The organism is Spirabiliibacterium mucosae (genome assembly GCF_014884965.1).
GTDB lineage: Bacteria > Pseudomonadota > Gammaproteobacteria > Enterobacterales > Pasteurellaceae > Spirabiliibacterium > Spirabiliibacterium mucosae.
Map to the genome: position 1 here is coordinate 1 of NZ_JABTBO010000010.1, position 56827 is coordinate 56827.

General features: G+C 51.1%; 53 protein-coding genes, 8 pseudogenes and 1 riboswitch (1 of these 62 cut by a window edge). Of the genes and pseudogenes, 38 read left to right on the plus strand and 23 right to left on the minus strand.

All coding sequences use genetic code 11. The features are described from left to right. From HPC37_RS05040 to asnS, 3 genes are all read right to left on the minus strand, one after another. On the minus strand, positions 1–322 hold a 322-nt coding region (locus tag HPC37_RS05040), incomplete at its 3' end, for a restriction endonuclease subunit S (RefSeq protein WP_208122099.1). Next, on the minus strand, positions 292–1128 hold the full coding sequence (locus HPC37_RS05045) for a restriction endonuclease subunit S (RefSeq protein ID WP_345790011.1): 837 nt from the start codon (positions 1126–1128) through the stop codon (positions 292–294). The genes HPC37_RS05045 and HPC37_RS05040, both read right to left, overlap by 31 nt. A 113-nt stretch (positions 1129–1241) precedes the next feature. Beyond that, a complete protein-coding gene (asnS, locus tag HPC37_RS05050) occupies positions 1242–2645 on the minus strand; it encodes an asparagine--tRNA ligase (RefSeq protein WP_208122101.1) in 1404 nt (467 codons plus the stop codon). Between the two features lie 224 nt (positions 2646–2869). On the opposite strand from asnS, the gene HPC37_RS05055 reads away from it, so the two are divergent. From HPC37_RS05055 to HPC37_RS05065, 3 genes are all read left to right on the plus strand, one after another. Beyond that, entirely contained in the window at positions 2870–4078 is a 1209-nt protein-coding gene (locus HPC37_RS05055; protein WP_208122102.1) for an ROK family protein, read from the plus strand. A 91-nt stretch (positions 4079–4169) separates the two neighbouring features. Continuing rightward, the gene (gene bioD / locus HPC37_RS05060) at positions 4170–4892 is read left to right on the plus strand and encodes a dethiobiotin synthase (RefSeq protein ID WP_208122103.1); all 723 of its coding nucleotides are present in this window, start codon (positions 4170–4172) and stop codon (positions 4890–4892) included. Between the two features lie 160 nt (positions 4893–5052). Beyond that, complete coding sequence (locus HPC37_RS05065; RefSeq protein WP_208122104.1) at positions 5053–5865, plus strand: hypothetical protein; 813 nt, start codon at positions 5053–5055, stop codon at positions 5863–5865. A 32-nt stretch (positions 5866–5897) separates the two neighbouring features. Here HPC37_RS05065 and HPC37_RS05070 read toward each other — a convergent pair whose 3' ends face one another. From HPC37_RS05070 to HPC37_RS05080, 3 genes are all read right to left on the minus strand, one after another. Next, positions 5898–6200 carry an HI1450 family dsDNA-mimic protein gene (locus tag HPC37_RS05070; RefSeq protein ID WP_208122105.1) on the minus strand — a complete coding sequence of 101 codons (303 nt, stop codon included), beginning with the start codon at positions 6198–6200 and terminating at the stop codon, positions 5898–5900. Positions 6201–6240: 40 nt separating this feature from the next. Continuing rightward, positions 6241–8880 carry a phosphoenolpyruvate carboxylase gene (ppc, locus tag HPC37_RS05075; protein ID WP_208122106.1) on the minus strand — a complete coding sequence of 880 codons (2640 nt, stop codon included), beginning with the start codon at positions 8878–8880 and terminating at the stop codon, positions 6241–6243. 201 nt (positions 8881–9081) lie between these two features. Then, on the minus strand, positions 9082–10104 hold the full coding sequence (locus HPC37_RS05080; protein ID WP_208122107.1) for a branched-chain amino acid aminotransferase: 1023 nt from the start codon (positions 10102–10104) through the stop codon (positions 9082–9084). A gap of 394 nt (positions 10105–10498) precedes the next feature. Here HPC37_RS05080 and HPC37_RS05085 point away from each other — a divergent pair, with 394 nt between their 5' ends. The 8 genes from HPC37_RS05085 (at position 10499) to grxD (ending at position 17499) form a co-directional block, all read left to right on the plus strand. Next, complete coding sequence (locus tag HPC37_RS05085; protein WP_208122108.1) at positions 10499–11380, plus strand: transcriptional regulator GcvA; 882 nt, start codon at positions 10499–10501, stop codon at positions 11378–11380. Positions 11381–11389: 9 nt separating this feature from the next. Continuing rightward, entirely contained in the window at positions 11390–11800 is a 411-nt protein-coding gene (locus tag HPC37_RS05090; protein ID WP_208122109.1) for a DUF423 domain-containing protein, read from the plus strand. 2 nt (positions 11801–11802) lie between these two features. Next, positions 11803–12888, plus strand: coding sequence for a 23S rRNA (cytidine(2498)-2'-O)-methyltransferase RlmM (gene rlmM / locus HPC37_RS05095; protein WP_208122110.1), 1086 nt, complete (start codon positions 11803–11805; stop codon positions 12886–12888). Positions 12889–12892: 4 nt separating this feature from the next. Then, positions 12893–13708 carry a 4-hydroxy-tetrahydrodipicolinate reductase gene (gene dapB, locus HPC37_RS05100; protein WP_208122111.1) on the plus strand — a complete coding sequence of 272 codons (816 nt, stop codon included), beginning with the start codon at positions 12893–12895 and terminating at the stop codon, positions 13706–13708. 37 nt (positions 13709–13745) lie between these two features. Next, complete coding sequence (locus HPC37_RS05105) at positions 13746–14171, plus strand: META domain-containing protein (RefSeq protein WP_208122112.1); 426 nt, start codon at positions 13746–13748, stop codon at positions 14169–14171. A 138-nt stretch (positions 14172–14309) separates the two neighbouring features. Next, positions 14310–15647: an argininosuccinate synthase gene (gene argG, locus HPC37_RS05110; protein WP_208122113.1), complete on the plus strand. Its 1338-nt coding sequence runs from the start codon at positions 14310–14312 to the stop codon at positions 15645–15647. A 139-nt stretch (positions 15648–15786) separates the two neighbouring features. Beyond that, positions 15787–17085 carry a branched-chain amino acid transport system II carrier protein gene (gene brnQ / locus HPC37_RS05115; RefSeq protein WP_208122114.1) on the plus strand — a complete coding sequence of 433 codons (1299 nt, stop codon included), beginning with the start codon at positions 15787–15789 and terminating at the stop codon, positions 17083–17085. Positions 17086–17160: 75 nt separating this feature from the next. Next, the gene (gene grxD, locus HPC37_RS05120) at positions 17161–17499 is read left to right on the plus strand and encodes a Grx4 family monothiol glutaredoxin (protein WP_208122115.1); all 339 of its coding nucleotides are present in this window, start codon (positions 17161–17163) and stop codon (positions 17497–17499) included. A 54-nt stretch (positions 17500–17553) separates the two neighbouring features. Here the strand turns inward: grxD and cdd are convergent, their stop codons facing one another. The 4 genes from cdd to potA all read right to left on the minus strand — a co-directional run bounded on the left by cdd (position 17554) and on the right by potA (position 21306). Continuing rightward, the gene (gene cdd, locus HPC37_RS05125) at positions 17554–18471 is read right to left on the minus strand and encodes a cytidine deaminase (protein WP_208122116.1); all 918 of its coding nucleotides are present in this window, start codon (positions 18469–18471) and stop codon (positions 17554–17556) included. 111 nt (positions 18472–18582) lie between these two features. Beyond that, positions 18583–19347, minus strand: coding sequence for a spermidine/putrescine ABC transporter permease PotC (gene potC / locus HPC37_RS05130; protein WP_208122117.1), 765 nt, complete (start codon positions 19345–19347; stop codon positions 18583–18585). Then, a complete protein-coding gene (gene potB, locus HPC37_RS05135; RefSeq protein ID WP_208122118.1) occupies positions 19347–20207 on the minus strand; it encodes a spermidine/putrescine ABC transporter permease PotB in 861 nt (286 codons plus the stop codon). Before potB ends, potC begins: the two co-directional genes overlap by 1 nt. After that, complete coding sequence (gene potA / locus HPC37_RS05140) at positions 20188–21306, minus strand: spermidine/putrescine ABC transporter ATP-binding protein PotA (RefSeq protein ID WP_208122119.1); 1119 nt, start codon at positions 21304–21306, stop codon at positions 20188–20190. Before potA ends, potB begins: the two co-directional genes overlap by 20 nt. A 292-nt stretch (positions 21307–21598) precedes the next feature. Here potA and ribH point away from each other — a divergent pair, with 292 nt between their 5' ends. From ribH to HPC37_RS05165, 5 genes and pseudogenes are all read left to right on the plus strand, one after another. Further along, entirely contained in the window at positions 21599–22081 is a 483-nt protein-coding gene (ribH, locus tag HPC37_RS05145; protein ID WP_208122120.1) for a 6,7-dimethyl-8-ribityllumazine synthase, read from the plus strand. Then, entirely contained in the window at positions 22078–22488 is a 411-nt protein-coding gene (gene nusB / locus HPC37_RS05150; RefSeq protein WP_208122121.1) for a transcription antitermination factor NusB, read from the plus strand. Before ribH ends, nusB begins: the two co-directional genes overlap by 4 nt. 29 nt (positions 22489–22517) lie before the next feature. After that, a pseudogene (thiL, locus tag HPC37_RS05155) lies at positions 22518–23521 on the plus strand (thiamine-phosphate kinase). After that, positions 23514–24002 carry a phosphatidylglycerophosphatase A family protein gene (locus HPC37_RS05160; RefSeq protein WP_208122122.1) on the plus strand — a complete coding sequence of 163 codons (489 nt, stop codon included), beginning with the start codon at positions 23514–23516 and terminating at the stop codon, positions 24000–24002. The pseudogene thiL and the gene HPC37_RS05160 overlap by 8 nt, the downstream one beginning before the upstream one ends. A gap of 12 nt (positions 24003–24014) precedes the next feature. Next, positions 24015–24656: a LysE family transporter gene (locus HPC37_RS05165; protein ID WP_208122123.1), complete on the plus strand. Its 642-nt coding sequence runs from the start codon at positions 24015–24017 to the stop codon at positions 24654–24656. Positions 24657–24800: 144 nt separating this feature from the next. Here HPC37_RS05165 and dxs read toward each other — a convergent pair. The 3 genes and pseudogenes from dxs to xseB all read right to left on the minus strand — a co-directional run bounded on the left by dxs (position 24801) and on the right by xseB (position 27950). After that, a pseudogene (gene dxs, locus HPC37_RS05170) lies at positions 24801–26667 on the minus strand (1-deoxy-D-xylulose-5-phosphate synthase). Positions 26668–26738: 71 nt separating this feature from the next. Then, positions 26739–27635 (minus strand): (2E,6E)-farnesyl diphosphate synthase, encoded by an 897-nt coding sequence (gene ispA / locus HPC37_RS05175; RefSeq protein ID WP_208122124.1) that lies wholly within the window; start codon positions 27633–27635, stop codon positions 26739–26741. A 9-nt stretch (positions 27636–27644) separates the two neighbouring features. Then, positions 27645–27950, minus strand: a complete 306-nt coding sequence (gene xseB / locus HPC37_RS05180; RefSeq protein ID WP_208122125.1) for an exodeoxyribonuclease VII small subunit — start codon at positions 27948–27950, stop codon at positions 27645–27647. A 123-nt stretch (positions 27951–28073) separates the two neighbouring features. Between xseB and thiI the strand changes: the two genes are divergently transcribed. From thiI to HPC37_RS05200, 4 genes and pseudogenes are all read left to right on the plus strand, one after another. After that, positions 28074–29525 (plus strand): tRNA uracil 4-sulfurtransferase ThiI, encoded by a 1452-nt coding sequence (gene thiI, locus HPC37_RS05185; protein ID WP_208122126.1) that lies wholly within the window; start codon positions 28074–28076, stop codon positions 29523–29525. Between the two features lie 93 nt (positions 29526–29618). After that, positions 29619–30104: a CvpA family protein gene (locus HPC37_RS05190; RefSeq protein WP_208122127.1), complete on the plus strand. Its 486-nt coding sequence runs from the start codon at positions 29619–29621 to the stop codon at positions 30102–30104. 10 nt (positions 30105–30114) lie between these two features. Then, a pseudogene (purF, locus tag HPC37_RS05195) lies at positions 30115–31628 on the plus strand (amidophosphoribosyltransferase). Further along, positions 31628–32200 (plus strand): UbiX family flavin prenyltransferase, encoded by a 573-nt coding sequence (locus HPC37_RS05200; protein WP_208122128.1) that lies wholly within the window; start codon positions 31628–31630, stop codon positions 32198–32200. Before purF ends, HPC37_RS05200 begins: the two are co-directional and overlap by 1 nt. Before the next feature lie 31 nt (positions 32201–32231). Here the strand turns inward: HPC37_RS05200 and HPC37_RS05205 are convergent, their stop codons facing one another. Both HPC37_RS05205 and moeA read right to left on the minus strand, forming a co-directional pair. After that, positions 32232–32957, minus strand: a complete 726-nt coding sequence (locus HPC37_RS05205) for a molybdopterin-synthase adenylyltransferase MoeB (protein ID WP_208122129.1) — start codon at positions 32955–32957, stop codon at positions 32232–32234. Then, complete coding sequence (gene moeA, locus HPC37_RS05210) at positions 32957–34174, minus strand: molybdopterin molybdotransferase MoeA (protein ID WP_208122167.1); 1218 nt, start codon at positions 34172–34174, stop codon at positions 32957–32959. The genes HPC37_RS05205 and moeA overlap by 1 nt, the downstream gene beginning before the upstream one ends. A gap of 147 nt (positions 34175–34321) precedes the next feature. Between moeA and folE the strand changes: the two genes are divergently transcribed. Further along, positions 34322–34978 carry a GTP cyclohydrolase I FolE gene (folE, locus tag HPC37_RS05215; protein ID WP_208122130.1) on the plus strand — a complete coding sequence of 219 codons (657 nt, stop codon included), beginning with the start codon at positions 34322–34324 and terminating at the stop codon, positions 34976–34978. 62 nt (positions 34979–35040) lie between these two features. On the opposite strand, the gene argS is transcribed toward folE, so the two are convergent. Beyond that, positions 35041–36768 (minus strand): arginine--tRNA ligase, encoded by a 1728-nt coding sequence (gene argS / locus HPC37_RS05220; protein WP_208122131.1) that lies wholly within the window; start codon positions 36766–36768, stop codon positions 35041–35043. Positions 36769–36851: 83 nt separating this feature from the next. Here argS and HPC37_RS05225 point away from each other — a divergent pair, with 83 nt between their 5' ends. Then, positions 36852–37442, plus strand: coding sequence for a VOC family protein (locus tag HPC37_RS05225; RefSeq protein WP_208122132.1), 591 nt, complete (start codon positions 36852–36854; stop codon positions 37440–37442). A 13-nt stretch (positions 37443–37455) separates the two neighbouring features. Further along, complete coding sequence (locus HPC37_RS05230) at positions 37456–37917, plus strand: outer membrane lipoprotein (protein ID WP_208122133.1); 462 nt, start codon at positions 37456–37458, stop codon at positions 37915–37917. A 69-nt stretch (positions 37918–37986) separates the two neighbouring features. Here the strand turns inward: HPC37_RS05230 and HPC37_RS05235 are convergent, their stop codons facing one another. Next, positions 37987–38601, minus strand: coding sequence for a VTT domain-containing protein (locus tag HPC37_RS05235; protein ID WP_208122134.1), 615 nt, complete (start codon positions 38599–38601; stop codon positions 37987–37989). Between the two features lie 249 nt (positions 38602–38850). On the opposite strand from HPC37_RS05235, the gene rplY reads away from it, so the two are divergent. From rplY to ftnA (HPC37_RS05290), 11 genes and pseudogenes are all read left to right on the plus strand, one after another. Continuing rightward, a complete protein-coding gene (rplY, locus tag HPC37_RS05240) occupies positions 38851–39135 on the plus strand; it encodes a 50S ribosomal protein L25 (protein ID WP_208122135.1) in 285 nt (94 codons plus the stop codon). A gap of 75 nt (positions 39136–39210) precedes the next feature. Further along, positions 39211–39996, plus strand: a complete 786-nt coding sequence (gene truA, locus HPC37_RS05245) for a tRNA pseudouridine(38-40) synthase TruA (protein ID WP_208122136.1) — start codon at positions 39211–39213, stop codon at positions 39994–39996. Between the two features lie 89 nt (positions 39997–40085). After that, a pseudogene (accD, locus tag HPC37_RS05250) lies at positions 40086–41016 on the plus strand (acetyl-CoA carboxylase, carboxyltransferase subunit beta). Continuing rightward, positions 41016–42326: a bifunctional tetrahydrofolate synthase/dihydrofolate synthase gene (folC, locus tag HPC37_RS05255; RefSeq protein WP_208122137.1), complete on the plus strand. Its 1311-nt coding sequence runs from the start codon at positions 41016–41018 to the stop codon at positions 42324–42326. The pseudogene accD and the gene folC overlap by 1 nt, the downstream one beginning before the upstream one ends. 71 nt (positions 42327–42397) lie before the next feature. Further along, positions 42398–42949: a cell division protein ZapC domain-containing protein gene (locus HPC37_RS05260; protein WP_208122138.1), complete on the plus strand. Its 552-nt coding sequence runs from the start codon at positions 42398–42400 to the stop codon at positions 42947–42949. Position 42950: 1 nt separating this feature from the next. Then, on the plus strand, positions 42951–43781 hold the full coding sequence (gene rnm, locus HPC37_RS05265; RefSeq protein WP_208122139.1) for an RNase RNM: 831 nt from the start codon (positions 42951–42953) through the stop codon (positions 43779–43781). Positions 43782–43852: 71 nt separating this feature from the next. Then, positions 43853–44469, plus strand: a pseudogene (locus HPC37_RS05270) (L-threonylcarbamoyladenylate synthase). 50 nt (positions 44470–44519) lie between these two features. Next, positions 44520–45374: pseudogene (gene rluB, locus HPC37_RS05275) on the plus strand (23S rRNA pseudouridine(2605) synthase RluB); the annotation flags it as partial. 5 nt (positions 45375–45379) lie between these two features. Then, positions 45380–46348, plus strand: coding sequence for an HTH-type transcriptional regulator CysB (cysB, locus tag HPC37_RS05280; RefSeq protein WP_208122141.1), 969 nt, complete (start codon positions 45380–45382; stop codon positions 46346–46348). 723 nt (positions 46349–47071) lie between these two features. Next, a complete protein-coding gene (gene ftnA / locus HPC37_RS05285) occupies positions 47072–47557 on the plus strand; it encodes a non-heme ferritin (RefSeq protein WP_208122142.1) in 486 nt (161 codons plus the stop codon). A gap of 10 nt (positions 47558–47567) precedes the next feature. Further along, complete coding sequence (gene ftnA, locus HPC37_RS05290) at positions 47568–48077, plus strand: non-heme ferritin (RefSeq protein WP_208122143.1); 510 nt, start codon at positions 47568–47570, stop codon at positions 48075–48077. A 40-nt stretch (positions 48078–48117) separates the two neighbouring features. Here the strand turns inward: ftnA (HPC37_RS05290) and HPC37_RS05295 are convergent, their stop codons facing one another. Continuing rightward, positions 48118–48258: a hypothetical protein gene (locus HPC37_RS05295; protein WP_208122144.1), complete on the minus strand. Its 141-nt coding sequence runs from the start codon at positions 48256–48258 to the stop codon at positions 48118–48120. A 78-nt stretch (positions 48259–48336) separates the two neighbouring features. Here HPC37_RS05295 and fnr point away from each other — a divergent pair. After that, a pseudogene (gene fnr, locus HPC37_RS11255) lies at positions 48337–48960 on the plus strand (fumarate/nitrate reduction transcriptional regulator Fnr); the annotation flags it as partial. Further along, positions 48949–49038, minus strand: a riboswitch (Fluoride riboswitch). (Overlaps the previous pseudogene by 12 nt.) Before the next feature lie 134 nt (positions 49039–49172). Further along, positions 49173–50117 carry a universal stress protein UspE gene (uspE, locus tag HPC37_RS05305; RefSeq protein WP_208122146.1) on the plus strand — a complete coding sequence of 315 codons (945 nt, stop codon included), beginning with the start codon at positions 49173–49175 and terminating at the stop codon, positions 50115–50117. 65 nt (positions 50118–50182) lie between these two features. Here uspE and HPC37_RS05310 read toward each other — a convergent pair. From HPC37_RS05310 to HPC37_RS05330, 5 genes and pseudogenes are all read right to left on the minus strand, one after another. Next, a pseudogene (locus HPC37_RS05310) lies at positions 50183–50617 on the minus strand (universal stress protein). Beyond that, the gene (locus tag HPC37_RS05315; protein WP_208122147.1) at positions 50610–53276 is read right to left on the minus strand and encodes a TRAP transporter permease; all 2667 of its coding nucleotides are present in this window, start codon (positions 53274–53276) and stop codon (positions 50610–50612) included. The pseudogene HPC37_RS05310 and the gene HPC37_RS05315 overlap by 8 nt, the downstream one beginning before the upstream one ends. Positions 53277–53352: 76 nt before the next feature. Further along, positions 53353–54312: a TAXI family TRAP transporter solute-binding subunit gene (locus tag HPC37_RS05320; protein WP_208122148.1), complete on the minus strand. Its 960-nt coding sequence runs from the start codon at positions 54310–54312 to the stop codon at positions 53353–53355. Between the two features lie 173 nt (positions 54313–54485). Beyond that, positions 54486–55259 (minus strand): tRNA pseudouridine(65) synthase TruC, encoded by a 774-nt coding sequence (gene truC, locus HPC37_RS05325; RefSeq protein ID WP_208122149.1) that lies wholly within the window; start codon positions 55257–55259, stop codon positions 54486–54488. After that, a complete protein-coding gene (locus HPC37_RS05330; protein ID WP_208122168.1) occupies positions 55243–55575 on the minus strand; it encodes a YqcC family protein in 333 nt (110 codons plus the stop codon). Before HPC37_RS05330 ends, truC begins: the two co-directional genes overlap by 17 nt. Positions 55576–55677: 102 nt before the next feature. On the opposite strand from HPC37_RS05330, the gene queF reads away from it, so the two are divergent. Together queF and ppnN are read left to right on the plus strand one after the other, a co-directional pair. Further along, positions 55678–56514, plus strand: a complete 837-nt coding sequence (queF, locus tag HPC37_RS05335) for an NADPH-dependent 7-cyano-7-deazaguanine reductase QueF (RefSeq protein WP_208122150.1) — start codon at positions 55678–55680, stop codon at positions 56512–56514. 22 nt (positions 56515–56536) lie between these two features. Further along, positions 56537–56827, plus strand: the beginning of a protein-coding gene (gene ppnN, locus HPC37_RS05340) for a nucleotide 5'-monophosphate nucleosidase PpnN (protein WP_208122151.1). Its footprint extends 1074 nt past the window's final position; only the first 291 of its 1365 coding nucleotides appear in the window; the start codon lies at positions 56537–56539; the stop codon falls past the right edge of the window.

The following is a 56827-nucleotide window of genomic DNA, read 5'->3' on the forward strand; positions in this document are numbered from 1 at the left end:
GTTTTCCCTCTAATGATTTTTGCCATAGTGATAAAAGAGCTGTATGAAAATAATCATTATTAACACCAATAGGATTTAATACATATGTTCTCTGGTATGCTTCAAATTTGCCGTTGTATCTTAAAATTTTTCCAACATTCGCACCATTTCCAGGTAGAATAATACAATCCCCTTCAAATGAGTAATCATCGCATCTAATCGGGGTCATTGAACAAGTAAAGAAAGCATATTTACCTTCAGGGGATCCATAATTTGCATCTTTTTTTCCTGTTTGAATACAGCACAATTTTTCTAACCTACAAACCGCCCAGCCACTAGGCAAGTTCCCATAAGGGGAGGTATCGGAAGTTTGTATTGTAGTTTTACCTTTTTAGGTGCTTTGATTTTGCCTTGTTTAATCAACTCTTCACGTTGTTTAGCTATCCGTTTCAAAAGCTCGCTGGCAGGCTCATCATTAGGATCTTGTGGCACAAGCTTGCCCGTGATGGCGTGTTGTAAAACGGCTTGGCGAAGCCTTTGTGGTAAGGCTTTTTCTAAATTCGTGAGTTTTTCCTCGTACATACCATATTGCTCTACCAACGGCATCAATTGCTCTATACGCTCAACAATTCGCTGTTGCTCGGAAAGTGGTGGGAGGGGAACTAAGATCTCTTTAACAACGCCAATATATAATTCTTTTTGGTTTGTGCTTCCCGCTAAATTATTTTCTATATATTTTTGATAAACAAGAGAATTAAGAAGATTAAATAAATAAGCTGAATTTATATTTATACTAGAACGAACTACTGAAACATGCGAATCAGGTACCGTAAAAGGATAATGATTCAAATATTTTTCATCAAATAAACAAACTCTTCCCACAGTTCCTGTTCCAGTTGAATTAATTAAAACATCATTCGTTTTTAATTTGTACTCTTCAGGCCATTTATATAATGTTTCTGGATTTAAGAATTTTGCTTGTTCAAGAGATATTCCACCTTCTTTTAAGTTGCATTTTTGAGCAAAAACAGGATATTTTTTAATATCTGAATATTTAGGGGATTTTCCTCGCGAAATAAAAATACAAATTTCTTTCAACCTACACCAATGCCACCCTTCAGGAATATCAAATGGGATTTGATCGGCGATGCAAAGTGCGGTGCCGTCGGGGAATTGCTCATAAGGGCGTTATTAGGAATTAATAAAACTTTAGGCACAAAAAAACCGCACTTTTAAAGTGCGGTTTTGGTTTTGTTTAGACGCTAGAAGCTCGCGTTGCGAGGGTAGCGTGGGAATGGGATGACGTCGCGGATGTTTTGCACGCCGGTGACGTAGACAATAAGGCGTTCAAAGCCGAGGCCGAAGCCAGAGTGCGGCACGCTGCCGTAGCGGCGCAGGTCGCGGTACCACGAGTAGTCTTCTGGGTTGAGGCCCATTTCTTGCATGCGGTTGTCGAGCACCTCAAGGCGTTCTTCCCGTTGTGAGCCGCCGATGATTTCGCCAATGCCTGGGGCGAGCACGTCCATGGCGGCGACGGTTTTGCCGTCGTCGTTAAGGCGCATGTAAAACGCTTTGATGTCTTTCGGGTAGTTTTTCACCACCACAGGGGAGTGGAAGTGCTCTTCGGCGAGGTAGCGCTCGTGTTCAGATGACAAATCAATGCCCCATTCCACAGGGAACTCGAATTTTTTGCCGGATTTGAGCAGCACTTCGATGGCGTCGGTGTAGTCAATTTGGGCAAAATCGGAGTTAATGAACGCTTGCAGGCGGTTGATCACGTCTTTGTCCACGCGCTGTTCAAAGAATTTCAAATCGTCCATGCGCTCTTGGAGCACGGCGTTGAAGACATATTTGAGCATATCTTCTGCCAGTTTGGCGTTATCACTGAGATCAGCAAAGGCCACTTCAGGCTCGACCATCCAAAATTCCGCCAAGTGGCGGCTGGTGTTGGAGTTTTCAGCGCGGAAAGTTGGGCCGAAGGTGTAGATTTTGCTCAGCGCGCAGGCGTAGGTTTCGCCATTGAGCTGGCCAGATACCGTCAAAAAGGCCTCTTTGCCGAAGAAATCTTGCTTGAAATCTACCAAGCCGTTGTCACCACGCGGGAGGTTTTCTAAATCCAGTGTCGAAACGCGGAACATTTCGCCAGCGCCTTCGGTGTCGGAGGCGGTGATAAGCGGAGTCGCCACCCAATAAAAGCCACGCTCGTGAAAAAAACGGTGAATGGCCTGCGCCAAACAGTGACGCACGCGTGCGACAGCGCCGATCAAATTGGTGCGTGGGCGCAGGTGAGCGACTTCTCGCAGGTATTCCACACTGTGGCGTTTGGCGGCCATTGGGTAGGTTTCTGGGTCTTCAACAAAGCCGGTGACAACCACGTCGCTGGCTTTGAGCTCGACGGCTTGGCCTTTGCCTTGGGATTCTACCACTTGGCCGGTGATAATCACCGCGCAGCCGGTGGTGAGGTTGAGCACATCTTGCTCGTAGTTGGATAAACTGTTTTCAACCACCACTTGGATGGGGTCAAAGCATGAGCCGTCGTAAACCGCGATAAACGAAAAGCCTGCTTTGGAGTCACGACGAGTGCGCACCCAGCCGCGAATGGTGACAGTTTCACCGACGCTGACCGCACTTTGCAAAATCTCTTTAACGGATGCTATTTTAGCCATTATGTCCTCTAAATCGCACTTCAAAAATAATGGGTGTTAGTTTACTTATTCCCACTGAAATTACAATTGAAATCTAGCCAAAGTGCGGTTTTTTCTTGCATAATAGCTGAGCACTTGCGAGGGCATTTCGTGAGTTAAGTAACAGATTTTGGATCGCTTGGTTGTCAAAGCGTGATTTTGTGGGTATAAAGTCCTAATCAAGAATAAAAAGCAGGATGGGTAGTATGCCAAAAACAAGATATGATTATTATATTAGCCGCATCAATTTGCGCCATTTAGGCACCGTGTATCGCTTGATTGAGCAATTTGAGCTGATTTCTCGGATTGATTTGTCTAAAATCTCGGGCTTTGCACCGGCGAGCATCACCAATCTCACCCGTGAACTGATTAAAATGCACTTTATCGAAGAAAAAGCGGTGCAAAACACCATTGTGCGCGGCCGCCCGGCGGTGGGCATTTGCTTGTCGCCGCACTATTGGCAATATCTCGCCATCACCTTGGCAGAAACCACGCTCGATATCAACTTGTGCGAGCTTGACGGGCGCGTGGTGGCCCATTCACAGATTCATTATGCGCCGTCGCAAGGCGTGGAAGAGGTGATTTTAAACACCATTGACAGTTTTGTTAGCGAGCATCTTGAAAAAGTCACCAACATTTTGGCCTGCTCGCTGTGTATTCTCGGGCGGGTGGATAAAGTGCAGCAAAAAGTCTACCTTGGCCACACCGAGCTGGGCGCGGAATTGCAAGAGCATTTGCAAGCGCATTACGACTTCCCCATTTTGGTGGCGGAGCATTTTGCGATGTGGACCTTTGCCGAAAGTCATTTGGGCAATGCGATTCATTCCAATAACGTGATTTTTCTGCAGTTTGACGATGCGATCAACATCAGTGTGCTCAGTGAGGGCAAGATGATCCGCAACGAGAAACAAAAACGGATGAACATCGACAAAGTCGCGCTGCCAAAAATCAGTGATTTGAGTGACAAAATCGCGCAAGATGTGCCTGAAATTGAGCGCCATTATCTCTACAATCAAGTGAGCAACAAGGCGATTTATCAGCTGGTGGATTTGCTGCTGCCAAATGACTTGCCGAATGATGAAAGCAAAATCGCCTACTTGTGCGAGCAAGCGCAGGCGGAAAACCCGCAGGCGATTCGCATTATCCATCACCTGGCCGACAGTGTGTCGTATTTGCTGATGTATCTCACCAATATTTTCGCCTCCGAGAAGATTATGATCAACACGCGGCTGTTGGCGGTTAAAGAGCTCTTTTTGCAGCGTTTGGCACTGAAATTGCAAGATGCGTTGCTCTCCGACGAGCAGCAGGTGGAGATCATCACCTCGAAATTTAGCTGGAATGACCCTGCGATTGCCTCATCAGCGGTGAAGCAAGAGCTTTATAACGGCCATATTTTTGAGGAAATCCTCAAATAACGCATTTTTTGGCGAAAACTTGTTTTGGCTCAAGAAATGCCGTTTCATTTTTGCCTACAATCTTCCCTATGTTTTGACATAGGGAAGAATCATGAGCTGTTTTTTTGTGACCGGCACCGACAGTGGCGTGGGCAAAACGGTTGTCAGCCGTGCCATCATTCAAGCCATGCAGCAACAACACTGCCAAATTGTGGGCTACAAGCCTATTGCTTGCAATAGTCATGCAGTGAGTTATTTCAACCAAAGCCCGCAACCGAGTGAGCAAAACGCCGATGTGCTGACCCTGCTCGACAGCACCCAGCAAGACGTGGGCTATCAAGACATCAACAGCTACACCTTGCACGCCGGCCTTGAGCCTGGCATTGTTGATTTGCTCAGCCAGTGCCAGTCCATTGACATCAACAAAATCAACCACGACCTTGACGCACTCGCCAGCCGCTATGAAACCGTGCTGGTGGAGGGCAGTTTTGGCTGGAAAACGCCGATCACCCAGCAGCAGTTTTTCTCCGATTGGGTGGTGGAGCGCAAAATGCCGGTGGTGCTGGTGGTGGGCATCAAAGAAGGCTGCATCAACCACGCGCTGCTTACAGCCGAATCTATCGCCAAAAGCGGCGTGACATTGCTTGGCTGGGTCGCGAACCGCATCAACCCAGGCATTAGCAATTACCCGGCGATTATCGAGCTATTGCTGCAAAAGCTCAACGCGCCGTTGCTGGGGCAAATCCCGTATTTGCATCACCCAGAGAGCAAAGATCTGGCGCATTTCATCACCAATTTGGAGCGATTAAACTACTGCCGTACGATAATTAGCTAAAGTGCGGTCAGGCACGTTGGCGGTCATTTCATCAAATAATAGTAAACTCACGTTATTATTGCGTCTTTTTTGCGCAAACGGGAGTGAGAACTATTCCCATATCAAAAATCTGTCGCTATAATCCGCCTCCCTTTTAACAATAAAAATAATAAGGTTATTGATGATGAAAAAAATCACATTCAGTTTGTCGCTGGTGTTAGCCACACCTGCGGCGTTGGCAAGCCATTGGGAATACACATTAGGCGGTGAAGTTTATCGCGAAACTTATCGTGAATATGTCAACGGCCACGAGCGCTTTATGCAGCAGCGCGCCCACATGCACGGGCTCAGCGGTGCGCTGGCGTATCACATCAACAGCCAAAGTGCGGTGATGCTTGAAGGGCGCTATGTCAAAGGCAAGAGTCATTACGTTGGCAGTGAAGGCCCAAGCGCCGACAAGCCTGAGGGCACGCCTTATGGCTCGGTCACCATTCATGGCACACCGCGCAACAGCTATGATGTGCGCGCGCTTTATCAGCACCGCTTAAACGGCTTTGGCCGTGATTGGCGCGTGCAGGTGGGATTGGGGTATCGCATTTTAAACGATCTCAACAGCCGCAAAGACGCCGAGGATTACGACCGCAAAAACCGCTTGATATACGCCCACATTGGCGTGAGCACCGATTTTGCACTGCCACAGGGCTTCACCTTGACGCCAAAAGTGGGCTACAACCAACTCATCCGCGCGCGGCAGTATTCTTACATTCCGCAAACGGCGATCAATAAGCAACGCAACGGCAAAGGGCTGGAGTTTGAACTGGGGCTGAGCAAAGCGCTGGGCAAGGGCACCGTAACCTTTGCGCCGTTTTATCGTGGCTGGAAGGTGTTTGACTCCAACCGCATTGAGCGCAACATTGACGGCGAAATCGGTGTAATTGTCGAGCCGAAAAACTTCACCCATGAAGTGGGCGTGAAACTCTCTTACACCTTCTAAAAAACAAAAGTGCGGTCAAACCGCACTTTTAATTACCACACAATATGAAAATCGGGGGCGTCGGGCTCGGTGCTCACGAGCACTTTGGCAAACACATGCGTGAGTGTGCCATCACGGCCTTCAAGCCCAATCCAAACTTCGGCAAAGGCCTCGGGGTCGATAAGCACCCCGATTTCTTCATCCCAATTCTCGGCGGTGTCCATCAGCTGCAAGCTGCCATGCTCGGCAAACTGGGCGTTGAACAGCGCAATGTCGTCTTCTTTCAAGTTTTCGCCTGCCATTTCAAGAAAAATGGCATAGGCGGTGTCTAAAATTTGCTCGTCGGAAAGTGTCATAAAACCTCGCAGTGAAAGTGCGCTCAACCGCGCTTTGCTTTTAGCCTGTGTTACGCATGCCCGCGGCGATGCCGGTGATGGTGATCATCAACGCCTGGTTGAGGTTGGCATCTTGCTCGGCTTCATCGACTTGGCGCAAGCGGTGAAGCAATTCCACCTGCAGCAAGTTGAGCGGGTCGGTGTAAACGTTGCGCAGTGCGATGGATTGGGCAATCCACGGCAAATCCGCCATCAGCTGGTCGCGGTGAGAAAGTGACAGCAGCGTTTGCACATCGGCTTGCAGCTGCGCGCGCAAGTGCTCACCCAGTGGCCACAGGGATTTGTCCACCAAGCGTTGGTCGTAATATTCCGCCAGCCACAAGTCTGACTTGCTGAACACCATCTCCAGCATGCCCACACGGGTGGAGAAGAACGGCCATTTTTCGCACATTTCTTCCACCACCGCACTTTTACCTTGCGCGAGCAGTTGCTGGATGGATTGCGCCGCACCGAGCCAGGCTGGCAGCATCAGGCGGTTTTGCATCCAGGCGAAAATCCACGGAATGGCGCGCAGGCTTTCCACGCCGCCTTTCGGGTTGCGTTTAGCCGGCCGCGAGCCCAGTGGCAGGCGGGAGAGCTCTTGCTCTGGGGTGGCGGAGCGGAAATACGGCACAAAATCGGGCTGCTTGCGCACCACATCGCGATAAGCCTCGCACGAGAGGGTGGAGAGCTCATCCATAATATCGCGCCAGCCTTGTTGCGGTGACGGCGGTGGCAGCAAATTAGCCTCTAAAATCGCACTGGCATAAAGCTCAAGGCTGTCAATCGCCACTTGCGGCAGCCCCAGTTTAAAGCGGATCATCTCGCCTTGCTCGGTCACACGTAGGCCGTTTTTCAGCGATTTCGGCGGCTGAGAGAGCAGTGCGGCGTGCGCTGGCGCACCGCCACGGCCAATGGTGCCACCGCGGCCGTGGAAAAGCGTGAGCTCAATATGCAGCCGCTCGCACAGGTTCACTAGCGCTTCTTGCGCGCGGTATTGCGCCCATGAGGCGGCCATCATGCCGGCATCTTTAGCAGAGTCAGAATAGCCAATCATCACCATTTGTTGGTTGTCGATAAAGCCGCGATACCAGCCCACGTTAAAGAGTTGCTCCATCACGCTTTCGGCGTGATCAAGGTCGTCGAGTGTTTCAAACAAAGGTGCGACCGGGATGCGTTTGGTGTTGCCCGCTTCTTTGAGCAGCAAATGCACCGCCAGCACATCGGAGGCGCTGCGCGCCATGGAGATCACATAGGCAGAAATCACGCCCTCGTTTTGTTCGGCCACCACTTTGCAGGTGTCGAGCACTTCGCGTGTTTCTTCACTTGGGTGCCAGTCAATCGGCACCAGTGGGCGGCGGGAGTTGAGCTCACGGATTAAAAACGCTTGTTTGTCTTCCTCTGACCATTGGGCATAATCGCCTAAGCCGATGTAACGTGTGATTTCAGCAATGGCCTCGGTGTGGCGGGTGCTTTCTTGGCGAATATCCATGCGTGACAACGTCACACCAAAGCAGCGAATCCGGCGTAAAGTATCCAGCAGCAAGCCGTTGGCGATGATGCGCATACCGCACTGATTAAGAGATTGATACACGTCCAGCAACGGCTCCCACAGCTGCTCATTGCGCGTGATGATGTGCTCTTGCGTGGTGCGCGGTTGTTTGTCGCTTAACAAATCGTTGAAGTGATTTTGCGTCAGTTTTAATTTGGCGCGCAGGCCTTTCACTACATGGCGATAAGGCTCTTCATGCTCGCCGTATTTGGCGATAAATTCAGGCGAGGCTTCAACCATGGAAAGCTCGTCGCACAGCAACTTGATGTCTTCCAAAAAGAGCTCGGCGGCTTTGGCGCGCGCGAGGTTGAGCACGCGGCGGGTGATTTTGCTGGTGACAAACGGGTTGCCATCACGGTCGCCCCCCATCCAAGAGGAAAAACGCACAGGCGTGAATTCCACCGGCAGGCGGAAGTCGAAATATTCAACCGTCGAGTCGTTGAGCTGGCGCAAAAAGTTGGGCACCGCGTGCCACAAGCTGTTTTCAATCACGCTGTAGCCCCATTTAGCCTCTTCAAACGGGGTTGGGCGCTGGGTGCGGATTTCATTGGTGTGCCAAGCTTCGGCAATCAAGCGTTTGAGCTGGCGCTCGATGCTTTTGCGTTCTTTATCGGTCAAATCCGAGTGCTCAAGCTGGCTTAAACATTTGTTGATTTCAACGTGTTTGTGGGTCAGCGAGCGGCGGGTTACTTCCGTTGGGTGGGCGGTTAGCACCAGTTCAATTAATAGTTTATCAATCGCGGCTAACACGTCTTCTTTCGCCACGTTTTGCCCTTTGAGCTTTTCAAACAAGTCGCTAATTGAGCGCTGGCTGAGGGCGAGATCGCTGTGATGGCGCGAGATGGATTGATATTGCTCGGCGATGTTGGTGAGGTTCAAAAAGTGGCTGAACGCCCGCACCACTGGGATAATTTGATCGCTTGAGATGTTGCCCAAGATGTCGAGGAGTTGCTCGCGCGCGAGGTTGTCGCCAGCGCGAGAGTTGCGAGAAAGTACGCGGATTTTTTCGATTAATTCTAAAATCTCGCTGCCTTGTGCTTCACTGATGGTGTCGCCCAAAAAGCGCCCGAGCATGCTGATGTTGTTGCGCATCTCACTATACTGCTGCATAAATTATCCTTAGTTGTAAAGTCATAATGTTTAATTTTGTGATAGATTTAACAAAAAAAGTGCGGTTTGCGCAATGATATTAATCAAATTTATATCATTTTTGCTGATGTGTTTTATTTTTAAAAGTAAAAGTGCGGTTTTGTTAGATGATTTCTAAAATTTCAGGCAAAAAAATGCCCTTGCAAGCAAGGGCAGGTGAGATTAGTCGACTTTGACGATCCAACCCTCAGGCGCAGGTTTGTCGCCAAACTGAATGCCGGTGAGCTCATCGTAAAGTTTTTGCGTGATTGGGCCGACTTCGGTTTCAGAGTAGAACACGTGGAAGTCATCGTGGTATTGAATGCCACCGATTGGTGTGATCACCGCTGCTGTGCCGCAGGCGCCGGCTTCGGCAAAGTCATCGAGTTTGTCGATGTAAACATCACCTTCCACGGCTTCAAGGCCGAGGCGATCACGGGCGATTTCCAGCAACGAATATTTGGTGATGCTTGGCAAAATCGACGGCGAGTATGGGGTGACAAATTTGTTGTCACGGGTGATGCCAAAAAAGTTGGCTGAACCCACCTCTTCAATTTTAGTGTGGGTTTTCGGGTCAAGGTAGATGCAATCACCAAATTTGCGCTCGTGAGCGAGGTGGCCTGGCAGCAAGCTGGCGGCATAGTTGCCACCGACTTTGGCCGCACCCGTGCCATTAGGGGCGGCGCGGTCGTAGTCAGAAACAATAAAGTTGGTTGGCTGCATGCCACCTTTGAAATAGGCACCCACCGGGCAGCAGAACACGGTGAAGATAAACTCAGGGGCTGGGTGCACGCCGATGTTGTCGCCCACGCCGATAATCAGCGGGCGCAAGTATAAGGTCGCACCAAAGCCATAAGGGGCCACAAAGCGCTCATTGGCCTTCACCACTTGTTTGCACGCGTCAATAAACATCTCGGTTGGCACCTCCGGCATCAGCAGGCGCTGGCAGCTTTTTTGCAGGCGTTTGGCGTTTTGATCAGGGCGGAAGAGGTTAATTGAGCCGTCTTTGCAGCGGTAGGCCTTCAAGCCCTCAAAGCTTTGCTGGCCGTAGTGAAGTGCGGTGGAGCCTTCGCTGATGTGCAAGGTGTTGTCTTCGGTCAGCTCGCCTTGGCTCCATTGGCCGTCTTTCCAGTGCGCGATAAAGCGATAATCGGTTTTGATGTAGCTAAAGCCAAGATTAGCCCAATCAAGTGTGCTGTCTGTCATAGGGTGTCCTTAAAATGTATTGAGTAATAGGGTATTTTTAATCCTTTTGCGCGTGAAATCAATCTTTAATTTGCAATTGGCTAAATTGCCAACACAACAGCCACTTAGGGCAAGAATTTTGCGCGCAGGCGATAGCAGCGAGCGGAATTTGTGGTAGTATATCGCAGATAAGAAAAAGCCACCCAAGTGGGTGGCCTATAAACCAAATCGGTTCAAACTATACAGGAAGTTAAGAGTAGAACTCAAATCTAGAAAACTAGATAAAACACAACATCATACTTAAAGCAGCAGTTAATTGCTTAAGTAATGGTTGTATTTTAAGGGCTCTTAACACGCGCAACAATCTATATTTTTTTATCGCTTGCATTAGTTTTTTTATGAATAAGGACGCCGTATGCAGAATAAAAATTTGCCGCCACTCAATGCACTCAAGGCGTTTGAAGCCTCGGCGCGGCTGTTGAGTTTCACCAAAGCGGCAGATGAGCTGTTTGTCACTCAGGCAGCGATAAGCCACCAAATCAAACTGCTCGAAGACTACCTCGGCCTGGCGCTGTTTGTGCGCAAAAACCGCACTTTGGTGCTCACCGATGAGGGCAGTGCCTATTATTACGATGTGCGCGCGGCATTGCAGCGCCTGGCGCAAGCCACGCGTAAACTTAAAAATCAACGCTCAAGCGAGCATTTGACCATCAAAGTGCCGCAAACCTTTGGCATGGCATGGCTAGTGCCGCACTTGGGCGAGTTCAACGCGCTGCATCCGCAAATTGAGGTGGCCATTCAAGGGGTGGATTATGATGAAAGTGCGGTCATCACCGATGCCGATGTGGCGATTTTTTACGGTCGCGGCAACTGGGCGGGGTTAGACAGCCACCAGCTGTTTTCAGGCAAATTGTCAATTCTTGCCTCACCCAATCTGCTGGCGCAAAAGCCGCTTGAAAGCGTCGAGGCGCTGAAAAATCACAACTTGCTGCACATTCACAACCGCGAAAACTGGCAGAGCATGGTCAATCACCTCGGCCTTGAAGACGTCGACATCGCCCACGGCGTGGTGTTTAGCCACACTTTTATGGCGCTGCAAGCGGCGGTGCACGGGCAAGGGGTGGTGCTGGCCAACACCATTTTGGCGCAAAAATACATCACCGAAGGGCTTTTAAGCGAGGTGTTTTTAACCGACGTGACGGATCCAAAATCATTTTATGTAGTGTATCATAGCGACAACAAAGACAAAGCGCCGGTGGTGGCCTTTGTTGATTGGATTTCGCAACACAGCCAATAGGAGAGCATTATGGGAAATCGATTTTTAGTTTTAGCCGCCCTCAGCGGCTTGTTTTCAGTCACCTTTGGTGCTTACAGCGCCCACGCCTTGGCACCCGACATGAGTCCACTGGCACAAGATTGGCTGACTAAGGCACAACATTATCAATTTGTTCACACCTTGGCGCTGTTGGCACTGGGCTTTTTTGTTGCCGCAACCAAACATCAGCCGCAGCCATCGTGCCGTCGCATGGGGCTCAACTGGATTGGTTATAGCTGGGCGGTGGGCATTGTGTGCTTTAGCGGCAGCTTGTATTTGATGGCAGCCACCGGCACCGAGGCGGTGAAATACCTCACCCCAATTGGCGGCGTGGCATTTATCCTCGGCTGGGGCGCGCTGGCGGTGATCAGCATCGGCAACTGCATTAAACCGCGGGATTAAGCTTGAACGCCTTACTCATCTATTGCCGCGCGGGCTTTGAAAAAGAAGTCGCCGCCGAGCTTAGCGACAAAGCCGCGCAACTGGGCATCTTTGGCTATGCCAGCGTGGTGGCAAACAGCGCGTTTGTGCGCTTCACCGTGCATGCGCCTGCCTGCGCCCATTATTTGGCCGCACAACTTGATTTTTCCACGCTGATTTTTGCTCGCCAAGTGATCGTGCTGTGTGATGAATTAAGTGATCTCCCCGCGCAAGATCGCCTTTCACCAATTTTAGCCAGCCTTAAGCAGCACATCGGCGAGGCGCGCCTTGAGCAAAGCGACACCCTGTGGCTGGAAACGCCAGACACCAACGAGGGCAAGGCGCTGTCAACCTTTTGCCGCAAATTCACCGTGCCGCTGCGCGCTGCGATGAAAAAGTGCGGTTGGCTGCAACATACCCAAGCTGGCGGCATCAGCGTGCATGGGCTGTTTTTAGCCAACAATCACTGCCTGCTGGGCTATTCGCTCAACGGCAATCATTCACCGCACTTTATGGGCATCCCGCGCTTGCGCTTCCCGCACGATGCGCCAAGCCGCTCAACGTTGAAGCTCGATGAGGCCATCACCACCTTTTTGCCTGGCAAATTAGGCGAAAAACGCCTACGCGAGGGCATGCAAGCGGTCGACCTCGGCGCGTGCCCTGGTGGCTGGACGTATCAATTGGTAAAGCGTGGTTTGTTTGTTTATGGCGTGGATCACGGCAAAATTGCGCCGAGTTTGATGGAAACAAGCAAAGTTGAGCACTGCGCCGAAGACGGCTTTGTGTTCAAGCCGCCGAGGCACGCCAACATTGATTGGCTGGTGTGCGACATGGTTGAGCAGCCGCAGCGCATCAGCGCGCTGATTTGCAAATGGCTCGTTAACGGCTGGGCGCGCTCGAGCATTTTCAACTTGAAACTGCCGATGAAAAAACGCTACCAAGAGGTGATGGCCTGCTTTGCCCTGATTGATGAAACCTTAAGCGCCGCGGGGCTGGCGTACAACTTGCAGGCTAAACACCTTTATCACGACCGAGAAGAAATTACCGTTTATATCACTTTAAAAGGATAACGCGATGACACAATTACGCATTGCCGTGGCAGGTGCCGGCGGCAGAATGGGGAAAAATTTAATCAAAGCCGTCAGCCAAGCCGACGGCGTGGTGCTTGCCGCCGCCCTTGAGCGCCAGGGCTCGAGTTTGACAGGCGTGGACGCCGGCGAGCTGGCGGGCATCGGGCACAATGGCGTGCGCCTGAGCGATGACATTGAAGCGGTCATTCAAGACTTTGACGTGCTGATTGACTTCACCCGCCCTGAGGGCACGCTGGCTTACCTCCAGCATTGCGTGGAGCACAACAAAAAAATGGTGATTGGCACAACCGGCCTCGATGCCAACGAAAAGGCGGTGCTCGCGCGTGCGGGCAAGCAAATTGGCATTGTGTTTGCCTCTAACTATTCCGTTGGGGTGAATTTGGTGTTTAAACTGCTTGAAAAAGCCGCCAAAGTGATGGGCGAATATTGCGACATCGAGGTGATTGAAGCCCACCACCGCCACAAAGTGGACGCGCCATCAGGCACCGCACTGTCAATGGGGGAACACATTGCCAAAACCTTGGGGCGCGATTTGGCCAAAGACGGCGTGTTTTGCCGCGAGGGCATCACCGGTGAGCGCAAACGCAATGAAATTGGCTTTGCCACCATCCGCGCCGCCGATGTGGTGGGCGAGCACACTGTGTGGTTTGCCGACGAAGGCGAGCGGGTTGAAATTGCCCACAAAGCCTCCAGCCGCATGACTTTTGCCAACGGCGCAGTGCGCGCGGCCAAGTGGCTTGAAAAACAAAAGTGCGGTTTGTTCGACATGACAGATGTGCTCGATCTCAACAGCCTTTAGTGCTAAAATTGCGCAAATTTAACGCACAGGAGAGCGCATGCCAAAACTGACCGCACTTTTAAGCGCAAGCTTGCTTTTGGCCGCCTGCAGCACAGCGATGACAACGCACACCCCCGACAGCCTGCTGGTGCGCCACTGGCAGGTGATTGAGCTTGACGGCAAGCCCGCCGAGGGCGATTATGCGCTGACGATCGCGCGTGATGGCAAACTCAGTGCTTATTTTGGTTGCAATCGCATCATCGCCGCGCTTGAGCGCGCGCAAGACGGGCAGTTCAAACTCGCCTCAGATGTGGCCAGCACGCGTATGTTGTGCCCACACGGCGACGAGCAGCGTGGGATTGCGGCATTGCAAAGTGCGGTGCGCTATGATGTCGTCACCCGCAAGGCCCCCGTTGAGCGCTTGGAATTGCGTGACGGCTCTGGCAAGGTGCGTTTGACCGCACTTTATAGATTATTTAACTAACCGCCAACGTGCGGTTTTTTATCGCGCCAAAATGAATATTTATTCTTAAAAATGAATATTTATGGTGGACAACAACGTGAAAAATTTGGATAATGCACAGCATTGTCTTTTATCAACACCAAATCAATAGGGATTATTATGTCTGCGACAATTCTTGAATCTTTGCCGAAAGGCAAAAAAGTGGGGATCGCTTTTTCAGGCGGTTTGGACACCAGTGCAGCACTTTTGTGGATGCGCCAAAAAGGGGCAGTGCCTTATGCCTACACCGCCAACCTCGGCCAGCCAGATGAAGACGACTACGAGGCCATCCCACGCAAAGCCAAAGAATACGGCGCAGAAGATGCCCGCTTAATTGACTGCCGCAAACAACTCGCCCACGAGGGCATTGCCGCCATTCAATGCGGCGCGTTTCACATTACCACCGGCGGCATGACCTATTTCAACACCACGCCATTAGGCCGCGCGGTGACAGGCACCATGCTGGTGGCGGCGATGAAAGAAGACGACGTCAACATTTGGGGTGACGGCAGCACCTTTAAAGGCAACGACATTGAGCGCTTTTATCGCTATGGCTTGCTCACCAACCCTAATTTGAAAATCTATAAACCGTGGCTTGACCAGCAATTTATCGACGAGCTTGGCGGTCGCCATGAAATGTCTGAGTTTTTGATCGCCAACGGCTTCAACTACAAAATGTCGGTGGAAAAGGCCTACTCAACGGATTCCAATATGCTTGGCGCCACCCACGAGGCGAAAGATCTCGAGTTTTTAAACGCCAGCATCCGCATTGTTAACCCGATCATGGGCGTGCCGTTTTGGAAAGAAGACGTCATTATCAAACCTGAAGAAGTCAAAGTGCGGTTTGAAGAGGGCGTGCCGGTGGCGTTAAACGGGCAAGAATTTAGCAACCCAGTGGAACTATTCCTAGAGGCGAACCGCATCGGTGGCCGCCATGGGCTGGGCATGAGTGACCAAATTGAAAACCGTATCATTGAAGCGAAAAGCCGCGGCATTTACGAAGCCCCAGGCATGGCGCTGTTGCACATCGCCTACGAGCGCTTGGTCAGCGGCATTCACAATGAAGACACCATCGAGCAATACCGCATCAACGGCTTGCGCCTTGGCCGCTTGCTCTACCAAGGCCGCTGGTTTGACCCTCAAGCGTTGATGCTGCGTGAAACTGCGCAACGCTGGGTAGCGCGCGCCGTTACAGGTGAAGTGACCCTTGAGCTGCGCCGCGGCAATGATTACTCAATCCTCAACACCGAGTCACCAAACTTGACCTACGCACCTGAGCGTTTGAGCATGGAAAAAGTTGAAAACGCACCGTTTAGCCCAGCTGACCGCATCGGCCAGTTGACCATGCGCAACCTCGACATTGTGGACACCCGCGATAAGATTGGCATCTACACCCAAACAGGCTTGCTGACCGCCAGCCAAGAGAGCCAATTGCCGCAATTAGACGCGAAAAAATAAGCGATAACCGCTAAGATGACCGCACTTTGCTGAAAAGTGCGGTTTTTTTTGCTCTTTTTTCACACCCTGTGTAGCTTTGGAATTTTTTTTAGCGCAAAAATAAGGTAGAATTCCGCTTTATTTTGTTGAAGGATACGCAATGTTAAGTCGTAAAGAACTGGCTGTGCTCGGGATGATGATTTTTTCGCTCTTTCTCGGCGCTGGTAATATTATTTTCCCGCCAATGGAAGGGTATCACGCCGGCACAAGCTGGCTTTGGGCGGCGTTGGGTTTTGTGCTCACAGGCGTGCTGATGCCGTTTATCACCTTGATTGTGGTTTCCGTTAAAGGCCGCGGTGAGGCGCTTTCAACCGATTTGCCAAAATGGGCGGGCGTGGTGTTTTGGTCGATTTTGTATTTGGTGATCGGCTCTACGTTTGCGATGCCGCGGGTGACCAACGTCGCCTTTGAAATGGCCTGGGTGCCGCTTGATATATATATCGGCGAAAACGCCCATTTAATTTTCGCGGCGGCGTTTAACCTCATAGGGATGTTTTTCATGCTTGGGCGCAGCACCATGATTTCCACTATCGGGAAGTTTATGGCGCCGGCGTTGCTGATTTTGTTACTCATTGTCGCCTATGGCGTGATCACAAACCCGATTTCACCGATGGTGGCGCCAAGCCACGCCTATGCTGAAAATTCCGCGGTGATCACAGGCTTAGTCGGCGGTTATCAAACCATGGACGTGCTTTCAGCGATGGCGTTCGGCGGCATTGTGGCGCGCGCAATGGCCGTTAATGGCGTGAAAGACAGCAAAGCGATTGTGAAATACACCCTCACTGCGGGCACGATTTCCGTGCTGTTGCTCTCTGGGCTCTACTTCTGCTTGTTTTATCTGGGTGCGACCAGCGAGCAGGTGGCGAGCAGCTCAACCAACGGCGGGCAGATTTTCGCGCGTTCGGTGGACGTGCTCTTCGGCCGCCAAGGCTCGTGGATCATGAGCGGCATCGTGATGCTGGCCAACCTCACCACCTTGGTAGGCGTGACCAGCGCGTGCGCCGATTATTTCTCGAAGTTCCACCACCGTTTGAACTACCGCTTTTTTGTCATTTTGTTCACCATTTTAACCATCATCATCTCAGACACGGGGCTAGACACCTTGCTGCGCGTGACCATTCCTGCGTTGTTGTTGATTTATCCGATCGCGATCATGCTGGTGGTATTGCAACTGCTGCGCCCACGCTTGCCGAATGTGGCGCTGGCGTATAATCTCACCATTGCCGTGACCGCACTTTTAAGTGCGTGTGACAGCTTGAAAAATATGGAGCTATTGCCACAAGGGATTGCGCAGGTGGTGGAGCATATTCCGCTGGCCAATCAAGGCTTGATGTGGCTGCTGCCGGCGGCAGTTGCTTTGGCGGTGAGTGTGTTGCTTGGCAAAGCAAAAGCGAAATAATTGCCACAGGGCTGGCGCAAAGCGTGCGTTAGGATTATAATACTTGACTAAAACAGAAAACTATTAGAGGCAATTATGGAAACGATTGAACGCATTAAACAACAAATTAGCGAAAACCCGATTCTGCTGTATATGAAAGGCTCGCCGAAGTTTCCGTCTTGTGGCTTTTCAGCGCGCGCCGTTGAGGCATTGATTCACTGCAAAGTGCCGTTTGGCTATGTGGATATTTTACAAAACCCCGACATTCGCGCCGAGCTGCCAAACTACGCCAATTGGCCAACCTTCCCGCAATTGTGGGTGGAAGGGGAGCTCATCGGCGGTTGTGACATCATTATGGAAATGTTCCAACAAGGCGAATTGCAACCGCTGCTAAGCGAAGTGGCAGCCAAGCACCAAGACGACGCGCAAGCGTAATTTTCTTAAGCTAAAATGCAAAGTGCGGTCAGCTCATCACTGACCGCACTTTTGTTATTCTAGGCTGACAAACTCCAGCGGCAGCTTGCACAGCGTGGCTAGCAGTTGTTGCGCCATCACTTTTTGGCTCAGTGGTGATTTTTTCTCAATCAACACCGCGCGTTTGATGTTTTGCAGCTCAAAGCCACTTAAAATCAAATGGTTAATCGCTACCTGCAACGCATTCAAACTTGGGTTGAATGCGGCATTTTCAGCATAACTGCCCCAGAAGTAGAAACTGTCTTCTGTCTCCAATGCTGCGCCGGCAAAGGCGCCGCTATAAGGCGCATGGCTGATGTTAAGGCCAGCCAGTGCCGCCTCGTGCAATGGGTCTTCACACAGCAACAAATAGCCATTATCCCGTGGCAGCAACAGCCGCTCATTAATGTCGAGATCATTGGGCCCAAAACTGTGGGGCAGGAAGGTTTTCAGCGCATTATTCGGATTTTCAGGCAAGTTAATCACCAATCCGTCGGCTTTGTTGAGCTCATTCATAAATTGCCGGCAATGCCCGCACGGCGCGTAATTGACCGAAATCTCGCGAAGCGCGGTTTCGCCCCGAATCCAAGCGTGGGCAATGGCGCTTTGCTCGGCGTGCACCGTTTGCTGAATGCAGCTGGCTTTGAACTCTAAATTCGCACCAAAATAAAACGCGCCACTTTCACCAATGGCAATGGCGCCAACGTTGAATTTCGAAATTGGCGTGTGAGCATACGCACTCGCCACCGGCAACAGCGCCAGCGACAACTCGCGTGCGGTGAGGTTGAACTTGTCGCACAAATGGCGCACCGCAAAGTGCGGTAAGTAGGCATTAAAACGCTGCTCGCTGAACAGCGTGAACACCGTTTGCGCCAAGGCTTGGTCTTTTAACTGCCCACAGGCCTCGCGCACTTTGTCCGAAATGTGATGTTCTGGCTGATAATGGTTTGGCATATAGCACCTCATTTATTGTTATTATTGCCCTCATATTACGCGAAAAAGAACAAAAGGTCTTCGAAAAAAGACCTTTTTGTGAGTTATGTCAACAATATAGTCGGTGAGTGGCTATTTTTTGCGTGTTAACAGCAAACTGATAGTGACGAGGACCAGCGAGAGGATGATCATCAAAAATGCCAGTGCGTTGATTTCTGGCGTCACGCCCGTTTTCACCATCGAGAAGATTTTCAGCGGTAAAATCTCGTAGCTGATGCCGCTGACAAATGAAGACACCACCACATCATCCAGCGAGATGGTGAAGCTCAACAGCCAGCCGGAGACGATCGCCGGCAGCGCCAGTGGCAGGATGATTTTGCCCAAAATGGTCAACTCGCTGGCGCCGAGATCTTTGGCGGCTTCAAGCATTTTGATATCAAACCCCTTAAGGCGCGATAAAATCGTGATCACCACATAAGGCAGGCAGAAGGTGATGTGCGCCAGCAACAGCGAGGTGAAGCCCAGCTGCAAGCTAAAGAGCATAAACAGCGCCAACAGGCTCACCGCCATCACGATATCAGGCGACATCATCACCACAAACAGCATGCCGCCGACAAATTGCTTGCCGCGAAAGCGGTAGCGATACAGCGCAATGGCCGTCAGCCCGCCGATAATGGTCGCCATGCTGGCGGCAAAAAAGGCGATGGTGACAGAGTGTACCGCTGCTTGAATTAAGGTGTCGTTTTGGGCGAGATTTTCATACCACTTCCAGGTGAAGCCCTTCCAGCTCAGGCCGTAGCGGTCTTCGTTGAAGGAGTTGATAATCAGGATAATAATTGGAATATAGAGGTAGCTATAAACCAAAAACATAAAACCGCCGCGTAAATATTTGCCCATTATTCTAACTCCGGTTTTTTGTTAAGTAACTTGCCTGCACGGTAATACACGTAGAGCAATAACGCCATTAACACTGTCAGCCCAATGCTAATCGCCGAGCCAAACGGCCAGTTGCGGGAGACCAAAAATTCGTTTTTGATCACATTCCCCACCAGCAGGATTTTTGACCCACCGAGCAAATCGGCGACGTAGAACATCCCCATTGCTGGCAGCAGCACCAGCAAGCAACCAGCGATAATGCCTGGCATCGTCAGTGGCAAAATGATTTTGACAAAGCGCTGAAAGGCGTTGGCGCCGAGGTCTTTGGCGGCTTCAAGCAAGCGAGCGTCGAGCTTTTCAATCGCGGAGTAGAGCGGCAAAATCATAAACGGCAGCAAAATGTACACCAAGCCGATGATGACCGCACTTTCACTGTTGATGATGCGCAGTGGCGTGTCGATAATGCCTAACGAAATCAAGGTGTTGTTGAGGACACCGCGCGCGCCGAGAAAAATTTTCATGCCGTAGATGCGAATCAGTGAGTTGGTCCAAAACGGCAAAATCACCATAAACAGCAGAATCGGGCGGTATTTTTGCGGCAGCCGCGCGATGAAAAACGCGAACGGATAGCCCACCAGTAAGCACACAATGGTGGCAATGCCCGACATATACAGCGAGTTCCAAATCACTTTGGCATAAAGCGGGTCGACAAGGCGCTTGTAGCTGTCGAGTGAAAAGGTGAAATCAATCAGCTCGCTGCTGTCGCGGGTTAAAAAGCTCGCCCCGAGCACCAGCAAATTGGGCACGAGGATGAAAAAGATCAACCAGGCGAAAATCACCGCCACGGTCATGGTTTGAAAATTACGCGTTGTTATCTTCATTTTCCAACACCACTTCCCAGCTTTCTACCCAGGTGATTGCCACTTTTTGGTTTAAGGAGTGATCCACATCAGGGTCATCTTCATTGAAAAACTCACTGATGAGCACAATTTTGCCGTTTTCCAGCTCGATGGTGGAATCCAGCGTCATGCCTTTGTAGTTTCGCTCGCGCACAAAGCCGATCAAACCATTGCCTTTTTCGCCGTGGTTGACCTCTTCCAAGCGCAGATCCTCAGGGCGGAGCAGCACTTTGAGCTTGGCGCCAACATCAAAAGTGCGGTTGGCGTAGATATCACAAATGCGGCCTTCCACATTGGCGCGCAGGCGGCGCTCGTCAAGGCGCTCGATCACGGTGGCGTCAAAGATATTGATTTCACCAATAAAGCGCGCGACAAACAGCGAGTTTGGCTCTTCGTAGATTTCACGCGGGGTGCCGTCTTGTTGCAATTTACCTTCACGCAGCACAATGATGCGATCCGACATACTCAAGGCTTCTTCTTGGTCGTGGGTGACAAAAATAAAGGTGATGCCCAACTGGCGCTGCAATGCTTTGAGTTCGTTTTGCATTTGCTTGCGCAAGTTGTAGTCAAGGGCAGAGAGGGATTCGTCAAGCAGCAGCACTTTTGGCTTGTTGACCACCGCGCGGGCAATCGCCACACGTTGTTGCTGGCCGCCGGAGAGCTGCGCGGGCTTACGTTTGGCATACGCTTCAAGCTGCACCATGCGCAAGGCTTCCATCACGCGCGGTTTAATTTCATCCGCCGGCACTTGTTGCATTTTTAAGCCAAAGGCTACGTTATCATAAATGCTCATGTGCGGGAACAGGGCATAGCTTTGAAACACCGTGTTAACCGGCCGTTGCTCGGCGGGCATGTCGCTGATGTCTTGCCCATCGAGGATAATTTGCCCACCATCGAGGGATTCAAAGCCTGCAATCAGGCGCAAAATGGTGGTTTTACCGCAGCCAGATGGCCCCAAAATCGTGATAAATTCACCGTTATTGATCGACAACGAAAAATTGTCGATGATGGCCTTTCCGTCAAACTCTTTGCGGATGGAACGCAGCTCAATAACGGGCGCAGCGTTGACAATAGTTTCCACTTTCTTTGGTTTCCCCCTTTACGATTGACGCGCAATCATGGTTGTTTTAGGTCAATACAAAGGCGTAAGAATACCACAATTGATTTTAAGATGACAAAAAATTCCGCGCATTTTTGGCCATTTTTGCAAACTTTTTTCACGCTATAAAAGTGCGGTTTTACTGTTTGATTTTATTGCGGTTTTTTGGCCTTTTTAAACGGCTTGAAAATCGCCTTTAAGATTTTGCTTAAACGCCCTTGGCTTTTTGTGGTAGAATCCGCGCAAACTTGTGAAATACACCAAAAGGAACACTATGAAACACATTGAAGGCCAGTTGAGCGCGCCGAATGCCCGCATTGCGGTGGCGATTGCCCGCTTTAACAGCTTTATCAACGACAGCCTGCAAGCAGGCGCGGTGGACGCACTCAAACGCGTCGGCCAAGTCAAAGACGACAACATCACGATTGTGAAAGTGCCTGGCGCCTATGAGCTGCCACTGGTGGTGCGCCGCTTGGCGGCCACAGGCGAGTATGACGCGATTGTCGCCCTCGGTACTGTGATACGCGGTGGCACAGCGCACTTTGAGTATGTCGCCGGCGAAGCGGCCAGTGGCCTAGGCCAAGTGGCAATGCTGGCGGATTTGCCCGTGGCTTTTGGCGTGTTAACCACAGAAAACATTGAGCAAGCGATTGAGCGCGCAGGTACCAAAGCTGGCAACAAAGGCGCTGAGGCGGCAATGGTCGCGCTTGAGATGATCAGCGTGCTTGAGCAAATCAAACAAGGGGGCAAAAAATGAGTAAAGTTTCCCCGCGTCATCGCGCGCGCGAATGCGCACTGCAAGCGCTCTATTCTTGGTTGATGTCGCAAAATGACGTCGCCGATGTGGAAGTGGCGTTTATGCTTGAGCAAGACATGAAAGGCGTGGACGTGGTCTATTTCCGCACCCTGTTGCAAGACACTGTCGCCCATGAAGATGAACTGAAAGCCTTGATTGAACCGCACTTAGATCGCGCGTTCAAAAGCCTTGACCCAATCGAGCGCGTATTGTTGTTGATGGCCGCCTGTGAGCTGCGTTTTCAAGACGTGCCTTATAAAGTGGTGATCAACGAAGCGGTGGAAGTGGCCAAAACCTTCGGCGCGGAAGAAGGCCACAAATACATTAACGGTGTGTTAGACAAAATTGCACAAGGTCTTGCGAAATAAAACATCACCTCATGTTGTAAGGAGTGCTTGTGTCGCAAAACAAAGCTGAGTTTGATTTAATCAAGCGCTATTTTAGTGCCTCGCGCCGCAGCCCGCGGCGTGATGTGCCACTGGCGGTGGGCGATGATTGCGCCATTTGTGAAGTGCAACCCAATCAACACCTCGCCATCACCTGTGACACCATGGTTGAAGGCACCCATTTTTACCCCGATATTGACCCCGCCGATCTCGCCTACAAAGCCGTGGCCGTGAATTTAAGCGATCTCGCCTCCATGGGCGCAGAGCCTGCGTGGGTGACGCTGGCCTTAACCTTGCCGAAAATTGACCATGACTGGCTGGCGCGCTTTAGTGAAAGCTTTTTTGAGATTATCGATCACTATAACGTTGATTTAATCGGCGGGGACACCACTCGCGGTGCGCTGTCGCTCACCATCACCGCCCATGGCTTGCTGCCGCGTGACAAAGGCATTTGCCGCCACCATGCCCATGTGGGCGATTGGGTTTATGTCACAGGCACTCTTGGTGACAGCGCCAAAGGTTTTGCACTGTTAAGCGAGGGCAAAAGCAAAGCAACGGCCGATGCTATTGAGCGTTATCTCATTGAGCGCCACCTGCGCCCAACCCCGCGCGTGCTGTTTGGCCAAACCATTGTGCCTTTTGCCAGCGCAGCGATTGACATCTCCGACGGGCTATTGGCCGATCTGGGCCATATTGTTGCGCGCAGCGGCGTAAGTGCGGTGTTGGATATCGACAAAATCCCGCTGTCACCGCAATTGTTGGCAACAACCGCACTTGAGCAGGCGCAAACGCTGGCGCTCACCGGCGGCGAGGATTACGAGCTGTGCTTTTGCCTGCCCGAGGCGCAACGCAGCAAGCTTGAAAAGGCCTTAACCCACATTGGCGTGGCCTATACCTGCATTGGGCAGCTGCGCGCAGCCAAAGGGGAAAGTGCGGTTTTGTTACAACGTAACGGAAAAATCATCCCCGCCCCGCGCACACTGGCTACGATCACTTTGGAGCAGAGAATGAATAAACGCCCGGAATTGCAAAAACTCAATTTTAAAAACCCGATTCACGTTGCCGCCATCGGCTTTGGCTCGGGCTTGATTTACCCCGCCCCCGGCACTTGGGGCACCTTGGCCGGCTGGCTGATTGGCCTTGGCGTAATAGCCACACTGGGCACCACGGCTTTGTTGGTGTTGGCGATTATCGCCAGCCTCATCGGGCCGAAAATTTGCGGCCAAACAGCGCAAGATATAGGCGTGCATGATCACGGTTCAATTGTGTGGGACGAAATTGCCGCCATTTGGCTGGTGCTGGCCTGCCTGCCGGCGCAAACCGCACTTTGGGCGCTCGGCGGTTTTGTCGCCTTTCGCGTGTTCGATATCACCAAACCCTATCCCATTAAAGCGCTTGACCGCAAATTGCACACCGGCTTTGGCATTATGATTGATGACACCCTAGCCGCGGTGTTTAGCTTGGTTGTGCTGTATCTGATTTATTGGCTTGTGTAGTAAAAGGCTGTTATGTTGTTTGCCCTGAAAATTTTATTGATTCACACCATTGCGCTGATGAGCCCTGGGCCTGATTTCTTTTTTGTCGCGCGTAAATCCTTGGCTGAGCCGCAGCGCAATGTAGTGCTGGGCATCTTGGGCATCTGTGCAGGCTTGAGCATTTGGGTGGTGGCCAGCATCGTGGGCTTGGCGATTTTGTTTGCGCTTTATCCAGCCGTTCAAAGTGCGGTCTGGCTGCTCGGCGGGGCGTATTTAAGCTATTTAGGCGTCAAGCTGGTGCGCGTGCGGCAAAACATCACGCCAGAGCAGTTCGCTCAGCGCCACCCAACCCGGCAGCGGCGTGAGGGCTTGGCGCATTTTCGCCAAGGGCTGTGGGTGAATTTATCCAACGCTAAAGTGCTGATTTTCTTCAGTGGCATTTTCTCGATGCTGGTCTCCCACCTCGGTGCGGGCTGGGTTGGCTTTGTTGCCGTAATGGTGGTGCTGGAGAGCTTTGTCTATTTTTATCTGATTTCACGCATTTTTTCGCTTAGCAAAGTCAAACAATTTTATTTTCAATACAGCCGTTACATTGATAACGTCTGCGGTTTAGTGTTTTTGAGCTTTGGCTTATTTTTGATCTACAGCGCGCTGCAAACTGGCGTGAGTGCTTAAAAAAAGAAACCCGATAGCCAAAGAGGGCATATCGGGGGAGGTCTTACAATAAGTAAAATGTAAAAAGACAACTGCATTTGCAGTGCACTAGCATTAATTAAGACTCAAGTGCGGTTGAAAAGTTCATAAAAAAGTGAGATTTTTTTAAAAATTTTTAACCGCTTGAATTTTTTCAATAATTCCGTTGGCATCGAGCCCCAATTCCGCCATCACCTCAGCCGGCTCACCTTGGGCGATAAATTCATCACCAAAGCCAAGGGAGAGCAAGCGGGCGCTGTGGCCACGGGTGAGTGAAAGTTGGTTGAGGAATTCCCCCACCGCACTTCCCGCACCGCCTTTGAGGGCGTTGTCTTCAACGCTGACCAGCAGGCTGTGGTTTTCAAGCAATGAGCTAATCATAGCCTCATCAATCGGCTTGGCAAAGCGCATATCCACCACCGTGGCGTTGAGCGTGTCGGCGGCTTGCATCACCGCAGGCAACAAGGTGCCGAAATTGAGCAGGGCAATGTTCTCGCCAGAGCGCACTTTGCGTGATTTACCAATCTCGAGTAGCTCCAACGCGTCAAGCGTGCACCCTGTGGCGCTGCCACGCGGGTAACGCACGGCGGCCGGGCCATTGTGATGCAATCCTGTGTAGAGCATTTGGCGGCACTCGTTTTCATCACTTGGCGTCATAATCACCATGTTTGGGATGCAGCGCATAAAGCTGATATCAAACGCGCCTTGGTGGGTTTGCCCATCAGCACCGACAACGCCTGCGCGGTCGATGGCAAAGAGCACAGGCAAATTCGGGATGGCCACATCGTGGATCAGTTGGTCATACGCGCGTTGCAAAAAGGTGGAATAAATCGCCACCACGGGCTTGAGGCCGGCAATCGCCATGCCGGCCGCCAGTGTGACGGCGTGCTGCTCGGCAATCGCCACGTCAAAATACTGCTGAGGAAAGCGGTTGGAAAACTCCACCATGCCTGAGCCTTCGCGCATCGCAGGCGTAATGCCCACCACGGTGGCGTCTTTTTCCGCCATTTCGCACAACCAGCTGCCGAACACGGCTGAGTAGGTTGGCACTTGCGCAGTTTTTTTTCGGCAATTGGCCAAGCAGGTGGTCAAATTTTGGCACACCGTGAAAGCCGATCGGGTCTTTCTCGGCTGGCGCATAGCCTTTGCCTTTTTTGGTCATAATGTGCAAAAACTGCGGGCCTTTGAGGTTGCGCATATTTTTCAGCGTGGAGACCAATTCATCAACATTGTGCCCGTCAATCGGGCCGATGTAGTTAAAGCCAAGCTCTTCAAACAGCGTGCCACCTGGGGAGACAAACCCTTTGAGGTGCTCTTCGGTTTTTTTCACAAAGGCTTTGATTGGCGGCAGGCCAGAGAGCAAGTTTTTGCTGCCTTCACGAATGGAGGAGTAAAACGAGCCAGAAAGCAGCCGTGCGAGGTGATTGTTCAGTGCGCCGACGTTTTCTGAAATCGACATTTCATTATCGTTTAAAATCACCAGCATGTCGGTGTGCAAAGAGCCGGCGTGGTTGAGCGCTTCAAACGCCATGCCAGCGGTCATCGCGCCGTCACCAATCACGCAAATGGTTTTGCGATCGGCGTTTTCTTTTTCCGCCGCAATGGCAATGCCAAGGCCCGCGCTGATGGAGGTGGAGGAGTGGCCAACGCTGAGCACGTCGTATTCACTTTCGCCACGCCACGGGAACGGGTGCAGGCCATTTTTTTGCCGAATGGTGTGCATCTGCTCGCGCCGGCCGGTGAGGATTTTGTGCGGGTAGGCTTGGTGGCCAACATCCCAAATGAGCTGATCAAACGGGGTGTTGAAGACATAATGCAGTGCCACCGTTAATTCCACGGTGCCAAGGCCCGATGCCAAATGCCCACTGCTTTGGCTGACAGATTCCAACAAAAACGCGCGCAGCTCGTCGCACAGCTGTGGCAGCTGCTCACGCGGGAGCAAACGCAAATCGTCTGGTGTGTTGATGGTCGATAATAAAGAATATTTTTGCATAGCGTGGATTATAACGACAATTGCGTCAAACATAAATCACAAAATGCCATTTCGGCGTGATTGCGGCGCATTTAACTCCCGCGGGTGATAACAAAATTGGCCAACGCCTGATGCGCGCTGACATCCAGCCCCAATGTGGCCAGCTGCTCAAGCGCACAATGCGCCTCTCTCACCAATTCTTGCGCTTTGGCTTGCGCCCCCTCAAGCCCCAAGAGTTTCGGGTAGGTGGTTTTGTCATGGGCCAAATCCGAGCCTGCGTCTTTGCCGAGAGTGGCGGAGTCCGCGGTGATGTCTAAAATATCATCTTGCACTTGAAAGGCCAGGCCAATTAAGGCGGCAAATTGGCGCAGGTGATAGCCAATGGTGCTATCATTAAAGTGCGGTGAGCACCCCAGCCCCATCTCGACTGCGCAGACGATCATCGCGCCAGTTTTGTTGTGGTGAATGCGCTCTAAAAAAGCCAGATCCAAGGCTTGTTGCTCGGCGAAGAGATCAAGCGCTTGGCCTAAGCACATGCCTTGCGCGCCAGCGGCTTGCGCCAACAGCTGGACCAACCGCACTTTTTGTTCTGCGCTCACCGCTGGCGTGTCGCAAAGCAGCGCAAAGGCCCAGCTTTGCAGCGCGTCGCCGGCTAAAATGGCGGTGGCTTCATCAAATTCAATGTGGCAGGTATTTTGCCCGCGGCGCAGGGTGTCGTCGTCCATCGCGGGCAGGTCGTCATGAATTAACGAATAGCTGTGCACAGCCTCCACAGCGGCGGCGGCGTAATCTAGGCTGGCCATCTCGGCATTAAGCATGCGCCCGGTGCAGTAGGTCAAAAAAGGGCGCAGGCGCTTGCCACCGAGCAACACGCCATAGCGCATCGCATCGGCCAATGGCGCAGGCGCGGAGTTGAGGGTGAGGTTAGCTTCTAAAAAAGCATTGACGCGTTCGCGCAGCTGCTGCAAATCCGTTTGAAAATCGTACATAACTAAACCTTAAAAAGGGATGTCGTCATCGCTGTAAATCTCTTCTTCGGGATTACGGCTTTGGCTCGCCTTGCGCGTGTTGTCATCTGGTTCAAAGTCGGCCAGTGGCGCAACGGTGCTTTTTTCGAGCAAAATGCTCACTTGTTGCTGCGCCTGTTGCAGCCGTTGTTGGCCCGCTTGCGCCAGCTGCACGCCTTTTTCAAACTCCGCCAAGGCCTTTTCCAGCGGCAGCTCGCCACTTTCCAGCCGGCTGACAATCGCCTCAAGCTCGCTTAAGGTGGTTTCAAAATCTAAAGAAGTTGCTTTTTTCGCCATAACAGTATCCAAAAACGTCATTTTTGCCTATTGTACTTGAGTTTGCATTATTTGTCGTTTTTTTTAGCTGTCAACGGGAATTTCAGGTACAATACCGCCAATTTTGACATTAGCAGTGATTCTATGAAATTTATTATCAAATTATTCCCCGAAGTGATGGTCAAAAGCGACTCTGTGCGCAAACGCTTCATCAAAATTTTAACCGGCAACATCCGCAATATTTTAAGCAAGCAAGACGACACCGTAGCCGTGGTGCACCATTGGGATTATATCGAAGTGCGGTCAAAAGACGCCAGCAAGCGCGATTTGCTGCTGGATTTTTTGCAACGCACGCCGGGCATTCACCACATTTTGGAAGTCGAAGGCATCCCGTTTGCCTCGATGCACGACATTTTTGAATACACCTTAAAACACACCCGCGAGCAGCTGGAAAACCGCACTTTTTGTGTCCGCGTCAAGCGCAAGGGCAAGCACCCGTTCAGCTCGCTCGATCTTGAGCGCTATGTCGGCGGCGGCTTGAACCAACACATTGAAACAGCCAAAGTGCGGTTGAAAAACCCCGATGTGACCGTCAACATCACGATTGAAGACGACCAAATGCTGCTGGTGAAAAACCGCTTTGAGGGCATTGGCGGCTATCCTGTTGGCACGCAAGAAGATGTGCTCAGCCTGATTTCGGGCGGGTTTGACTCGGGCGTGTCGAGCTATATGTTTATCCGCCGCGGCTCCAAGGTGCATTATTGCTTTTTTAACCTCGGTGGGCAGGCGCACGAAATCGGCGTGAAGCAGATGGCCTATCACATCTGGTCGCGTTATAGCTCATCGGTCAAAGTGCGGTTTGTGGCGGTCAATTTTGAAGGCGTGGTGGCCGAAATTTTAGAAAAAATCGATAACGGCCAAATGGGCGTGGTGCTCAAGCGCATGATGGTGCGCGCCGCCAGCCGCGTGGCAGAACGCTTTGGCATTCAAGCGATTGTCACCGGCGAAGCGCTCGGGCAGGTTTCCAGCCAAACGCTGACCAATTTGCGCTTGATTGATGAAGCCGCCAGCGTGCTGGTACTGCGCCCGCTCATCACCCACGACAAGCCGCAAATCATTGCCACCGCGCAACACATTGGCACTGATGAGATTGCCAAATCCATGCCGGAGTTTTGTGGCGTGATCTCAAAAAACCCGACGGTGAAAGCCATCCCTGAACGCATCGCCCAAGAAGAGGCGCACTTTGATTTCAGCGTGCTGGACGAGGCGGTAGCCAGCGCACAATACCTCGACATTCGCGACATCGCCAATGCCGATAAAAGTGCGGTCGAGGAGGTGGAGATTGTGGATAGCGTGAGTGCAGGCGAGGTGGTGATTGACGTGCGCAGTGACGACGAGCGTGAAGACAAGCCCGTTTATCTGCCTGAGTGTGAGCTGCTGGCGATCCCGTTTTTCAAACTCAGCAGTGCGTTTGCGCAGTTGGACGCCAACACAACCTATTTGCTTTATTGCGAAAAAGGGGTGATGAGCCAGCTGCAAGCGCAGTATCTGCGCCAGCAAGGGTATCGCAACGTGAAAGTGCTGCGCTTAAAATAGCGCAGCGCAAAAATAGTGCTACGCAAGCGCGCTATTTTTTTGTACAATAAATATTCTTATTTCAACACTATTTAAAGCCACAACCCAAAAGTTATGATTGATTATCTTATTATCGGTATTATTGTTTTTTCGTTAATTGTCAGCCTGTTACGTGGCTTTGTTCGCGAGGCGGTGTCGCTGGGCAGTTGGGTGGTGGCCTTTTTTGTGGCCAGCCGATTTTATCCGTATTTGGCAGGGTACCTCACCCAAATTGAATCACAAAACATCCGCATTGGCGTAGCGATTGCGATTTTGTTTATCGCAAGCCTGATTGTGGGCGCCATCGTCAATTATATTTTAGGCCAATTGGTGGATAAAACAGGCTTAAGCGGCACCGATCGCGTGCTAGGTGCGTGTTTTGGCGTGTTGCGTGGCGTGTTGATAGTGGCCGCGCTGCTGTTTTGCATGGACACCTTCACCAATTTAAATCAAACCGAGTGGTGGCAAAATTCAAAATTGATACCGCACTTTGGCTTTGTGGTTGACTGGTTTTTTCAACAGATTCAACAAAATTCCTCATTTTTAACTCCGAAATTGTAAGGGCGAAATTATGTGTGGCATTATTGGGATTATCGGCGAAACCCCTGTCAATCAAGCGTTGTACGACGCGCTCACGGTGCTGCAACATCGCGGCCAAGATGCAGCGGGGATCATGACCATTGACCGTGAAAACCGCTTTCGGCTGCGCAAGGCCAATGGCCTGGTCAGCGACGTGTTCCGCCAAGAGCACATGGAGCGGCTGCAAGGCACGGTGGGTGTGGGCCATGTGCGCTACCCAACGGCGGGCAGCTCAAGCGTGTCAGAGGCGCAGCCGTTTTATGTCAACTCGCCTTATGGCATCACCTTGGTGCACAACGGCAATTTGACCAACTCGCGCGCCTTGAAGGATAAATTATTCAAGCTCGCCCGCCGCCACGTGAACACCAATTCTGACTCCGAAGCCCTGTTAAATATTCTCGCCTACCACCTCGACCAAAGCCCTCACAACCACTTAAGCCCAGATGATATTTTCACCGCGGTGCGCAAAACCCACGATGACATCAAAGGCGCTTATGCGTGTGTGGCGATGATTATCGGCTTTGGCATGATTGCCTTTCGCGACCCGCACGGCATCCGCCCGCTGGTGCTCGGCAAGCGTGAGCTTGACAGCGGCAAAGTGGAGTATGCCTTCGCCTCTGAAAGTGTGGCGCTGGATATTATCGGCTTTGAGTTTGTGCGTGATGTGGCGCCCGGTGAAGCCATTTATGTTGATTTCAACGGCCAATTTTACTCCCACCAGTGCTCAACGCAGCCGGATTTATGCCCATGCATTTTTGAATACGTCTATTTCGCCCGCCCAGACTCTTATATCGACGGCGTGTCGGTTTATGCCGCGCGGGTACACATGGGCGAGGCGTTAGGGCGCAAAATTGCCAAAGAATGGTACGATCACGATATCGATGTGGTCATCCCGATTCCAGAAACCTCCAACGACATCGCCTTGCGCATCGCCAAAGAGCTGAATTTGCCTTATCGCCAAGGGTTTGTGAAAAACCGCTACGTTGGCCGCACGTTTATCATGCCAGGCCAAACCCAGCGCCGTCATTCGGTGCGGCGCAAGCTCAACACCATTTCATCAGAATTTAAAGCAAAAACGTGCTGCTGGTGGACGACTCCATCGTGCGCGGCACCACCTCGGAGCAGATTGTCGACATGGTGCGCCAAGCGGGTGCGAAGAAAATTTACCTCGCCTCCGCCGCGCCAGAAGTGCGCCACCCGAATGTTTACGGCATTGATATGCCATCAGTTAACGAGCTGATCGCCTATAACCGCAGTGTTGAGGAAATTGCCGAGTTAATTGGCGTGGACGGGTTGATTTTCCAAGATCTCGCCGATTTGGAAGCGGCAATCCGCAAAGAAAACGCCAGTATTCAGCATTTTGACAGTTCGGTGTTCACCGGCTGCTACATCACAGGCGATGTGACTGACGAATATCTTGCCCAAGTCGAGGCGATGCGCAACGACAAAGCCAAGCGCAAACAAGAGCGTGATGAAACCAATTTAGAGATGCATAACGAAGCCTAATGAAACCACAACGACTGATTATTGCCATTACTGGCGCATCAGGCGCCATTTATGCCATCCGTTTGCTGCAAGTGCTGTCACAAACGGAGGTGGAAACCCATTTGATTATCTCCAACGCCGCGCGCCAAACCATTGCGATTGAAACGGATTTCAGCCTCAATGACGTCAAGGCGCTAGCCGATGTGGTGTATGACAATCGCGACATCGGTGCGGCTATTTCATCGGGCTCCTACCGCACTTTGGGCATGCTGGTGGTGCCGTGCTCGATTAAAACCCTCTCCGCCATTGCCCACAGTTACAGCGACGATCTCATCTCCCGCGCGGCGGATGTCTGCTTAAAAGAGCGCAAACCTGTGCATCTTTGCCTGCGCGAAACGCCGCTGCACTTAGGCCACCTGCGGCTAATGACGCAAGCGGCGGAAATCGGCGCCACACTCACGCCACTGATGCCCGCGTTTTACCACAAACCACAAAGCATCGACGACATCATCAACCAATCCGTCAACCGCCTGTGCGACCAATTCGACATCGAACTGCCTGAAGATCTGTTTGAACGCTGGCAGGGGGCGTGATGCAAAGTGCGGTCGACCGCACTTTAGGTTTTTAAGCAGGCAGTTTGAGGGTGTTGAATTGCATACTCAACGCATCAATCAGTAACAATTTGCCCACCAAAGGCTCGCCGATGTTGAGCAGTAATTTCAGGGTTTCCATCGCTTGCAGTGTGCCGACAATGCCGACAATGGGGGAGAGGACGCCGGCTTCCACGCACGAGAGCGTATTTTCACCAAACAGGCGGCTGATGCTGCGGTAATTGGGCGTGTTGGGCTGGTAGGTGAAGACTGAGAGTTGACCTTCCATACGAATGGCCGCGCCGAAAACCAGCGGCGTTTGGCACTGCTGGCAGAGCTGGTCGAGGCGGTTGCGGGTGGCTACGTTGTCGCAACAGTCCACCACTACGTCTGCTTTTGTGACAACGTCACGAAGGCCATCGTCGTCTAAATCAGTATCAATCGTGTGAATTTGACAATGTGGGTTGAGGGCGCAAAGTGCGGTTTTGGCGGAGTCCACTTTGGGCTGGCCGATGCGTGCATCGGTGTGCAGCACTTGGCGCTGCAAATTAGACAGGCTAACCGTGTCAAAATCCACCAGCGTGAGCGTGCCCACACCGCTGGCGGCCAGATATTGCGCTGCCGCGCAGCCTAACCCGCCTAAACCGATAATCGCCACATGAGCGAGCTTGAGCCGCTCTTGGCCGTCAAAGTCAATTTGTGGCAGCACGATTTGGCGGTTGTAGCGCAGCGCTTCGGCATCCGATAAGATATCAGCCATTATTGTAACACATCACCAAAAGGCTCAATCATCACCCCTTCGCCCGCGGCGACATTGCCACGCTCGCGCTCGAGCACAATCAGGCAATTACTTTGCACAAAAGAGCTGAACATATGTGAGCCTTGAAAGCCAACTGGCTGCACCTCAATTTGCCCTTGTGCGTTGACGTGATAATACCCGCGTTGGAAGTCCAGCCGGCCAGGCTTTTTTTTCATCGCGCTGCCTGCAATGGCTGGCAGTTGTGGCGGCAGCTGCCATTGGCTAAAGCCCGTTAAGCGCGCGAGCACCGGCTGCACCAGTTGATAAAAGGTGACCAGGGCGGAAACGGGGTTGCCCGGCAGGCCGCAAAACCACGCGTGATCAAACTTGCCAAAGGCAAACGGCTTGCCTGGCTTAATTGCCAATTTCCAAAAATTCATCTGCCCGAGTTGCTCGAGCATATCTTTGGTGAAATCTGCCTCGCCGACCGACACGCCGCCGCTGGTGATCACCAAATCCGCCTTTTGCTGCGCTTGTGAAAAGGTTTTGGCAAACCGCACTTTGTCATCCGGCAAAATGCCGTAATCCAAAATCTCGCAGTGCCAGTTTTCTAACAATAAACGCACGGTGAAACGGTTGGTATCATAAATTTGGCCCTTGGCCAGCGGCTTGCCGACACTGACCAGTTCATCGCCGGTGGAAATCAGCGCCACTTTAATTTTGCGATAAACCCGCACGCGCTCAAGCCCAAGGGAGGCGAGCAGCGGCAGTGAAAGTGCGGTCAGCTTCGCGCCTTTGGCTAATACCACGTCGCCTTGCTTAACATCATCACCTAGGTGGCGGATATTTTGACCCGGCTTGACCTCAGCGGTGAACCGCACTTTGCCGTCTTCAAGCACCTCGGCGTGCTCTTGCATGATCACCGCCTCACAGCCCTCAGGCACCACCGCACCTGTCATGATGCGCACCACCGAGCCTTGTGGCCACGGGCCGTCAAACGGGCTGCCCGCAAAGCTTTTACCTGCTACGGTCAATGGTTCACCGGTGAGATCCGCCATGCGCACGGCATAGCCGTCCATTGCTGAGTTGTCAAAGCCTGGCACATTAATCGGCGAGCGGATATCTTCTGCACAAATGCGGTTGTGCGCTTCATCAAGGGTTACGAGTTCAGTTTGTGAATCAGGCGGGTAGCTCAATGCGCTGGTAATTTTAGCCAGCGCGTCGTTGAGGGAAATCAGTGCGTTCATGTCGGTCACCTTGTGGTTGAAATTGGCTTTATTCTAGCAAAGTTTGAGAAATTTTCAGTTAATTTCGTAGAATTCTTGTTGTATTTTTAATAATTCTGTTAAAATAATCGCCTTATTTTTTGGAGATGTTAAACCACAATGAGCAAAATTTCAGCAGAGGCGCAGCGCGTTCAAGCCGCCCTGATAGCCAAAGGCATTGAAACCCCGATGAAAGCGTTGGATCTCTCCCTTGACCAACGGCGAGTTAAAATCGAACAACACATGAAAAGCGTGCTGGAGCTAATTGGCCTTGATTTGACCGATGACAGCATTGAGCAAACCCCAGCGCGGCTGGCGAAAATGTACCTCGATGAAATTTTCACTGGCATGGATTACGCCAACTTCCCGAAAATCACCACCATTCGCAACCGGATGCAGGTCAGTGAAATGGTGCTGGTCAACGATGTGACACTCACCAGCACCTGTGAGCACCATTTTGTCACCATTGACGGCAAAGTCTCGGTGGCGTATTACCCCAAAGAGTGGGTGATTGGGCTGTCGAAAATCAACCGCGTGGTGGCCTTTCTCGCTCAGCGCCCGCAAGTGCAAGAGCGTTTGACGGAGCAAATTCTCACCGCGTTGCAAACCATTTTGCAAACTGATGATGTTGCTGTTTATGTCAAAGCGACCCATTTTTGCGTGAAATGCCGTGGCATTAAAGACAGCAATAGTTACACTGTCACATCAGCCTTTGGCGGCGTATTCTTAAAAGACCGCGAAACCCGCAAAGAGTTTTTAAGCTTAATCGAGCGATAAAAAAAGCAGTGCCAACGCACTGCTTTTGACTGACCGCACTTTGCCTAAAGTGCGGTTTTTTATTACATTTTATTGACCACTTCAATCCCGAGCAGCTCAAGGCCTTGCTTGAGGGTACGTTGCGCCAGCGCGGCGAGTTGCAAGCGGCTGGCTTTCACGGCCTCATCTTCGCTGCTTAAAATCGGGCATTGTTCGTAGAATTGCGAGAAGATGCCCGCTAATTCATACAAATAGCCACACAGCACGTGCGGTGTGCCATCGCGCGCCACCACAGCCACGGCCTCTTCAAACTGCAGCAGTTTCAACAGCAGTGCGCGCTCTTTGTCTTCGTTGATGTGAATCTCACCTTGCACTTGCTCAGGGTTGATGCCACTTTTCGCGAAAATGGAGTGAATGCGGGTGTAGGCGTATTGCATGTAAGGCGCGGTGTTGCCCTCAAACGAGAGCATATTATCCCAGTCAAACACATAATCGGTGGTGCGATTTTTGGAGAGATCGGCATATTTCACCGCGCCAATCGCCACGGCGTTGATCACATCGTCAAGCTCAGCTGTAGAAAGTGCGGTACTTTTTTCACGAATGAGTTTGCCCGCGCGTTCGACGGCCTCATCAAGCAAATCGTTGAGCTTGACCGTTTCGCCCGAGCGGGTTTTGAACGGCTTGTTGTCTTTGCCGAGCATCATGCCAAAGTTGATGTGCTCAAGTTGCATCTCATCGGGCACGTAGCCGGCTTTGCGCACAATGGTCCAGGCTTGTTGCAAATGCTGGCTTTGGCGGGTGTCGGTGAAATAGAGCGCGCGGTTGGCGTGCAGTGTTTCCCAGCGGTATTTAGCCGCCGCGATGTCAGTGGTGGTGTAAAGAAAGCCGCCGTCACGCTTTTGGATAATCACGCCCATCGCTTCGCCGTCTTTGTTTTTAAACTCGTTTAAAAACACCACCACGGCGCCTTGGTCTTCCACCGCGATGCCTTTGGCTTTTAAATCAGCCACAATGCCTGGCAGCATCGGGTTGTAGAGGCTCTCGCCCATGATGTTGTCGTTGCTTAACGTGACGTTGAGGCGATCATACGTGCGCTGGTTTTGCTCCATGGTGATGTCCACCAGCTTACGCCACATCGCCAAGCAGTAGCTGTCGCCACCTTGCAGTTTCACCACGTATTGACGTGCTTTTTCGGCAAAGGCCTCATCACTGTCGTAATGGGCTTTGGCGGCGCGATAAAAGGCCTCCAAGTCACTCAGCGCGAGGTCGTCGGCGTTTTCTTTTTGCATTTTTTCAAGATAGGCGATCAGCATGCCAAATTGGGTGCCCCAGTCGCCCACGTGGTTGGCGCGAATCACATTGTGGCCTAAAAATTCCAACACACGCACCACCGCATCGCCAATGATGGTAGAACGCAAGTGCCCCACGTGCATTTGTTTCGCCACATTCGGCGCAGAATAGTCCGCCACAATGGTTTGCGCAGGCGCAACGGGGCTGACTAATTTCTTTTGTGAAAGCAGCGCGTGCCCTTGTGCGGCAAGCCAAGTGCGGTTAAGCGTGATGTTAATAAAGCCAGGGCCTGCGATTTCTAATTTTTCAATCATCTCGCCGCCATCAAGCGCATCAACCACACGTTGTGCCAGCTCACGCGGTGGCATGCCGAGCTTTTTCGCCGCCGCCATCACACCGTTGGCTTGGTAATCACCAAATTGCGGCTTTGCTGATTGCCGCACCAAGGCATCACAGCCGTGCGCGCCGACGCTATCCAGCGCTTGGGTGATGTTGTGCGACAAAATTGTTTGAATGTTCACGAATTGTCCTTGTTGTAAGCATTATCAAATAAATTTCGATATAATACCTTGATATCGCGTTTGAGAAAAGAGAGATTAATAAAATGACACAACCGCACTTTTTGCAAGCCCAATTGCCCACGCTGGCAGAGCAGTTGGCGGGCTTTGAGCAGCAGATTTCAGCCCTTGCGCAGGAAATTGGGCTGACCTTGAGTAATTATGAGATTGACCATATCGCGCTGCGCGTCAACACCCCTGAGCGTGGTCAGGCGTGGCTGGCGGTGTTGCAAGACAATGGCGAGGTGATTTCCAGTAACATCATCAACGGCCGGCCGATTTATCTCATCAAATTACGCGAGCCTTTACATTTGTTTGCACAATCCATTGCCGTTGTGGAGCTGCCGATGCCGAAAAAGCCTTACCCAATTGAAGGCTGGGAGCACATTGAAGTGGTGTTGCCCACCCGCGCTGGGGAAACGCCAAGCCAGTGGTGTGCGCGTGTGATCGAACAGTTTGATCTTAAGGCGAAAACCGCACTTTGCCTGAAAATCGACGCACCCAAAGGCGCAGGTGAAGGGCTAGATAACACCACGATTGCAATTACAAAACTTGACAATAGTAAAAATAAATGTTGTATTAAGCTCCACTCACACTCTATAATTGAGGTGATTGACTCAGAATCCGAGTTTAGTTAATAAGGAAAACACAATGAAAAAATCAGTTTTAGTCGCTTCTTTGTTTATCGGCCTGGCCACCGTTGGCTGCGCGAATAAAGATATCTATCGTGGTGATGTTTACACCGGCGATCAAACCAAAGAAGCTCGCTCAATCAGCTACGGTACAATTGTGTCGACCAAGCCTGTGACCATTCAAGCCCCTAACGAAGGCGTGATTGGCACCGTTGGTGGCGGCGCATTGGGTGGCATTTTGGGCTCAGGCGTGGGCGGCGGCACAGGTAATGCCATTGCCACCGCAGTGGGCGCGATTGCCGGTGCCGTGATCGGCAACACCGTTGAGCAAAAAGCCAGCCAAGCCAATGGCGTGCAAATGGTGATCAAAAAAGACGACGGCAAAGAAATTGTGGTGGTGCAAAAAGCTGATGCGCGCTTAGTGCCTGGTGCTCGCGTGCAAATCATCGGTGGCTCATCACTCAACGTGATGCCGCTGTAAGTTTTATCTCACAGAAAAAGTGCGGTTAGCTTGTGGCTCAACCGCACTTTTTTCTCTCTTTCTTATTAATTATTCTTCTTGTTCAGCTTTGGCTTGGCGTTTACGTTTGAAGTAGGTAAAGGCCACAAACACCACGATAATGCCGAGAATGGCATAAATCCCCATTTGGCCGTGGCGCATTTGCGCTTTGATCCAATCGAGATTTTCAGCCCCGTGATGGCCGAGATAAACCCAAATTGGTACCGAGATAATCGCAGCACAAAAATCAATCAAAATAAAGCGCAAAATCCCAACGCGGCGAGTGACGCCAGAGATGATGTAAACTGGGGTGCGCAGGCCAGGCAAAAAGCGCGCGATAAACAGCAAACGGTTGCCGTAGCGGTCGAATTTGCTTTTCACCATTTGCAGGCGTTTGAAGGTGATGAAGCGCTTGATTAAGCGAAAGCGCAGGATTTTCACGCCATAAAAGCGCCCGAGCAGATACATCAGCAAATCCCCAAGCAGCACGCCGAGCATCCCCACGGCCACCATCCAGTGCGGGTTGGCATACCCCAGGCCTGAGATGATGCCGCCTGAGACTAACGTGATATCTTCAGGAATGGGCACACCCAGCCCACAGAGCATTAACACAGCGAAGACAGCGGCATAGCCATAGTTAGTAAAAAAATCGATAAAAAATTGCACGGGTAACCTAATTTTTCTAAAATGGACGCCATTTAGCGTGAAAATCAATGGACTTATTGTGCCTTTTTTTAACGCTAATTACCATAGCCTGAGGGCGAATATTGCAACGAAAAACGCACAAGGTGCAAATCTAGTTGCCAAGCGCGCGCTTATTGGGTAGAATATGCGCCCTTGAGCAACCGCTCAAGCCAACAACGTTGAGTTGTAGGGTCGCCTACAGCTTGAACATTAACAAATAGAGAGAAAACTATGTTTAAATTTGATGCACAAGTTCGTGAAGCGCAAGGTACGGGTGCGAGCCGCCGTCAGCGTTTACAAGGTCAATTGCCTGCTATCGTTTATGGCGGCAGTGAAGCGCCAGTTGCTATCGTGTTAGACCACGATAAAGTGAACAACGCGCAAGCCGATGAAAAATTCTACAGCGAAAACATCACTTTAGTGATCGACGGCAAAGATGTTGTGGTGAAAATCCAAGCGATGCAACGCCACCCATTCAAACCAAAATTGCTTCATTTAGATTTCAAACGCGTTTAATCATTAAACGCCAAAAACACCAGCAATCGTCGATTGTTTGGTGTTTTTTTTCATCTCAAAATAGGGGAGGCGAGAGTGAAAATTGCACTGGGTGTGGAGTACAACGGCGCCAATTATTTCGGCTGGCAGCGCCAAGAGCGCGTTGACAGCGTGCAGCAACGCTTAGAAACGGCGTTATCGAAAGTGGCGGACGCCGACATTCACCTCTTTTGCGCAGGCCGCACCGACTCTGGCGTGCACGCCACCGGCCAAGTGGTGCACTTCAACGCGCCGTGCGTGCGCGCGCTCAAAGCGTGGTATCTCGGCGTGAACGCCAACCTCCCAGATGATATCAAAGTGCGGTGGGCCAAAGAGGTGGATGACGATTTTCACGCACGTTTTAGTGCCACTGCGCGGCGCTATCGCTATGTTATTTACAACCACCCGCTGCGCCCAGCGATTTTAGCCGATGGCTTGACCCATTATCACCTGCCACTTGATCACGAAAAAATGCACCAAGCCGGCCAGTTGCTGCTCGGCGAGCGGGATTTCAGCTCCTTTCGCGCCGCGCAGTGCCAATCCCACACGCCATGGCGCAATGTTCACCATTTGAATGTGTTTCGCGTGGGCGAATATGTGATTGTGGATATTCAAGCCAATGCGTTTGTTCACCACATGGTGCGAAATATTGTCGGCAGCCTGCTGGAGGTGGGCAACGGCAACCAGCGCGTGGAATGGCTTGGTGAGCTGCAAGCGCAATGCGACCGCACTTTAGCCCCCGCCACCGCCAAACCCAACGGCTTATATTTGGTTTCGGTGAGTTATCCCGCACAGTTTGGATTACCGAAAACCGCACTTGGCCCGCTTTTTTTGCCTGATTAAAAATTGTGATAAAACGGTTCAAAAGCGGGCGTAAATATGGTGTAATGAGCTAATTCATTAGCCTAAAAATAACGAATTAAGGTAGACCCATGAGTTGGATTGAACGAATTTTTAACAAAGGCTCGGTGAGCAGCAATAACCAAAAAGCCAACGTGCCGGAGGGCATTTGGACCAAATGTACTGGCTGCGACCAAGTGCTTTATCGCGATGAAGTGGTGCGCAACCTCGAGGTGTGCCCAAAGTGCGGTCATCATATGCGTATCGACCCACGTGTGCGGTTGGAAAAACTGCTCGACGAAGGCTCAATTGAAGAAATCGGCGCCGAAGTTGAACCAGAAGATATCTTAAAATTCAAAGACTTGAAAAAATACAAAGACCGCCTCAGCGCCGCGCAAAAACAAACCGGTGAAAAAGACGCGTTAATTGTGATGAAAGGCACCATTTATGGCATGCCGGTTGTGGCAGCGGCCTTCAATTTTAACTTTATGGGCGGCTCAATGGGCAGCGTGGTGGGCGGCAAGTTTGTCAAAGCGGCGCAAACCGCACTCGATGAACGCTGCCCGCTGATCTGTTTTTCTGCCAGTGGTGGCGCGCGGATGCAAGAGGCGCTCTTTTCTTTGATGCAAATGGCCAAAACCAGCGCAATTTTAGCCAAACTCAAAGAAGAGGGCATTGCCTATATCTCCGTGCTGACCGACCCAACCATGGGGGGGCGTTTCAGCCAGCTTCGCAATGCTCGGTGATATCAACATTGCCGAGCCAAAAGCATTGATCGGCTTTGCCGGCCCCCGCGTGATTGAGCAAACCGTGCGTGAAAAATTGCCTGAAGGCTTCCAACGCAGTGAATTTTTGCTGGAAAAAGGCGCGATTGATATGATTGTCAACCGCAAAGAAATGCGCGACAAACTCGCGAGCATTTTAGCCAAACTCAGCGGCAAGCCGTCGCCATTTGAGCCCGCGGAGAGCGTGATTATCCCACCGGTGCAAGAGCCTATTTTAACCGAGGGCGAGAGCGCCTGATGACAACGCCACAACTGACAGCCACATCGCCCCTTGCGATGTGGCTTTCCTATATTGAACACAGCCACAGCAAAGCCATCGACATGGGCCTTGCGCGCGTGCAAGCGGTGGCGCAAGAGCTTGATTTGCTCAGCCCTGCGCCTTATGTGATCACCGTTGGCGGCACCAATGGCAAAGGCACCACCTGCCGCTTGCTTGAGCTGATTTTGCTCAACGCGGGGCTGCGCGTGGGCGTGTTTAGCTCACCGCACTTGATTGATTACAACGAGCGCGTGCGCATCAACAACGCCACCTTGCCCGATGTGTGCCACAGCGAGGCTTTTGCCTTTATCGACAGCCACAAGTCCCACTCGTTGAGCTATTTTGAATTCAGCACCCTTGGTGCGTTGTATCTGTTCAAACAAGCGCAACTCGATGTGGTGATTTTGGAAGTGGGCTTAGGCGGGCGCTTGGATGCAACCAATATTATTGATGCCGACATCTGCGCCATCACCTCGATTGACATTGACCACGTGGATTACCTCGGCGACACCCGTGAGCAAATCGCCTTTGAAAAGGCAGGCATCATGCGCGCACACAAAAGTGCGGTGATAGGCGAGCGTGATATTCCGCACACCTTAACCGATTATGCAACCACGTTACCCTGTCACGTTTTGCGCAACGGCATTGAGTGGCACTATCAACTTCACGACAATTCATGGGCCTTTGCCGGGCAAAAAGTGCGGTTGGAGGATTTGCCGCTGCCGGCCATGCCAGTGCAAAATGCCGCCACGGCGTTGGCGGTGTGTGAGCAGCTGCCGTGGGCGATTTCTCGCGAGATGATAACCCGAGCCTTACGCGAGATGACACTTACAGGGCGCTTTCAACGCCTCAACGCCGCTCAGCGCAGCGCGCTGTTTGCCGCGCTGGGTGACAGTGCTTGTGAGCAGATTTATCTCGATGTGGGCCACAACCCGCACGCGGCGCGTTATTTGGCGCAAAAAGTGCGGTCGCTGAAGGCCGACGACGTGCGCGTGTTGGGCGTGTTCGGTATGTTGCAAGACAAAGATGCCACCCAGGTTGCTAAGCCACTAAGTGATGTGATCGACCACTGGTTTTGCTGCACGCTGGAAGGCGCACGCGGGCAAAGTGCGGTTGCCCTGCGAGGGAAAATTGCCCCCGAGCTGGCCGATGTAGACATAACATGCTTTGACGATGTGCAGGCGGGCACCAAAGCTGCGTTGCGCCAAGCGCGCGGGCAAGATATTGTGCTGATTTTTGGCTCCTTTCACACGGTGGGGGAAATTGTGACACTTTTTGCACAAAATTGAGATAAATCTGTCGCGAAAAAGCACAAAAAAGGGTAGGATAGTGCTATGAAATGTAGGGCAATTAAGGCGATATGAACGGATTTTTTTATTGGGAATACAGCCACGTGGCACAGTGTTTGATGCTTTGCTCGCAAGACACTGGGCGACGCATTCGCACCTCCCTTGAAAAATCGATGTTAACCCAATCAGCCCTGAGCGTCAGCGACTGCGATATGGAGGATTTCCTCTTTTTCAACGTGGTGGTTGACGCCCTCAAACATCACCCCGCCGAGGATGCCACGCGCGAGTTTTTAGCCTATTCCGCCGTGGCAGTGCGGCAATTTTTGCTGCCGATTCAGCCAAAAAGCTGGTTTTTCACCCCCCTCAACGGCATTGAAATTTGCGATGAAGCCGAGCCGAAATTGGTGCAAGCGCAAATCAAAGACAGCGGCGAGTGGGTCAATTTGCTGCTGGTGCAAATCGGTGGTAATGTGGCCGACTGCTTGCTGCTTGACCGCACTTTGGTCTTACCAGGGCTGAACTTAACCTTTGCCCAGCCTTTGCGCCTTTTTGCCAACCGCTTGCGCGCCATGCCGATAGCCGTGGCTGAAGAACACGCGCCGCTGGCCCAACAACGAGCGTGATATGACCGCGCAACACACCTTTGACCTCCACTGCCACAGCAACGCCTCCGACGGCGTGCTCAGCCCCGCCGATGTGGTTGCGCGTGCTGCCGAGCAAGGCGTGCAAACGCTGGCGTTGTGTGATCACGACACCACCGCGGGCCTTGATGCCGCGCGAAAAGCGGCAGCGGCGCACAACATCACGCTGATCACCGGCGTTGAAATTTCAACACTGTGGCAAAATCGCGGCATTCACATTGTTGGTCTCAATTTTGACGACACGCGTCCGGCCATGACCGCACTTTTGCGCGAGCAAGCACGGCTGCGTGAAGCGCGCGCGATTGAAATTGGTGAAAAATTAGCAAAGTGCGGTTTGCCTGATGCCTATCAAGGCGCGAAACAACTCGCCGGCGGCGAGGTCACACGCGCTCATTACGCACGCTTGTTGGTGCAAGCTGGCAAAGTGAAAAACGAAACCCAAGCCTTTAAGCGCTATCTTGGCCAAGGCAAATCGGCCCATGTCAGCGCCAATTGGTGTGCAATGGCCCAAGCCGTTGAGGTGATTCATCAAGCCGGTGGCTTGGCGGTGTGCGCCCACCCATTGCGCTACCCACTTACGCGCAAATGGCTTTTGCGCCTGCTCAATGATTTCAAGGCCGCAGGAGGCGATGGCGTGGAAGTGGCACACACTGGGCAGTCACCTGACCAACGCCACAATCTTGGCGCGATTGTGCAAGAGATAGGGCTGCTGGCCTCGGCGGGGTCGGACTTTCACTTCCCGTGCGGTTGGGTGGAATTGGGCAAAAACTTGTGGCTGCCTGAAGGTGTCACCCCAATTTGGACGCGATTTTAACGCACTTTTTACTAAATAAATCCCGCACTTTCGTGTATAATTGCGCCATTTGATGCCAATTGGGTAAAACGATGAGCCAATTTTTCTATATTCACCCCGACAATCCTCAACCGCGTTTGATTAAACAAGCCGCCGATATCGTGCGCGACGGTGGCGTGATTGTCTATCCGACCGATTCAGGCTATGCCTTAGGCTGTGCCCTGGGGGATAAGCACGCGATGGACCGCATTGTGACCATTCGCCAGCTGCCGCCTAATCACAATTTCACGCTGATGTGCCATGATTTGTCGGAGTTATCGAACTACGCGGTGGTGGACAACGTGGCTTATCGGCTGATTAAAATAATACGCCTGGGCATTACACCTTTATTTTAACCGCCACCAAAGAGGTGCCGCGCCGGCTGATGACCAAGCGCAAAACCATTGGTTTGCGTGTGCCTGACAACGCCATTGCGCTGGCGCTGCTCAGCGAGCTGGGTGAGCCGATTTTGTCGTGCTCACTGATTATGCCAGGCGACGACACCACCCAATTTGACCCCGAAGAGATTCGTGATCACCTTGAAAAACAGGTGGATTTAATCATTAACGGCGGCTATTTAGGCGAAAGCCCAACCACCGTGGTTGACCTCACCGCCAGCGCGCCCGAGATTGTGCGCGTGGGCAATGGCGACACCACCCCATTTGAATGACACCCGAGAGAGTGACATAAAGGAATTCTATGCAAAATAAACAACAAGCTGCAGGCGAAAAGCTGCAAAAAATCCTTGCCCGCGCGGGCAAAGGCTCACGCCGTGAAATTGAGGCGATGATCGCGCAAAATCGCGTGAGTGTGGACGGCAAAATGGCCACCTTAGGCGACCGTGTGGAGCTGCGAAGTGACACCAAAATCCGCCTTGATGGCCAGCTGGTCAGCGTGCAGAGCGAGCAAAAACAAATTTGCCGCGTGCTGATGTATTACAAACCTGAAGGGGAGTTGTGCACCCGCCGTGACCCTGAAGGCCGCGCTACGGTGTTTGAGCGCTTGCCAAAATTGCGTGGCGCACGCTGGATTGCGGTCGGCCGGTTAGATATTAACACCTCTGGTTTGATGCTGTTTACCACCGACGGGGAGCTGGCGAATCGCCTAATGCACCCGAGCCGTGAAATTGAGCGCGAATACTCCGTGCGTATTTTTGGTGAAGTGACCGATGCCATGCTCAACACCTTGCGCAAAGGCGTGCAGCTGGAAGACGGCATGGCGGCATTTAAACAAATCAGCCCGCGCGGTGGCCAGGGCATCAACCAATGGTTTGATGTCACCTTAACCGAGGGGCGCAACCGCGAAGTGCGCCGTTTGTGGGAATCGCAAGGGGTGCAAGTCAGCCGCTTGATTCGCATTCGCTATGGCAACATTGCGCTAACCAAGCAGCTGCCGCGCGGTGGCTGGCAAGAAATGGCGCTGACCGAAGTGAATTATCTGCGTGAGCTCGTTGGGCTACCAGCGGAAACTGAATCCAAACTTGAGCAGCACCAGCCACAACGACGTTTAAAAACCGCTAAAATCCGCAAAGCGGTCAAGCGCTTTTCAACGCCTAGCACAAGACGGCGCAAATAACCGCGATGAAGCTGCAACAATTGCGCTATTTAGTTGAAATAGCAGAACAAAACCTTAACATTACCGATGCCGCTGAAGCGCTTTATACCTCTCAGCCTGGCATCAGTAAGCAAGTGCGGTTGCTCGAGCAAGAGCTTGAACTTGAGATTTTTGAGCGCAACGGCAAGCATATCAAAAGCATCACGCCGCAAGGGGAGAAGATTATCCAAATCGCCCGTGAGTTGCTGGCCAAGGCGGAGAATATCAAATCCATCGCACAAGAATACAACCGCCCCGATCACGGCCTGCTGCGCATTGCCACCACCAACACCCAAGCGCGCTATGTGCTGCCAGAGGTGGTCAAGCGCTTTGTTAAACGTTACCCCAACGTGAGCTTGCAAATCAACCAAGGCACGCCAGCGCAAATGGCAGAGCAGTTGGAGTCGGGCAGTGTCGATATGGCGATCATCACCGAGGGGCACAATTTGTTTGAAAGCATGGCGCTGTTGCCGTGTTATCACTGGAATCGCGCTGTCATAGTGCCGCCTCATCACCCGTTGATTGAGCAAGAGCTGAGCATCGAAACCCTCGGCCAATACCCGCTGGTGACGTACACCTTTGGCTTTATGGGCGCGTCTGATTTGGCCAAAGCTTTTAATCACAAGGGCATTATGCCGCATATTGTTTTCACCGCAACCGATGCCGATGTGCTGAAAACGTATGTGCGTTTGGGCCTTGGCGTTGGGATTATTGCCTCCATGGCGCACACCAGCGCCGATAGTGATTTAATCGCATTGGATGCCGCGCATTTATTTCAACACAGCAGTACGCATATTGCCTTTAAGCGCGGCACCTTTTTGCGCCAATATATGTATGACTTCATCGAGTTTTTCGCACCGCACTTAACCAAAAGTGCGGTTGAGCAGGCTGAATTGCTCAACAACAATCACGCCATCGAGCAATTTTTCTCGCACATCAAACTCGCCCATCGTTAATTCTACAAAAATAAAAGTGCGGTTTTGGCCGCATTTTTTATGCGTGTTATTTTAAAAACACGCCACATTCCTCACACAACGAATCTATTTTTCACGTACGCGCACGCAGCGCATGCTTTTTACAACACCATGACAAGTACAGATTATCGCTGTATAACTGATGAGTAATAACGGGTCAAAAGTGACAAATGTCGCGTTTTATCGCGTTTTGGTGAAAAAGACACATTGTGGATAACTCTGTGATTTTATTATATCGTAGTGGCCACTTACCTTATCACTAATTGCGCATAATGTATATTATGTTAAATAAGATAATCATAAATGTCACAACTGGATTTTTACACTGCTCTTATTGCTCTCGGTTTTGTGCGTTAAAAATAAAGACGGTCTTGTAAGTTTCATTAATCCATTTTTGTGACTGGGTCACAGGAAGAAAGCTTGATGTGATTAATGCTGCGGTTTAAAAAACGCGTGTACGTGAAATCTGCTATTTTTTATCACCCATTGCCCGTCAGATTTTAAATTCTGCGCCGCTGACCGCACTTTGCTTTTTTTAAGAAATTGAAAGGTGAAATGATAATAGTTGTTATTTCCTTATTTTTAACAACTTACAAACAAAATTGGCTTGCTTTTATACAAAAAGACGGTATGATTAGGCTATCGCTATTAAAAACGCATTTTAATAGTCCAAATCGAAATAATTTCTATTAAAAGGATATCAATATGTTAAATTGTAAAATTATTGATAAATTAAACGAACAGATTAATTTAGAATTCTACTCTTCTAACCTTTACCTGCAAATGAGCGCGTGGTGTTCACAAAAAGGCTTTGAAGGTGCGGCGGCGTTTTTGCTGAAACACGCCGATGAAGAAATGCAACACATGCAAAAATTGTTTCAATACCTCAACGACACAGGGAATATGCCTGTGCTCGGTGAAATTGAAGCACCGAAAACCGATTTTGCATCTCTTAAAGATGTGTTTGAGCTGACCCTTGAGCATGAAAAACACATCACCAAAAAAATCAATGAATTGGTTGAAGTGACTTTTGAGTGCAACGACCAATCCAGCTTCCACTTCTTGCAATGGTATGTGGCTGAACAGCACGAAGAAGAAAAACTCTTCGGCAGCATTTTGGATAAATTCAACTTGCTCGGCGACAGCGGTTTATCGCTCTATTTCATCGACAAAGAATTGGCAGCACTGTAAGGAGGCAACCATGTTATCGCAAAACATCATTAACGATTTAAACGAACAACTTAATCTCGAATTTTATTCATCCAATTTATACTTGCAAATGAGTGCATGGTGTGAAAAACAAGGCTACCCAGGTGCGGCGAAATTTTTACTCGCGCACGCCGATGAAGAAATGCAGCACATGCGCCGTTTGTTCACTTACCTCACCGAAACTGGCGCGTTGGCTGTGATCGGCAAAATTGAGGCGCCTGCTCATGAGTTTGAATCCCTCAAGCAAGTGTTTGAGCTCACCTACGAGCACGAAAAGCTGGTAACTTCACAAATCAATGAACTGGTGGATATCACCTTCAGTGAAAAAGATTTCTCTTCTTTTAACTTCTTGCAATGGTATGTTGCCGAGCAACACGAAGAAGAAAAACTCTTCACTTCGATTTTGGATAAATTCAACCTCGTCGGCACCGACGGCCGTGGCCTTTATCACATTGATAACGAGCTGGCGAAATTGGCTGGCGCGGAAGCTCTCCAAGGTTAATTGTTACCCTGTCACAAAAGGCCACCTGCGGGTGGCTTTTTTATTGCTCGCTCTGCTCTATTTGCACCGTACTTTGGCTATGCGGGTTGTGATAAGTGCGGTAGCAAAACAAGCCAATTAAAATGATAAGGGCGATAATCAGCTGAATCACGCGGGCTTTCGTCAGTTTTTGTGCGGGCATGGTGTATCCTTTTCTTTTCTCACTGGCAAAATAATGCTAGAATTATTGAGTTAGATCAATTTTTTTAAGGGTGTTTTTATGGCTCCAATCATCTCAGGTGTTCGCGTACAGTCTGGTGGTTGTGCAATTCATTGTCAGGAGTGCAGCATCAGCACGCTGTGCATTCCGTTTACGCTGAATAATCAAGAATTAGATCAGCTCGATAACATTATAGAACGAAAAAAACCGATTCAGAAATCACAAATTTTGTTTAAAGCGGGCGACCCTTTGCGCTCGCTCTATGCCATCCGCTCAGGCACCATTAAAACCTACACCATCAGTGAAACAGGCCAAGAGCAAATCACCTCTTTTCACCTGCCTGGCGATTTGGTCGGCTTTGACGCTATCACCGATATGCGCCACCCAAGCTTTGCGCAAGCGTTGGAAACCGCGATGGTGTGCGAAATCCCGTTTGATATTTTAGATGATTTGGCCGGCAAAATGCCCAAACTGCGCCAGCAAATTATGCGGCTGATGAGCAGTGAGATTAAAAGCGATCAAGAAATGATTTTGCTGCTGTCTAAAATGAATGCCGAAGAGCGTTTGGCGGCGTTTATTAATAATCTTTCCGTGCGCTACTCAGCCCGTGGCTTTTCTGCCAAAGAGTTTGGCTTGACCATGACCCGTGGCGATATCGCCAACTACCTTGGCTTGACGGTAGAAACCATCAGCCGGCTTTTAGGGCGGTTTAAAAAGAGCGGTATTTTATCCGTGCAAGGCAAATTCATCACCATTAATGATATGGAAAAGCTCAAAACTATGGCCGATGCCACAAAATGCAAAGGAAAATAACGGCCTAGCCACTAAAATTGTTGTTGTTTAAGTGATTTTACTCTATTCTATAAACAGTATTTCTTAGCTTAGAGGTTTGTCCTATGCGCTTTAACAACATTTTAGTGGTGATTGACCCCACTTCAGATACGCAACCTAGCCTTTCCCGTGCCCTACACCTTGCTCAACAATTAGAAAAAGCTCACGATGCGGTGAAACTCACGCTGTTTCTCTCGTTGTATGACTTCTCTTTTGAAATGAGTGCAATGCTCTCCTCTGAAGAGCGCGAAAGTATGCACCAAGGTGTGATCAGCCAAAAAAGAGCTTGGCTTGAGCAGTTAATCGCAAGCCACATTCCAGCCGGTTCGCAAATTCAAACTGACACCGCCGTGATGTGGAAATCCCGCGATTATGAAGCGATTATCGAACAAGTGGAGCTTGGCAAGCACGATTTAGTAGTGAAAGAGGCCAAACCTGCTGAAGGCTTGGATGCCCTGATTTTCACCCCAACCGACTGGCAGTTGCTGCGCAAATGCCCGTGCCCAATTTTGATGGTTAAAGAGCACGAATGGCAAAGTGAAGGCCGCATTTTGGTGGCCGTGAACGTCTCTGACGATGAGGCCTACCACGATGTGTTGAACAAAAAATTGGTCACCTCCAGCCGTGATTTGGCCAGCGTGCTCAGCGCTGGGCGCATTCACTTGGTTTCAGCCTACCCGACCACACCGGTGAACATGGCGATCGATTTGCCTGAGTTCAACCCGAACGCCTACACCGACAGTGTGCGTGGCCAGCATTTGATCAACATGAAAGCACTGCGCCAACACTTCCACATTGATGAAGACCACACCCACGTGGAAGAAGGCTTGCCGGAGGAAGTGATCCCGCAAGTGGCTGAAGAAATTAAAGCCGAAATGGTGGTGCTGGGTACCATCGGCCGCACTGGCCTTTCGGCCGCGTTTTTGGGCAACACTGCCGAGCACGTCATCGGCCGGCTCAACTGCGACGTGCTGGCAATCAAGCCAGACCCAGAGGTTGAAGAAGACTAAAAAGAAAGCCACCGTAAGGTGGCTTTTTGCTGACCGCACTTTGATATACAAAAGTGCGGTTTTTGTTAGCGCATCACCAGCACTGGGCGATGGCTGTAGCGGGCGACTTTGACGGTGTCTGAGCTTAGGCCCTCTTTTTTCTGTTGTTGGCGCGCCTTTTGGGTGGCCATCATCATAATCAAATCCACGTCTTTTCTTCCGCAATGCGGTTGACCTCTTCATACACTGTGCCGTAAGCCACAATGTGTTGCACTTTTTTGCCTTCAGGGAAGATATCTTGTGTAAAGGCGTGCAGTTTTTATTGGCCTCCGCCAGCACATCTTTATCAAAGTTTTTCGGCAAAAACGATGACACAATGCTGTTGGTTGGCGCCGGCACAATGCCGGCGACGCGGTAGACGGTTTTTCTTGATGTGCGGTCATGTCAAGTGCGGTTTGAATGAGGCGCTTGGCCTCATTCAAATGGCTTAAATCAATGACCACGAGGATATTATTAAACATGGGCAGCTCCCTGTTGTTGGCGCAGCCGACGGCGGCGCTGATTTAACCCAAGCCCTGCCAACAAGCCCAATGCTGGGATAAACACTAGCTCTTTTGGCAAGGTGTCGTGGCGTGGCAAGGCGACATACAGAATGGTTTGATCCCAGTTCAAGCCCGCTTTGGCCGCAGGTGAACCAAGCTCTGCGTTATCAATAATGATTTTATGGATTTGTTCGCCTTCCACCTCGATGGTTTCACCGGTGTCGAGCAGCAGCAGGCCAAGCTCTTTCAAGCGCGCTTCGCCGTCTTGCCCTTCAGGCACTTTGAGCTCGGTGTAGAACTCCACTGGCGAGCCATATTGGTTGATACCTGCCACTTTCAGGGTGAACGGCTCGCCCACTGGCGCTTTGCCCAACTCTTCTACCAAGTGGCTCGGTTGCACGTGGCGGTCGGTTGGCGAGATGTATTCCATAAAGAATCCTGGGCGGAACAGCGCGAAGGAGATCAACAACAAAAGTGCGGTTTCCCACCATTTGTTGTGGTCAAAGAAATAGCGCATTGAGGCTGCCGTGAACGCCAGTATCGCGATGGTGGCGACCACGAACACCATTATCCCCTTCCAGATATCCACATCAATCAACAACAAATCGGTGTTGAAGATAAACAAGAACGGCAAAAGTGCGGTCCGCAGGCTGTAGCCAAAGGCGATTAACCCGGTTTGAATTGGCTTGCCGCCCGACACGGCCGCCGCGGCGAACGAGGCCAAGCCCACCGGCGGAGTGACGTCAGCCATGATGCCGAAATAGAACACAAACAAGTGAACCGCAATCAATGGCACAATCAAGCCGTTTTGGCGGCCCACTTCAACAATCACGGTGGCCATCAAAGATGACACCACGATATAGTTGGCGGTGGTTGGCAAGCCCATGCCGAGAATCAGGCTGAAAATCGCCACCAAAATCAGCATTAACAAAATATTACCCATCGATAAAAATTCGATAATGCTGGAAAGCTGCACGCCAAAGCCTGTCAGCGACACCACACCGACGATAATGCCTGCTGTGGCGGTGGCAATGCCAATCCCGATCATATTACGCGCACCACCCTCAAGGCCGGTGATGAGATCGCTAAAGCCTGCTTTGAACGCGCGGCCGATGTCGCTTTGTTTGCGATAAAGCTTCAAAATTGGGCGCTGGGTGAGCAAAATAAAGCACAGCGCCAAGCTGCCCCAAAAAGCTGACAGCCCAGGCGACATCCGCTCAATCATCAAACACCAAATCAAAATCACCACAGGCAGCAAAAAGTGCAAGCCCGCGTTGACGGTTGGCTTCACGGATGGCAATTTCACCACCGGTGATTCAGGGTCGTCGATTTCCAAATCTTTAAAGCGTGATACGCGTTTAAGCAGCAGGAAGTAGACAATCGCCACAATCACTGAAACAATCGCAAAAGCATGGGTTGGGGCGACCACTTTAATCCAGCCAAGAGAATATTGGATCGCGAAATAAAGCAAGCAGATGGCGATAAAGGTGCCGAGTGCACGCAGGATTGACACCATTAACGGCGACGGCGCATCGGAGCGCTCAAGGCCTTGCAGGTTCATTTTGCACGCCTCTAAATGCACGATGTACACCAGCGCGATGTAGGAGATCACCGCCGGCAAAAAGGCGTGGGTGATCAGCTCGTTATACGGCATATTGACGTATTCAATCATCAAAAACGCCGCCGCACCCATCACAGGAGGCATAATTTGCCCGTTCACCGACGAGGCCACCTCAACGGCGCCGGCCTTTTCAGACGAAAAGCCCACGCGTTTCATCATCGGGATGGTAAATGTCCCAGTGGTCACCACGTTGGCAATGGATGAGCCTGAAATCAAGCCTGTCAAGCCTGAGGCCACCACCGCCGCTTTGGCCGGGCCGCCTTTAAAGTGGCCAAGGTAGGCAAAGGCGGTTTTGATGAAGTAGTTGCCTGCGCCGGCTTTTTCAAGCAAAGCACCGAAGAGTACAAACAAGAAGACATATTTGGTGGAAACACCTAATGCCACACCAAATACACCTTCAGTGGTGACCCATTGCTGGTTGATGATGTGCTCCATTGTGCCGGTGCGGTGGCTGACAATCCAATCGCCTGGGAAGAATTGCCCGAAGTAGTTATAGAGCAAAAATACTGTGGCGATGATCACCAATGGCAAGCCCAGGCTGCGGCGGGTGGCTTCAAGCAATAGAATAATCCCGACGACACCGACGATAATATCTTGCGTGTTAGGCGCGCCGAAGCGGGTGATCAAACTTTCATAAAAAAAGAGGTAATACGCCGCACAAAAGGCTGCCACAAAGGCAAAAATCCAGTCAATCAGTGGCACGCGGTGAATCGGCGATGATTTAAATGCTGGGTACGACAAATAGGCCAAAAAGAGCGCAAACGCCAAGTGAATGGAGCGCGCTTTGGTGTCGTCAAACACCACGTTAATCGAGCCTAGACCAATAGAGCGCAAGAATTCTTGAAACACAAATGGCAGCGGCGAGGCGTAGTAAATTTGGAACAACGACCACGCAATCGCAACGCCAATAATCAGTTTTTTAGTAAAACCGTATGGATTTCGCCCACCAGTATCATTGGCGGCCACCATATCTTGCAAATCATCTTGATCTAGGGCCGTATTTTTAATATCAGACATACTTAATCCCTACATAATATGACACGAAAAGGCAGGGGAATCCCCTGCCCTAAAAGAGTTTAGAAGTGCGGTTAGATTACATCCAGCCACGCTCTTTGTAGTAACGTTCAGCACCTGGGTGAAGTGGTGCAGACAAGGCATTTTTGATCATGTCTTGTTCTTTTAAGTTTGCAAATGCTGGGTGCAAGCGTTTGAAACGATCAAAGTTGTCAAACACCGCTTTCACCACTTCATAGACTTTATCTTCACCCACATTGGCTTGGGTGACCAATGTGGCATAAACCCCGAAAGTCTCGGTTGGTTTGTCAGAACCTTTATACAAGCCACCTGGAATGGTTGCTTTGGCGTAATATGGGAACTCAGCCACTAATTTGTCGATAGCCTCGCCTGTCACTGGCACCAAGTGCGCAGCACAAGAGGCGGCCGCTTCTTTCAATGCACCGTTTGGATGGCCGACGTTATAGGTGATGGCATCGAGGTTATTGTCACACATCACGGAAGCCATTTCAGCCGGTTTGAGCTCAGAGGCCACTTTAAACGCGCTGTCATCCCAACCTTTGGCGTTGAGGATCACGTTCATCGTTGCACGCGTACCAGAGCCTGGGTCGCCGACGTTGACACGTTTGCCTTTGAGGTCATCAAAGTTTTTGATGCCAGAGTCATCGCGCGCCATTACAGTGAACGGCTCAGGGTGAATAGAGAAAATGGCTCTAAGTTGATCGTTTTTCTTGTCTTTGAAGGTGCTTGACCCATTGTAGGCGTGGTATTGCCAGTCGGATTGCACAATACCCATGTCAAATTGGTTGCTGGCAATGGCGTTGAGGTTGCCCACCGAGCCACCGCTTGACGGCGCGTTACATTTGATGCCTGTTTTGGCGGAATCGCGATTCACTAATTGGCAGACAGATTGCCCCACCACATAATAAACCCCAGTTTGGCCACCTGTACCGATGGTGATGAATTTATCTTCCGCCATTACTGCAGCAGAAGACACCATAAGACCTGTAATTAAAGATAACTTAAAGAGTTTCTTCATATTCTCTCCTATGTTGTGTTTATAATCAGTGTGTTACTGACAAAGAAGGCAAGCTCCGAGATAAGCTTAATTGATAACATATATCAAACGTTATGTAAAAATCAACTACAATTGCGAAACATCTCGGATCAAATGTAAATTTTTTGCGTTTGCTCTCAAATTTGAACGAAATTTTAAGCAATAGCTAGCCAAACCTCACTTTGTGCGTATTTATTTAGTGATCTGTGCATATCCAGCGCACTCAGCGCCAACTGCCAACGCATATCAAGTCCCGCTTGACATAAAATAGACTGACCTGTTATCGGGTGAGTAAAGCATAATTCGCTTGCATGCAACATCAAGCCTGTTGCGCCAATATACTGAGCAAAAGTGCGGTTTTGGCGCAAATCGCCATACACGGTATCGCCAATGATAGGGTGACGGAGATGTTTCATATGGCGGCGAAGTTGGTGTTTGCGTCCCGTTTGTGGCCTGAGTATCACCAGCGTATAACGAGAGGTGGGATAGCGTTCATTGCTGGCAAAAGGCATCTCGGCGTGCAAAAGTGCGGTGTACTCCGTTACCGCTTCTTGTGCTGGTTTGTCGGCTTGGGCAAATTTATCGGCGATTTTATCGTGGCGATGGCTCAGGGCGTAATCCACACTACCCTCCCCCATCAAATAGCCACGCACAATGGCAAGGTAGCTTTTTTGAATGGTTTTTTGCTCAAATTGCTCGCTGAGCTGGCGCGCCACCGTGTTATTGAGCGCCAGCACCATCACGCCTGAAGTCGGGCGGTCAAGGCGGTGGACGGTGAACACATGTTGGCCGAGCTGATCACGCAGCGTTTGCATTAAAAACACGCTTTCATGGCGGTCCAACCAGCTACGGTGCACCAGCATATTAGCAGGCTTGTTGACCACGACAAGGTCGTCGTCGCGGTAGATAATCTCAATCGGCAGTGTCATTGAGCAGTGCTTCTAGGGCATAAATCGGGGTTAAAATGCGCTCAAGCTGCGCCGTTTCTTTCATCGCCTCTTCAATATAAGGTGAGATGGCAAAATTGCGCGGCAGCGCGGCTTGCGCCTCGAGCAATGCGCGCATACGCGGGATAAAAATCCACTGCAACCACTCGTGTGGCTCAAGGGTGTCGATAGCAAAAGGTTCTTGGCTGGCCAGGCGACTTGGCTCAGGTGGCTGGCTTTGCCACAATTCCAGCGCCACTAAGGCGGCCTCAAGGGCGCTGAGCTGGGTTTCAACGTGTTGGATCATATCTGTCCTCATCAAAGTTTTGCGCTATTCTACGTTAAATCGCGCGCAACGTAAATTTTGCAATTTTTTTGCTGCTTTGTGATAGTATTTTCTCTTTTGCACAAATTCAAGAATATGCCGAAAACACAGGACATCATGTACCAGCTCACTCTTGGGCAACAGGTGCAATACAAAGCCGAATACGACCGCACGCTGCTCCAAGGTGTGCCGCGTGCGCTGCAGCGCCAAACCTTAGGTGGCCAACCGCACTTTTGCTTTGGCGTGGATTTATGGACGCTCTATGAACTCTCGTGGCTGAGCCCCACTGGCGTGCCACAGGTGGCGATTGGTGAGGTGGAAGTGGATGCCATGAGTGAAAATTTAATCGAATCGAAAAGCTTCAAGCTTTATCTCAACAGCTTCAACCAAACCCCTTTTGCCAGTATTGATGCGGTACAAGCCAGGCTCGAGCAAGATTTGCGTGATTGCGCGCAAGGGGAAGTCAAAGTGCGGTTGCAGCCCCTTGCCCACTACGAACAAACGCCGATAGTTCATTTCTCAGGCGAGTGCATTGATGACCCTAGTGTTGAGATCAGCACCTATCACTACTCGCCTGAGCTGCTGCGCGATGCTGCCAGCGGCGAGCGCGTAAGTGAAACGTTAGTTAGCCATGTGCTGAAATCCAACTGCCTTATCACCTCCCAGCCCGATTGGGGTAGCGTGCAGATTCACTACACTGGCCGCCTGCTTGACCGCACTTTGCTGTTGCGCTATTTGGTGTCGTTTCGCCAACACAACGAATTTCATGAACACTGCGTGGAGCGCATTTTCCACGACATTATGCACTACGCCAAGCCTGACAAGCTGTGCGTTTATGCGCGCTACACCCGCCGCGGCGGGCTGGATATAAACCCATTGCGCGCCAATTTTGTGCCTGATACTATTCCCCATGGCCGCCTTGCACGGCAATAGCGGCATTAGAGAAGGAGAAAATATGAGTTCTCATATCATCAACCCGCGCGGGAGCATGGACCAGCTCTCGCATTTGGAAGTCGAGCTGCTGCAAAAAGGCGCGGCAGGCAATTTATACCCACTTTATCGCAACTGCTCGCTGGCGGTGCTCAACTCGGGCTCTGTCACCGATGACAGCCGCATTTTGCTGGCTAAATATGCCGATTTTGAAATTGAGCTGATCGCCCGTGAGCGCGGGATTTCCCTGCGGCTCATCAACCCGCCAGAGGATGCGTTTGTCGACAACAAATTGATTCGCAATATTCAATACCAC

What these genes read in the sequence shown, in the direction of transcription:
- asnS (WP_208122101.1), bottom strand. Translation starts at nt 2,645, where the DNA reads ATGGCTAAAATAGCATCCGTTAAAGAGATTTTGCAAAGTGCGGTCAGC.
- HPC37_RS05055 (WP_208122102.1), top strand. Translation starts at nt 2,870, where the DNA reads ATGCCAAAAACAAGATATGATTATTATATTAGCCGCATCAATTTGCGC.
- bioD (WP_208122103.1), top strand. Translation starts at nt 4,170, where the DNA reads ATGAGCTGTTTTTTTGTGACCGGCACCGACAGTGGCGTGGGCAAAACG.
- HPC37_RS05065 (WP_208122104.1), top strand. Translation starts at nt 5,053, where the DNA reads ATGATGAAAAAAATCACATTCAGTTTGTCGCTGGTGTTAGCCACACCT.
- HPC37_RS05070 (WP_208122105.1), bottom strand. Translation starts at nt 6,200, where the DNA reads ATGACACTTTCCGACGAGCAAATTTTAGACACCGCCTATGCCATTTTT.
- ppc (WP_208122106.1), bottom strand. Translation starts at nt 8,880, where the DNA reads ATGCAGCAGTATAGTGAGATGCGCAACAACATCAGCATGCTCGGGCGC.
- HPC37_RS05080 (WP_208122107.1), bottom strand. Translation starts at nt 10,104, where the DNA reads ATGACAGACAGCACACTTGATTGGGCTAATCTTGGCTTTAGCTACATC.
- HPC37_RS05085 (WP_208122108.1), top strand. Translation starts at nt 10,499, where the DNA reads ATGCAGAATAAAAATTTGCCGCCACTCAATGCACTCAAGGCGTTTGAA.
- HPC37_RS05090 (WP_208122109.1), top strand. Translation starts at nt 11,390, where the DNA reads ATGGGAAATCGATTTTTAGTTTTAGCCGCCCTCAGCGGCTTGTTTTCA.
- dapB (WP_208122111.1), top strand. Translation starts at nt 12,893, where the DNA reads ATGACACAATTACGCATTGCCGTGGCAGGTGCCGGCGGCAGAATGGGG.
- HPC37_RS05105 (WP_208122112.1), top strand. Translation starts at nt 13,746, where the DNA reads ATGCCAAAACTGACCGCACTTTTAAGCGCAAGCTTGCTTTTGGCCGCC.
- argG (WP_208122113.1), top strand. Translation starts at nt 14,310, where the DNA reads ATGTCTGCGACAATTCTTGAATCTTTGCCGAAAGGCAAAAAAGTGGGG.
- brnQ (WP_208122114.1), top strand. Translation starts at nt 15,787, where the DNA reads ATGTTAAGTCGTAAAGAACTGGCTGTGCTCGGGATGATGATTTTTTCG.
- grxD (WP_208122115.1), top strand. Translation starts at nt 17,161, where the DNA reads ATGGAAACGATTGAACGCATTAAACAACAAATTAGCGAAAACCCGATT.
- cdd (WP_208122116.1), bottom strand. Translation starts at nt 18,471, where the DNA reads ATGCCAAACCATTATCAGCCAGAACATCACATTTCGGACAAAGTGCGC.
- potC (WP_208122117.1), bottom strand. Translation starts at nt 19,347, where the DNA reads ATGGGCAAATATTTACGCGGCGGTTTTATGTTTTTGGTTTATAGCTAC.
- potB (WP_208122118.1), bottom strand. Translation starts at nt 20,207, where the DNA reads ATGAAGATAACAACGCGTAATTTTCAAACCATGACCGTGGCGGTGATT.
- ribH (WP_208122120.1), top strand. Translation starts at nt 21,599, where the DNA reads ATGAAACACATTGAAGGCCAGTTGAGCGCGCCGAATGCCCGCATTGCG.
- nusB (WP_208122121.1), top strand. Translation starts at nt 22,078, where the DNA reads ATGAGTAAAGTTTCCCCGCGTCATCGCGCGCGCGAATGCGCACTGCAA.
- HPC37_RS05160 (WP_208122122.1), top strand. Translation starts at nt 23,514, where the DNA reads ATGAATAAACGCCCGGAATTGCAAAAACTCAATTTTAAAAACCCGATT.
- HPC37_RS05165 (WP_208122123.1), top strand. Translation starts at nt 24,015, where the DNA reads ATGTTGTTTGCCCTGAAAATTTTATTGATTCACACCATTGCGCTGATG.
- ispA (WP_208122124.1), bottom strand. Translation starts at nt 27,635, where the DNA reads ATGTACGATTTTCAAACGGATTTGCAGCAGCTGCGCGAACGCGTCAAT.
- xseB (WP_208122125.1), bottom strand. Translation starts at nt 27,950, where the DNA reads ATGGCGAAAAAAGCAACTTCTTTAGATTTTGAAACCACCTTAAGCGAG.
- thiI (WP_208122126.1), top strand. Translation starts at nt 28,074, where the DNA reads ATGAAATTTATTATCAAATTATTCCCCGAAGTGATGGTCAAAAGCGAC.
- HPC37_RS05190 (WP_208122127.1), top strand. Translation starts at nt 29,619, where the DNA reads ATGATTGATTATCTTATTATCGGTATTATTGTTTTTTCGTTAATTGTC.
- HPC37_RS05200 (WP_208122128.1), top strand. Translation starts at nt 31,628, where the DNA reads ATGAAACCACAACGACTGATTATTGCCATTACTGGCGCATCAGGCGCC.
- HPC37_RS05205 (WP_208122129.1), bottom strand. Translation starts at nt 32,957, where the DNA reads ATGGCTGATATCTTATCGGATGCCGAAGCGCTGCGCTACAACCGCCAA.
- folE (WP_208122130.1), top strand. Translation starts at nt 34,322, where the DNA reads ATGAGCAAAATTTCAGCAGAGGCGCAGCGCGTTCAAGCCGCCCTGATA.
- HPC37_RS05225 (WP_208122132.1), top strand. Translation starts at nt 36,852, where the DNA reads ATGACACAACCGCACTTTTTGCAAGCCCAATTGCCCACGCTGGCAGAG.
- HPC37_RS05230 (WP_208122133.1), top strand. Translation starts at nt 37,456, where the DNA reads ATGAAAAAATCAGTTTTAGTCGCTTCTTTGTTTATCGGCCTGGCCACC.
- rplY (WP_208122135.1), top strand. Translation starts at nt 38,851, where the DNA reads ATGTTTAAATTTGATGCACAAGTTCGTGAAGCGCAAGGTACGGGTGCG.
- folC (WP_208122137.1), top strand. Translation starts at nt 41,016, where the DNA reads ATGACAACGCCACAACTGACAGCCACATCGCCCCTTGCGATGTGGCTT.
- HPC37_RS05260 (WP_208122138.1), top strand. Translation starts at nt 42,398, where the DNA reads ATGAACGGATTTTTTTATTGGGAATACAGCCACGTGGCACAGTGTTTG.
- rnm (WP_208122139.1), top strand. Translation starts at nt 42,951, where the DNA reads ATGACCGCGCAACACACCTTTGACCTCCACTGCCACAGCAACGCCTCC.
- cysB (WP_208122141.1), top strand. Translation starts at nt 45,380, where the DNA reads ATGAAGCTGCAACAATTGCGCTATTTAGTTGAAATAGCAGAACAAAAC.
- ftnA (WP_208122142.1), top strand. Translation starts at nt 47,072, where the DNA reads ATGTTAAATTGTAAAATTATTGATAAATTAAACGAACAGATTAATTTA.
- ftnA (WP_208122143.1), top strand. Translation starts at nt 47,568, where the DNA reads ATGTTATCGCAAAACATCATTAACGATTTAAACGAACAACTTAATCTC.
- HPC37_RS05295 (WP_208122144.1), bottom strand. Translation starts at nt 48,258, where the DNA reads ATGCCCGCACAAAAACTGACGAAAGCCCGCGTGATTCAGCTGATTATC.
- uspE (WP_208122146.1), top strand. Translation starts at nt 49,173, where the DNA reads ATGCGCTTTAACAACATTTTAGTGGTGATTGACCCCACTTCAGATACG.
- HPC37_RS05315 (WP_208122147.1), bottom strand. Translation starts at nt 53,276, where the DNA reads ATGTCTGATATTAAAAATACGGCCCTAGATCAAGATGATTTGCAAGAT.
- HPC37_RS05320 (WP_208122148.1), bottom strand. Translation starts at nt 54,312, where the DNA reads ATGAAGAAACTCTTTAAGTTATCTTTAATTACAGGTCTTATGGTGTCT.
- truC (WP_208122149.1), bottom strand. Translation starts at nt 55,259, where the DNA reads ATGACACTGCCGATTGAGATTATCTACCGCGACGACGACCTTGTCGTG.
- HPC37_RS05330 (WP_208122168.1), bottom strand. Translation starts at nt 55,575, where the DNA reads ATGAGGACAGATATGATCCAACACGTTGAAACCCAGCTCAGCGCCCTT.
- queF (WP_208122150.1), top strand. Translation starts at nt 55,678, where the DNA reads ATGCCGAAAACACAGGACATCATGTACCAGCTCACTCTTGGGCAACAG.